Source organism: Bartonella sp. B35(2025) (assembly GCF_053794465.1).
This window is the reverse complement of the sequence record NZ_CP200035.1, coordinates 1,097,672-1,145,000: the sequence shown is the minus strand read 5'-3', so window position 1 is coordinate 1,145,000 and position 47,329 is coordinate 1,097,672. Positions and strand designations below refer to the sequence as shown.

36 protein-coding genes and 1 pseudogene are annotated in these 47,329 nt (G+C 35.9%); 27 read left to right on the top strand and 10 right to left on the bottom strand.

Going from position 1 to position 47,329, the window contains the following annotated elements:
* Positions 1-255: 255 nt before the first annotated feature.
* Positions 256-1,341, bottom strand: a complete 1,086-nt coding sequence (locus V4P56_RS04720; protein WP_455481710.1) for a YrzE family protein — start codon at positions 1,339-1,341, stop codon at positions 256-258.
* 627 nt (positions 1,342-1,968) lie between these two features.
* Here V4P56_RS04720 and hisS point away from each other — a divergent pair.
* Positions 1,969-3,465 carry a histidine--tRNA ligase gene (hisS, locus tag V4P56_RS04715; RefSeq protein ID WP_455481769.1) on the top strand — a complete coding sequence of 499 codons (1,497 nt, stop codon included), beginning with the start codon at positions 1,969-1,971 and terminating at the stop codon, positions 3,463-3,465.
* A 159-nt stretch (positions 3,466-3,624) separates the two neighbouring features.
* On the opposite strand, the gene V4P56_RS04710 is transcribed toward hisS, so the two are convergent.
* Positions 3,625-4,149 (bottom strand): redoxin family protein, encoded by a 525-nt coding sequence (locus tag V4P56_RS04710; protein ID WP_455481768.1) that lies wholly within the window; start codon positions 4,147-4,149, stop codon positions 3,625-3,627.
* 186 nt (positions 4,150-4,335) lie between these two features.
* On the opposite strand from V4P56_RS04710, the gene V4P56_RS04705 reads away from it, so the two are divergent.
* Positions 4,336-5,964 (top strand): alpha-D-glucose phosphate-specific phosphoglucomutase, encoded by a 1,629-nt coding sequence (locus V4P56_RS04705; protein ID WP_455481767.1) that lies wholly within the window; start codon positions 4,336-4,338, stop codon positions 5,962-5,964.
* A 9-nt stretch (positions 5,965-5,973) separates the two neighbouring features.
* Here the strand turns inward: V4P56_RS04705 and fumC are convergent, their stop codons facing one another.
* Positions 5,974-7,371, bottom strand: a complete 1,398-nt coding sequence (gene fumC / locus V4P56_RS04700) for a class II fumarate hydratase (protein WP_455481766.1) — start codon at positions 7,369-7,371, stop codon at positions 5,974-5,976.
* Between the two features lie 224 nt (positions 7,372-7,595).
* Between fumC and groES the strand changes: the two genes are divergently transcribed.
* From groES to V4P56_RS04685, 3 genes are all read left to right on the top strand, one after another.
* Positions 7,596-7,892: a co-chaperone GroES gene (gene groES / locus V4P56_RS04695; protein ID WP_005774667.1), complete on the top strand. Its 297-nt coding sequence runs from the start codon at positions 7,596-7,598 to the stop codon at positions 7,890-7,892.
* 58 nt (positions 7,893-7,950) lie between these two features.
* A complete protein-coding gene (gene groL, locus V4P56_RS04690; protein ID WP_455481765.1) occupies positions 7,951-9,594 on the top strand; it encodes a chaperonin GroEL in 1,644 nt (547 codons plus the stop codon).
* 571 nt (positions 9,595-10,165) lie between these two features.
* A complete protein-coding gene (locus V4P56_RS04685; RefSeq protein WP_455482665.1) occupies positions 10,166-10,459 on the top strand; it encodes a zinc ribbon domain-containing protein YjdM in 294 nt (97 codons plus the stop codon).
* A gap of 245 nt (positions 10,460-10,704) precedes the next feature.
* On the opposite strand, the gene V4P56_RS04680 is transcribed toward V4P56_RS04685, so the two are convergent.
* The 4 genes from V4P56_RS04680 to murJ all read right to left on the bottom strand — a co-directional run bounded on the left by V4P56_RS04680 (position 10,705) and on the right by murJ (position 14,588).
* Positions 10,705-11,283 carry a NifU family protein gene (locus V4P56_RS04680; RefSeq protein ID WP_455481764.1) on the bottom strand — a complete coding sequence of 193 codons (579 nt, stop codon included), beginning with the start codon at positions 11,281-11,283 and terminating at the stop codon, positions 10,705-10,707.
* Between the two features lie 59 nt (positions 11,284-11,342).
* A complete protein-coding gene (locus tag V4P56_RS04675) occupies positions 11,343-11,813 on the bottom strand; it encodes a universal stress protein (protein WP_455481763.1) in 471 nt (156 codons plus the stop codon).
* Between the two features lie 56 nt (positions 11,814-11,869).
* The gene (trpS, locus tag V4P56_RS04670) at positions 11,870-12,940 is read right to left on the bottom strand and encodes a tryptophan--tRNA ligase (RefSeq protein ID WP_455481762.1); all 1,071 of its coding nucleotides are present in this window, start codon (positions 12,938-12,940) and stop codon (positions 11,870-11,872) included.
* A 76-nt stretch (positions 12,941-13,016) separates the two neighbouring features.
* Positions 13,017-14,588, bottom strand: a complete 1,572-nt coding sequence (gene murJ, locus V4P56_RS04665) for a murein biosynthesis integral membrane protein MurJ (protein ID WP_455481761.1) — start codon at positions 14,586-14,588, stop codon at positions 13,017-13,019.
* 1,256 nt (positions 14,589-15,844) lie between these two features.
* Between murJ and V4P56_RS04660 the strand changes: the two genes are divergently transcribed.
* Positions 15,845-16,690, top strand: a complete 846-nt coding sequence (locus tag V4P56_RS04660; RefSeq protein WP_455481760.1) for a TIGR01459 family HAD-type hydrolase — start codon at positions 15,845-15,847, stop codon at positions 16,688-16,690.
* Positions 16,690-17,715, top strand: coding sequence for a bifunctional riboflavin kinase/FAD synthetase (locus V4P56_RS04655; RefSeq protein ID WP_455481759.1), 1,026 nt, complete (start codon positions 16,690-16,692; stop codon positions 17,713-17,715). The genes V4P56_RS04660 and V4P56_RS04655 overlap by 1 nt, the downstream gene beginning before the upstream one ends.
* Positions 17,716-17,941: 226 nt before the next feature.
* On the opposite strand, the gene V4P56_RS04650 is transcribed toward V4P56_RS04655, so the two are convergent.
* Complete coding sequence (locus V4P56_RS04650; RefSeq protein ID WP_455481758.1) at positions 17,942-18,271, bottom strand: TIGR01244 family sulfur transferase; 330 nt, start codon at positions 18,269-18,271, stop codon at positions 17,942-17,944.
* Between the two features lie 697 nt (positions 18,272-18,968).
* Between V4P56_RS04650 and parA the strand changes: the two genes are divergently transcribed.
* Together parA and V4P56_RS04640 are read left to right on the top strand one after the other, a co-directional pair.
* A complete protein-coding gene (gene parA, locus V4P56_RS04645; protein WP_455481757.1) occupies positions 18,969-19,598 on the top strand; it encodes a ParA family partition ATPase in 630 nt (209 codons plus the stop codon).
* Positions 19,595-19,810: a hypothetical protein gene (locus V4P56_RS04640; protein WP_455481756.1), complete on the top strand. Its 216-nt coding sequence runs from the start codon at positions 19,595-19,597 to the stop codon at positions 19,808-19,810. Before parA ends, V4P56_RS04640 begins: the two co-directional genes overlap by 4 nt.
* Positions 19,811-21,475: 1,665 nt before the next feature.
* Here V4P56_RS04640 and V4P56_RS04635 read toward each other — a convergent pair.
* Positions 21,476-22,261 carry a hypothetical protein gene (locus V4P56_RS04635; RefSeq protein WP_455481755.1) on the bottom strand — a complete coding sequence of 262 codons (786 nt, stop codon included), beginning with the start codon at positions 22,259-22,261 and terminating at the stop codon, positions 21,476-21,478.
* Between the two features lie 396 nt (positions 22,262-22,657).
* On the opposite strand from V4P56_RS04635, the gene V4P56_RS04630 reads away from it, so the two are divergent.
* From V4P56_RS04630 to V4P56_RS04545, 18 genes and pseudogenes are all read left to right on the top strand, one after another.
* On the top strand, positions 22,658-22,972 hold the full coding sequence (locus V4P56_RS04630) for a TrbC/VirB2 family protein (RefSeq protein WP_455481754.1): 315 nt from the start codon (positions 22,658-22,660) through the stop codon (positions 22,970-22,972).
* Entirely contained in the window at positions 22,973-23,284 is a 312-nt protein-coding gene (locus V4P56_RS04625) for a type IV secretion system protein VirB3 (RefSeq protein WP_455481753.1), read from the top strand.
* Between the two features lie 5 nt (positions 23,285-23,289).
* Positions 23,290-25,644 (top strand): VirB4 family type IV secretion/conjugal transfer ATPase, encoded by a 2,355-nt coding sequence (locus V4P56_RS04620; RefSeq protein ID WP_455482664.1) that lies wholly within the window; start codon positions 23,290-23,292, stop codon positions 25,642-25,644.
* Positions 25,641-26,069 carry a type IV secretion system protein VirB5 gene (locus V4P56_RS04615; RefSeq protein ID WP_455481752.1) on the top strand — a complete coding sequence of 143 codons (429 nt, stop codon included), beginning with the start codon at positions 25,641-25,643 and terminating at the stop codon, positions 26,067-26,069. Before V4P56_RS04620 ends, V4P56_RS04615 begins: the two co-directional genes overlap by 4 nt.
* Positions 26,056-27,006, top strand: a complete 951-nt coding sequence (locus V4P56_RS04610; protein WP_455481751.1) for a type IV secretion system protein — start codon at positions 26,056-26,058, stop codon at positions 27,004-27,006. Before V4P56_RS04615 ends, V4P56_RS04610 begins: the two co-directional genes overlap by 14 nt.
* 196 nt (positions 27,007-27,202) lie before the next feature.
* Positions 27,203-27,514, top strand: a complete 312-nt coding sequence (locus V4P56_RS04605) for a type IV secretion system protein VirB7 (protein ID WP_455481750.1) — start codon at positions 27,203-27,205, stop codon at positions 27,512-27,514.
* A complete protein-coding gene (locus tag V4P56_RS04600) occupies positions 27,504-28,172 on the top strand; it encodes a virB8 family protein (RefSeq protein WP_455481749.1) in 669 nt (222 codons plus the stop codon). Before V4P56_RS04605 ends, V4P56_RS04600 begins: the two co-directional genes overlap by 11 nt.
* On the top strand, positions 28,169-29,035 hold the full coding sequence (gene virB9, locus V4P56_RS04595; RefSeq protein ID WP_455481748.1) for a P-type conjugative transfer protein VirB9: 867 nt from the start codon (positions 28,169-28,171) through the stop codon (positions 29,033-29,035). Before V4P56_RS04600 ends, virB9 begins: the two co-directional genes overlap by 4 nt.
* On the top strand, positions 29,028-30,191 hold the full coding sequence (gene virB10, locus V4P56_RS04590; protein ID WP_455481747.1) for a type IV secretion system protein VirB10: 1,164 nt from the start codon (positions 29,028-29,030) through the stop codon (positions 30,189-30,191). Before virB9 ends, virB10 begins: the two co-directional genes overlap by 8 nt.
* A complete protein-coding gene (gene virB11 / locus V4P56_RS04585; RefSeq protein WP_455481746.1) occupies positions 30,188-31,258 on the top strand; it encodes a P-type DNA transfer ATPase VirB11 in 1,071 nt (356 codons plus the stop codon). Before virB10 ends, virB11 begins: the two co-directional genes overlap by 4 nt.
* A 70-nt stretch (positions 31,259-31,328) precedes the next feature.
* Positions 31,329-31,536 (top strand): annotated as a pseudogene (locus V4P56_RS04580) (antitoxin VbhA family protein).
* 10 nt (positions 31,537-31,546) lie between these two features.
* Complete coding sequence (locus V4P56_RS04575; RefSeq protein ID WP_455481745.1) at positions 31,547-33,205, top strand: BID domain-containing T4SS effector; 1,659 nt, start codon at positions 31,547-31,549, stop codon at positions 33,203-33,205.
* Between the two features lie 121 nt (positions 33,206-33,326).
* On the top strand, positions 33,327-35,246 hold the full coding sequence (gene traG / locus V4P56_RS04570) for a Ti-type conjugative transfer system protein TraG (protein ID WP_455481744.1): 1,920 nt from the start codon (positions 33,327-33,329) through the stop codon (positions 35,244-35,246).
* 666 nt (positions 35,247-35,912) lie between these two features.
* Positions 35,913-37,175: a BID domain-containing T4SS effector gene (locus tag V4P56_RS04565; protein ID WP_455481743.1), complete on the top strand. Its 1,263-nt coding sequence runs from the start codon at positions 35,913-35,915 to the stop codon at positions 37,173-37,175.
* Between the two features lie 329 nt (positions 37,176-37,504).
* Positions 37,505-38,923, top strand: a complete 1,419-nt coding sequence (locus V4P56_RS04560; protein WP_455481742.1) for a BID domain-containing T4SS effector — start codon at positions 37,505-37,507, stop codon at positions 38,921-38,923.
* A 547-nt stretch (positions 38,924-39,470) separates the two neighbouring features.
* Complete coding sequence (locus tag V4P56_RS04555) at positions 39,471-40,388, top strand: Fic family protein (protein WP_455481741.1); 918 nt, start codon at positions 39,471-39,473, stop codon at positions 40,386-40,388.
* Positions 40,349-40,981: a BID domain-containing T4SS effector gene (locus V4P56_RS04550; protein WP_455481740.1), complete on the top strand. Its 633-nt coding sequence runs from the start codon at positions 40,349-40,351 to the stop codon at positions 40,979-40,981. The genes V4P56_RS04555 and V4P56_RS04550 overlap by 40 nt, the downstream gene beginning before the upstream one ends.
* A 1,789-nt stretch (positions 40,982-42,770) precedes the next feature.
* Positions 42,771-43,190 carry a flagellar protein FlgN gene (locus V4P56_RS04545; RefSeq protein ID WP_455481739.1) on the top strand — a complete coding sequence of 140 codons (420 nt, stop codon included), beginning with the start codon at positions 42,771-42,773 and terminating at the stop codon, positions 43,188-43,190.
* Positions 43,191-43,874: 684 nt separating this feature from the next.
* On the opposite strand, the gene V4P56_RS04540 is transcribed toward V4P56_RS04545, so the two are convergent.
* Positions 43,875-46,445, bottom strand: coding sequence for an autotransporter outer membrane beta-barrel domain-containing protein (locus V4P56_RS04540; protein WP_455482663.1), 2,571 nt, complete (start codon positions 46,443-46,445; stop codon positions 43,875-43,877).
* Between the last annotated feature and the right edge of the window lie 884 nt (positions 46,446-47,329).

Sequence of the window (47,329 nt, the reverse complement as noted above, 5' to 3'; positions counted from 1 at the left end):
CTTATGAAAGAGGGAGAGTGCAGCCAAATGTCATGAAAAATTTATTAGGAAAATTTAAAGATTTTTCCTGAGAAGGTATTTTCAATTATCTCAACTTCATAAATAATTGTTTTTAGGTTTTTTTATTGGAGAATAGATTGTTTGATACATGTTATTTTTGGTTTGAAGGAAAGACCTTAGAAAGTTTGCAAATAAAAAGCTGCACTGGTTTTGCAGCTTTTTGATATGTTCAATACTTTATGAAGGTATGAGTTTTTAAAGCATGAAAGAATCTTTGCGGCTTTTGTAGCCATAGTAACCAAAAATACTAGAAATAATGGCACCAATTAAGCCGCCTAAAAAGCCCCACCATCCAATACTAGAGGCTGTTTTTACAGCTTTATCTGCAATATAACGAGTATCCTTGATTGGCATATCTAGCTTTTTAGAGAGTATATTTGCTTGTTGTTTGAGGGCTTTTATGGCCTTTTCGGTTTTTGCTTCTGCTGTTTGATAAATATGCAATGCGTTGTTTGCCATGGCTTGTGCATCGGCATGTGTTATACCATTGTTCATGAGGTCGTTGATGATGTCATTCTGATTGATATTTGCTGTAATGGTTTGTGCATGATTAGAAAGACGGTTGCTCAGATTTTTAAGGTATGTGCGATAGTGAGAAGGATCATTCTTGAAAGCTGTTATTGTTGAATCAATCTCTTTAAGAGCTTCCTTATAGGATTGCTTTAAGCGGTCAGGATTGAGAGATGGAACTTCACTTCTATTGAGGGCAGTGTGCAAATCATTGCGTAATTTTTCAAAATCGATCTCTTCGTTTTTTGTATGTAAAAGCTTTTCAAAGCTTTCACTGTTTAATTTTGAGAGAAGGGGAATAGTATCTGTTTCTAGGTTGGTTATGTCTTGTTGAGTTGCTGTAATATTTGCTGAAATAGCCTTAGTACCTAGGTTAACAGAACCTGAAACAAAAAGGATTGTTTGGATTGTCATGAGCAGTGTTAACAGAGCCCAAGTTAAAAAGCCGTGAAATGCTCCTGCTGTTTCTGCAAAATGTCCAGCAACAAAACTTCCTCCTGCAAGACTTATCAGCATAGCAATGAGTGAACCAATACCAACGGATAGAAAGGTGCCTTCAAAAGGGGATGAAGAGTAAAAATCAATTTGGGTTAAGCCTAAAGCCGCAATCAGAAATGATAAGCAGATCAAGCTGGCAAGGGTTGTGACTAGTCCAGCAAAGATTGCTGACCATGAAATGGGTATGTGAAAAAGGGGATACTGTTCCTCTAAAGAGGTTTCTTTTAGAAAATGTGTATCAAATGATGTATCTCCTGGAATACGGGTTTCCATGTGTTTATCTCCTTGAATGATGCTGGAGATACAATGCCTTAGGTTCAATTATGTTCCAAAAGTGGACAGAGATACACCAAAACGGATAAAAACTCTCAAGAAGATATTACGATAGATGATGATTATTATCATTGAAAGTTTGTTTATAGCAGTCAAATTTTAGATATTGAATTTATAGAATGTGAAAAGAAAGAGTGTAATGTTATAAATCGTTAGCTAAAGTCCCCATTAGCTACAATATCTATTAGCAAATCGCCCATTAGCTAAGTTAATTGTGACACTTTATCTTGTTGTTGAAAGCATCTTTCTATCCGTTCGTTGGCATTGGCTTTCTTATTGTTATGCTGATAAGTCTTGCAGGAGGAAGTTTTGTTGCTGGACATTTTGCAAAAATATTAAGAGCATTTAAATGCTTAATAATTGTGAAAATGTAGAGCTTATAGCTTGGTTTTAAGACAAGTCGTTTTATGACAACTTCTTCTGATGTTGAAGTATATGGTTTTTTATTAAGAAAAAGCTTAAAACTTAAAATGTGACATAACGATTGATTTACAAAATTATTGCAGAGTGCTTTTCTATAAGATAGACACAAAAAAGCGTGAATATATACTATTAATAGAGAAAAAAATGCTGCTAAAACAAGAAAAAACCAAAGCTCGTTTACCACGTGGTTTTGTTGATCGTACAGGTGTACAGTTATATGCAATTGAAACAATGATTGCTCAGATTCGTGAAGTGTACGAACTGTATGGTTTTGAAGCACTTGAAACACCGATTTTTGAATATACGGATGTGTTGGGTAAGTTTTTACCTGATTCAGAACGTCCAAATGCGGGTGTTTTTTCTTTACAAGATGACGATGAGAAATGGATGTCTTTGCGCTATGATCTTACTGCACCTCTTGCTCGCTATTTTGCGGAGAATTTTGAAATTTTGCCAAAACCTTATCGAAGTTATCGTCTTGGCTTTGTTTTTCGTAATGAAAAACCTGGTCCAGGGCGATTTCGGCAATTTATGCAGTTTGATGCTGATATTGTTGGAACACAAACAGTAGCAGCTGATGCGGAAATCTGCATGATGGCAGCGGATAGTTTAGAAAAATTAGGAATTCAGCATCATGATTATGTTATTCGCCTTAATAACAGAAAAATTCTTGATGCTGTTTTAGAGCAGATTAGCTTGGGAGGAAGTGAGCAGGCAGAGAAGCGCTTAACTGTTCTTAGGGCAATTGATAAATTGGATAAATTTGGTTCTGAAGGGGTGCGTTTACTTTTAGGACAAGGCCGTTTAGATGAGAGTGGTGATTTTACAAAAGGAGCAGGGCTTAAAGATAAAGAGATTGACTATATTCTTGCTTTTATTACTGCTGGGGCTGAAACAGCAGATAAAACGATTGATATTCTTAAAAAAGTAGTTGGTAATCATTGTAAGGGGAATGAAGGGGTCGATGAACTTGAAGAAATGCAAGTGATTTTTACCGAAAATGGCTATCAGAACCGTGTTAAAATTGATCCGTCGGTTGTGCGTGGATTGGAATATTATACAGGGCCTGTTTTTGAGGCTGCATTGCTTTTTGATGTTTTTAATGATGATGGACAAAAAGTGATTTTTGGATCTGTTGGTGGTGGTGGACGCTATGATGGGTTGGTTGCACGTTTTCGTCGTGAAAGTGTTCCAGCAACAGGTTTTTCAATGGGTGTATCGCGCTTGATATCGGCTTTGCAAAATCTTGGAAAGTTACCTGTTAAAGAGGTTACTGGGCCAGTTGTAGTGCTTATGTTGGATAAAGAGCCAGAGGCTGTTGCACGGTATCAGAAAATGGTGACACAGTTACGCAATGCGGGAATTCGTTCTGAACTCTATTTAGGAACTTCAGGAATAAAAGCACAAATGAAATATGCTGATCGGCGGCATACCCCTTGTGTAATTATTCAAGGATCACAAGAACGCAAAGATGGGAAGATACAGATCAAAGATTTAATTGAAGGTGCACGTTTGTCCCACGAAATTAAAGATAATCAAACTTGGCGAGAAAGTCGACCAGCACAAATAACAGTTGATGAAAATCAATTGGTCAAAGCGGTACAAGAGATCTTAAAAAATCAAAATTCACAAAAATTTTAGTTTTCAAATATTAAACTTGTTAACTCCAAATACAGTTATAACGCTGTACTATTGTGGTTAGCCAACATTCTTCAGTAAAAATGTAGAAAATAAAAACGGCACAAACTCTTCTTTAATAAAGAAATTTGTGCCTTTTAATAAAGCAATTTTGGTTTAAAATTAGCTTTGCAGTGTTTTTAAAATATTTTGTGGTGAGGAGACTTCATAAGGGTCTGTGGTGCAGTTATCTGAAAAACCTTCTTCTTCGAACCATTGTTCAACAACTCCATCATTAATCACAGCAGCATAGCGCCATGACCGCATCCCAAAACCAATATTATCTTTAGCAACTAACATTCCCATTTTACGTGTAAATTCACCTGAACCATCGGGGATTAATTTCACATTTTGGATGTTTTGTGTTTTTCCCCAACTGTTCATGACGAAAGCATCATTGACAGAAAGGCAGTAAATTTCATCAATGCCAACTTTTTTAAATTCATCATAGAGTTTTTCAAAATCAGGGAGCTGAAAGGTTGAGCAGGTAGGTGTAAAAGCCCCAGGAAGAGAAAAAAGAATAACCCGTTTTCCTTTAAAATAAGTGTCACTGGTGACATCTTGCCACCGATATGGATTATTTCCACCAATTGATTCATCGTATATACGTGTGTGGAAGGTGACATTGGGAACTTTTTTTCTTATCATGGTTAGGCTCCTACATTTTGTAAAAAATTATGTGTTAAGAAAAAGTCTTTATATTTTAAAAGTACTTTTAAAATACAATAGCTACAACGAGTTTGCAGATATTTATACAGGCGTCAAGCAGAATTAATCATCGATTTTAATGGATTTTTCCTTTAAAATTAAACGAAATGCAATGAAAGCACTTCCATGACTATAACCACAGTTTTGACAACGGCTTTTGATGACCAAAAACCGGGAACATCTGGTTTACGCAAAAAGGTATCGATTTTTCAAAAACCTCATTATGCTGAAAATTTTATTCAATCCCTTTTTAACAGTATTGAGCCTGTTGAAGGAAAATTATTGATTCTCGGAGGAGATGGGCGCTATTTCAATAGAACACTTATTCAACTCGTGTTGAAAATGGCTGCTGCTAATGGTGTTGCTTGCATTAAAGTAGGAAGAGAAGGCATTTTATCCACGCCTGCTGTTTCGCATCTTATTCGCAAATATCATGCACATGGCGGTATTATTCTTTCAGCAAGTCATAATCCCGGTGGTGTAGATGGGGATTGTGGTATTAAATACAATATTTCTAATGGTGGACCTGCTCCTGATTCTTTATGTGATGCTATTTTTGCTGCATCGCAGCGTCTTTCCTCTTATAAAATCATCGAAGCTCCAGACATTGATTTAGATAAGCAAGGCATAACCTTTATAAAGTCTATGCGTGTGGAAATTATTGATCCTGTGGCAGATTATGTTGCTTTGATGCAGGAGATTTTTGATTTTGATTGTATTGCCAAGGCAGTTGCGGAAGGTTTAACGTTACAATTTGATGCGATGCATGCAGTTACAGGGCTTTATGCACGAGAAATTTTTGAAAAATGCTTAGGGTTTCCTAAAGGAACAGTGGTGAATGGGATTCATTTACCAGATTTCGGGGGAAAGCATCCAGATCCAAATTTAGTTCATGCTAAGAGTCTTTATGATTTGTTGATGTCTGATCAGGCGCCTGATCTTGGTGCCGCATCTGATGGTGATGGTGATCGTAATCTTATTATCGGTCGTAAACAATTTGTTACACCTTCTGATTCTCTAGCTATTATGGCGGCTCATGCACATTTGATTAAAGGTTATCGACAGGGTGTTGTGGGTATAGCACGCTCTATGCCAACAGGGCGTGCAGCTGATTTAGTTGCTGAAAAAGAAGGATTAGATTTTTTTGAAACACCAACGGGTTGGAAATTTTTTGGAGCACTTTTGGATGCTGGAAAAGTAACTTTTTGTGGTGAAGAAAGCTTTGGGATAGGCTCTCATCATATCCGTGAAAAGGATGGTTTATGGGCTGTATTATTTTGGTTAAATCTTTTAGCTGTGACAGGAAAAAATGTAGCACAAATTGTTCAACAGCATTGGCACACTTATGGGCGTTTTTATACTTCACGTCATGATTATGTGGAAGTGGAGGAACATAAAGCATATGCACTTATGGAGTACTTACGCACACATTTACCGTCGGTAGGAACGAAAATTTCTGGATTAATGGTCAAAAAAGCAGATGATTTTACTTATCATGATCCAGTTGATCAGAGTATTAGCACACGGCAAGGAATGCGTATTTTTTTTGAAAATGGAGCGCGGTTGGTGGTGCGTTTATCTGGAACAGGAACAGTAGGAGCTACCTTACGGCTTTATCTTGAGCAGTATGAAGGTGATCGATGCAAACATGCACAAAATCCACAAAAAGTTCTCCGCCCTTTGCAGAAAGCAGCTCTTCAATTATTAAATATACAGCAACAATTTGGTCGCAAACAGCCTGATATTATTACATAGAGATCTGTATCAAGTTGTCTCTTGTGGGTGGATCATCTTTTTGGGATCAACTAGTCTGTCATAATCATCTCCCGAAACACCAGCTTTTATAGCTTCAGCACGCAAAGTTGTATCATTTTTATGTGCTGCTTTGGCAATTTCAGCAGCTTTTTCATAGCCAATTTCTGGTGCAAGAGCTGTCACTAACATGAGAGAGCGTTCCATGAGGGAATGAATATGAACACGATTAGCACGTAAGCCTTGAACGCAATGCATATCAAAAGAACGCATACAATCACCAAGAAGGGTAATCGACTGCAAAACATTATAGCCAATCACAGGCTTATAAACATTCAATTCGAAATGTCCTTGGCTTGCAGCAAATGTTACACTGGTATGATTGCCAAAGACTTGACATGCAACCATGGTCATTGCTTCACATTGCGTAGGATTGACTTTCCCTGGCATAATGGAAGATCCTGGTTCATTTTCTGGGAGGTTTAATTCACCCAAACCTGAACGTGGACCTGATCCCAAAAACCGAATATCATTAGCAATCTTAAAGAGATCCGCTGCTAATGCGTTTAAGCTTCCATGGAAATGTGCAAGTGCGCCATGATGTGCAAGTGCTTCAAATTTATTACGAGCGGTTTTGAAAGTTATTCCTGTAAGGGTGCTGATTGTTTTAGCAAATGCAACATCAAATCCTTGTGGTGCATTAAGTCCTGTTCCAACGGCTGTACCTCCTTGGGCAAGCATCTGAACGTCGTTAAGAGCTGTTTCAATGCGTTGGCGATTGGCTTCTAATGCGGTCCGATAGCCTGAAAATTCTTGCCCTAAGGTAAGAGGTGTTGCATCTTGGGTATGGGTACGTCCAATTTTGATGATGTCGGCAAATTCTTCTTCTTTTTTTTCTAAAGTAGCAATTAAGGTTTCAAGGATTGGGAATAAGTGTTGGCGTGTTTGTAGTGTGGTTGCAATGTGAAGTGCTGTGGGAAAGGAATCGTTTGATGATTGGCTCATATTTACGTGATCATTGGGGTGAACAGGTGCTTTGCTGCCGAGTTTACCTCCTAAAAGCAAGCTGGCATGGTTAGCGATCACTTCATTTACATTCATATTGCTTTGTGTGCCAGAACCTGTTTGCCAGACAGAAAGTGGAAAATGTGTATCAAATGTACCGGCAAGTACTTCGTCAGCAGCAGCAATGATCGCTTTTCCTATATTTTGGGGAAGCTTTCCTTTGTCCATATTCACAAGAGCTGCAGCTTTTTTAATGAGGCTTAAAGCATAAATGATGGTGAGAGGTTGTTTTTCTGTGCCAATATTAAAATTATGTAGAGAACGTTCAGTTTGTGCTCCCCAATAGCGATCTTGATGCACTGAAATTGTTCCAAAGCTATCAGTTTCCTGACGTGTTTTCACCATGATAAAATCCTTTTATGTTCACCGGTTAATAAAAAAGTAAATAACGCGAAATAGAAAAAATAGGCAAGATGTTGAAGCCTTTTTAGGATAAATTTTTTATGATGGATTCTTGACATTTTGGAGTAGCAATGTTTATATTCTGAATATATTAGCACTCACATCAGATGGATGCTAATAAGAACTTAAGATTAATTTAGTTATATTAAGTTTTAAGGATTTTAAACATGGCTAACATACAATTCCGCCCACTTCACGATCGTGTCGTTGTTCGTCGGGTTGAATCTGAAAATAAAACTGCTGGTGGGATTATTATCCCTGATACAGCTAAAGAAAAACCTCAAGAAGGTGAAGTTATTGCTGTTGGTAATGGCGCTCTTGATGACAATGGGAAGCGTGTGCCTTTAGAAGTTAAAACAGGAGATCGTATCTTGTTTGGAAAATGGTCTGGAACCGAAGTGAAGATTAATGGTGAAGACCTCTTAATCATGAAAGAATCTGATATTATGGGAATTATGGGGTAATTCAGCCTCTTAATTCTTTCATGTTGTACTATTTAAGACAATTTCAAGGAGAAATTAAATGGCTGCTAAAGAAGTCAAATTTGGCCGTGAAGCGCGTGAGCGTTTATTGCGCGGTGTTGATATCCTTGCTAACGCTGTTAAGGTAACGCTTGGTCCTAAAGGTCGTAATGTAGTTATTGATAAATCATTTGGTGCGCCCCGCATTACAAAAGATGGTGTATCCGTTGCAAAGGAAATCGAACTAGAAGATAAGTTTGAAAACATGGGTGCGCAGATGTTGCGTGAAGTTGCTTCCAAGACCAATGATATTGCTGGTGATGGAACAACAACAGCAACTGTTCTAGGGCAGGCTATCGTTCAAGAAGGTATAAAAGCTGTTGCTGCAGGTATGAATCCAATGGATCTCAAACGTGGGATCGATGCTGCTGTTGAAGAAGTGGTAGAAAATCTTTTCAAAAAGGCAAAAAAAATTCAAACTTCAGCAGAAATTGCACAGGTGGGAACAATTTCCGCTAATGGTGCTGAAGAAATCGGTAAAATGATTGCTGATGCTATGGAAAAAGTCGGTAATGAAGGTGTCATTACCGTGGAAGAAGCAAAAACTGCTGAAACAGAACTAGAAGTTGTTGAGGGAATGCAGTTTGACCGTGGATATCTTTCACCTTATTTCGTCACAAATGCTGATAAAATGGTGGCTGATCTTGATGATCCTTACATTCTTATTCACGAAAAGAAGTTGTCTAATCTACAATCTCTACTTCCAGTGCTTGAAGCAGTTGTTCAGTCTGGAAAGCCGCTTCTCATTATTGCAGAAGATGTAGAAGGTGAAGCTTTGGCAACACTCGTTGTCAACAAGTTACGCGGTGGTTTGAAAATTGCTGCTGTAAAGGCTCCAGGATTTGGTGATCGTCGTAAAGCAATGCTAGAGGATATTGCAATCTTGACATCGGGTCAGGTTATTTCTGAAGATGTTGGTATTAAATTGGAAAATGTCACTTTAGATATGCTTGGTCGTGCAAAGAAAGTGAATATTTCTAAAGAAAATACAACAATTATTGATGGAGCTGGACAAAAAGCTGAAATTAACGCACGTGTAAACCAGATTAAGCTTCAGATTGAAGAAACAACTTCTGATTATGATCGTGAGAAATTGCAAGAAAGACTTGCTAAACTTGCTGGTGGTGTCGCTGTTATTCGTGTTGGTGGTGCGACAGAAGTTGAAGTGAAAGAAAAGAAAGATCGTGTTGATGATGCTTTGAATGCAACACGCGCAGCTGTAGAAGAAGGTATCGTAGCTGGTGGTGGAACTGCATTGTTACGTGCTGCAAATGCACTAACTGTTAAAGGAATTAATGCTGATCAAGAGGCTGGGATTAATATTGTTCGTCGTGCTCTTCAAGCACCAGCACGTCAGATTGCAACCAATGCAGGTGAAGAAGCTGCAATTATTGTTGGCAAAGTGCTTGAAAATAATTCAGACACATTTGGTTACAATACCGCAACTGGTCAATTTGGTGATTTGATTACTTTCGGAATCGTTGACCCAGTGAAGGTTGTGCGTTCTGCTCTCCAGAATGCTGCTTCAATTGCGAGCCTTCTCATTACGACAGAAGCAATGGTTGCTGAAGTGCCAAAGAAAGACACTCCAATGCCTCCAATGCCTGGTGGTGGAATGGGTGGAATGGGTGGAATGGATTTCTAAGCCCTCTAAATGTAAAGATAAAAGAGAACGGGTCACTGACCCGTTTTTTTATATAGTTTTTTTCTCATTACGACAGAAACAATGGTTGCTGAAGTGCCAAAGAAAGATACTCTAATGCTTCCAATGCCTGGTGGTGGAATGAATTTCTAAGCCACTCTAAACGCAAAGATAAAAGAAAACGTGTCAGTGTCCCGTTTTTTCGTATAGTTTTTCTTATATGATTTTAGTTAATTTTCCCATTTTATATGGTTTTTACATATATCATTTTGTTAATAGATTTTGCTTTTACTGATTTATTTTTTCTTTTTTACTCGATAAATATCTTTTATAAGGATATTTTTTTTAAGAGTATTGTGTTTAGGTATTTTGAAAAATCTTACTCTTGTTCATTGTAATAGAGTTTTTAATATCCAAATCTTTTGGTATAAATACCATGTTTGGTAGTGCTTTTCTTTAATAATAGACAATAAGCTTTTCTTGTTTTATGACTGTTCATATAAATTATTATTTTTAATAAAAAAGGGAATATATGAGCCAATACCCAAAATGTCCTTAATGTGATTGTCTTTATATTTATGAAGAAGGTAGCAATTTCATGTGTTCTGAATGTGCACATGAATGGCCACAAAAAAATGAGAATCCTTTTCCTTTCGATGTTGTTTATGACGTTAATGGCCATGTTTTAACGAATGGAGATAATGTTATGGTTGTGAAAGATCTGAAAATAAAGGGTGCTTCATCTATTTTAAAGAGCGGTACTAAGATAAAAAATATCCGCTTGGTAGATGGTAATCATAATATTGACTGCAAGATCCCTAAGATTGGTCAGATCAGCTTAAAGTCAAAATTTGTTAAAAAAGTTTAGTTGGTTATTGTTTATGAAGTGCTTCCTCATTTAATAAAGCGAATTTATGCAGCTAAAATCTGCTTTGGTAAAAATTTTTTTCAATTTTCTTAAGAGAAAATATCTCCTAATAATGAACGAAAGCTCTATAGTGTATCAGACAAATTTTTTCAAATAACAGCACTCTGAGTAGTAAAATACACGGGATTAATATCTTAGTATCTGTAGTGCTTATCTTTATTATTATTTTGTGAGATTTTTTTTGTTTATTGTGGCATGGATTCCACACCTAAGATTTCTGGAATGAAATGTCGTAAAAGATTTTCAATACCATGTTTTAGCGTCGCTGTTGAAGAAGGACATCCAGCACAAGCACCCCGCATATTCAGGTAAACAATGCCATTTTCAAATCCGCGGAAGGTAATATCTCCGCCATCATTGGCGACAGCTGGGCGAATACGTGTTTCAAGCAGCTCTTTAATTGTTGCAACAATATTAGCATCTTTTTCATCATAAAATTCTTCATTAAGCGCATGGGTTTGTTCTTTTACCATCGCATTTGTGGTGATTACGGGATCATCAGATAGAAAATGTTCCATAATTGTGCCCAAAATTGCAGGCTTGAGGTGTTGCCACTCACCATCTTTTTTAGTCACAGTGATAAAATCGGATCCTAAAAAAACACTACTAACATTTGGAATATTAAATAATTTAGCAGCTAAAGGTGAATTTTTAGCAGCTTCTTCGTAAGCACGAAACTCTAATACACCTTCCGAAAGAACCATACGACCTGGTAAAAATTTAAGTGTTGCAGGATTTGGTGTGACTTCAGTTTGGATAAACATATACACTCTCCTTTTGTTATTAAAGCTCAGGAAAATAGCTGAGTTGAAAACATTATAATTTAGGCACCCGATTCAATATATTCATCTGCAAGATTACTTGGAATGACAGTGACAGGGATTGAAAAAGCTGTTCCTCGATTAGCAATCAATTTGACAAGTGGTCCTGGCCCTTCTGTGTGTCCACTTGCAGCTAAAACAATAAGAGCGATCTTCTTATCTTCATCAATTTTTTTGCCTTCACGCACTATTGTTTCTATTTCGAAGGTTTGTATAGCGCGTACATTATTAGCAATTTGCTCCAATACTTTATAAGCCTGCTGTGTTGATTCAGTTCGCATAATATCGGTTACGCCTAAAAAATGTTGAAATTCTGAATTATCAACCACAGAAAGTAATATCAGTGTTTTATTGGTATTTTTAGCATGCTGTGCAGCAAAAGCAACAGCACGCAGACATTCTGGTGTTTCGTCAATAATGACTAAAACTTTCCCCTTTTGATCTGCTTTCATATTTTCTTTTCTAGAGATCATGTGTTTTCTCTATTTCTATGAGCAGTTGCTATTCTTTTAGGTTAAGTACTATTATTTCATGTATTGTATAAAAATCCAACAATTTCACGAATTTTTTTCATATTTTTTTCTGCCAATGTGCTGGCACGCTCTGCACCATAGCGTAAAACAGAGTCAATATAATCATTTTCTTTACGAAGACGACGTAATTCTTGTGTTATCGGTGCAAGTTTATAGATAGCAAGGTCAGCTAAGGCTGTTTTAAAAAATGAAAATTGTTGTCCGGAAAACTCTGAAAGAGCTTTTTCTTTACTTATTTCTGCAAGGGCAGCATAAATACTAAGTAAATTGTTGATTTCTGGTCGCTCTTCTAACGCAGCAAGTGTGTCAGGAAGAGGGGTTGAATCGGTTTTTGCTTTGCGGATTTTTTTTAAAATAAGATCAGCATCATCTGTTAAATTAATACGTGAAAAATCTGAAGGATCTGATTTTGACATTTTTTTTGTGCCATCGCGCAAAGACATAACACGCATGGCTGTTTTTCCAATAAGTACTTCTGGCATTGGAAAAAAGCCTTGTTTTTTTTCTTCACCTATTTGCATAGAGATACCAAAATTTAAGTCCGCAATGCGGCGAGCGTAATCATTGTTGAATTTTTGTGCAATATTGCGTGTTAGTTCAACATGCTGTTTTTGGTCTTCACCTACTGGAACATGTGTAGAACGATAAAGTAAAATATCAGCAGCCATTAGGCTTGGATATGCAAAAAGTCCAAACGATGCTTGTTCACGATTCTTTCCTGCTTTATCTTTAAACTGTGTCATACGTTGGAGCCAGCCGACACGGGCAATACAATTCAAGATCCACGCTAATTCAGCGTGTTGAAAAACCCGTGACTGGTTGAAAATAATTTGTTTTTGAGGATCAATACCGGCAGCTAAAAAAGCTGCTGTGACTGCTCTGGTCGATTCAATTAAGGTAAGTGGATCTGGATTGACTGTGAGTGCATGCATATCAACAACACAATACAGGCAATTATAGGATGTTTGCAGTTCAACCCAATGCTTGATAGCTCCAAGGTAATTGCCAAGATGCAAATTGCCACTTGGTTGTACGCCAGAAAATACAAGCGGTGTGAAGGTGTTCATAGAATAGTTCTCTCTCAGGGGTATTATTCATTTTATGCTTTGTGACAAAGTGTCTTTCTGAAAGCAAGATAAAATATTATAAGCGTTGCTTGAAATTTTTTAGGGTAAGGAAAAAAGAGCAGCTATCAAGTAAAAAATATGCTGTAAAATATACCAATAGGATGATGGTCATTATTCCTGCTAAAGTACTAGCACGCAAAAAAAATGATGCTTGTGAGGATAATGGAGCAGATAGAAAACCAAGCACATTAAGCGTATAATGAAGAACCATAATACTCAAAAGTGTAGCAATTATCAGGCACACAATTCTTCTTATCAGTTGTGCATCATATTTCCAGTGGCCGCGTTTGATAAGAACAAACCAAAGCAACAGTGTGTTAACCCATCCAGAGGTAATTTCGGCAATGACAATACCTCGTGCTGATAAAATGGGGAATAATGTTAAGGCTAGGCTGATATTTATCAAAACACAAATACCTGTGAAAATCATTGGTGTTTTTGTATCTTCACGGGCAAAAAAGTTAGGAATAAAGACCTTTATTAAGACAAAAGCTGGAAGCCCTAACCCATAAAGCCCCAGCAATTGAGCAACATGATGTGTTGATTCGCTTGTGAATTGTCCACGCTCAAAAAGTAGACTAATAATGGGGGTGGATAGCAGTAAAAATGCGACTGATGCAGGTAAAATTAACAACAAGGTTAATTCAATAGCACGGTTCTGTAAATCATGGGCTTCTTTGTGTTTTTTATTACGCAAAGCTTTTGTTAATTCTGGTAAAAGAACAGTTGCAATTGCAATCGCTACTACCCCTAGTGGTAATTGATAAAGACGATCAGCATAAACTAAAGAGGATACTGCTCCTGATTGGCTGGAGGCAATGTTGGTATTGATCAATAAATTGATTTGCGTAATTCCTCCTGTGATAGCAGCAGGGAATGCTAAAGTTAGAAGTTTACGAACATTGGGACTGAAATGGGGAAAGCGTAGAGAAATTTTCATTCCATTTTTATGCAAAGCGATTGCAATCAAAATGAGTTGGATAAACCCTGCTGCCATGACACCCCAAGAAAGATTTAATCCGATATGCCAAACATTAAGTTGATATATCCAAGCATAGGCGAGGACACCAATCAGAATAATATTCAAAAAAAGTGGAGCAATAGCTGCGATAAAATAGTGTTGTAGAGCATTAAGCATTCCCCCCATCATTGTTGCTAAGGACATACATGTTAGATAAGGAAACATGATTGCAGTAAAATGGATCGTGGCGTTAAATTTTATCGGATCTTCTGCAAATCCAGGAGCGATAATGGTTCGCACCAAAAAAGGCATACTTAATTCCATGACAATAGTTAAGAGTAAGAGCAGTGAAAAGAGAACACCAAATACCTCTTCTGCAAATTTTCGTGCAGTTTCTGTACCATCTTCAGTAATCTTTTTCGAAAAAAGAGGAACAAAAGCTGCATTAAAGGCACCTTCAGCAAAAAATCGACGGAATGTATTAGGAAAACGAAAAGCAGCGTTAAACGCATCAGAAACAGGTCCAGTACCGAGAGAAGCTGCCATTAGTATTTCACGCACAAAGCCAAAAATACGGCTCATTAAGGTTCCGGAAGCGACAGTTGCAAATTTTTTAATTAGAGTCATAAAGATACATCGAGTTTGTTATGAAAAAAGGTAATAAAGAGGTAAATAAAAGCCTTTTTAGATCATAAAAATCTGACCAACGTCTTAATGTAATATTATTATGTTAATATAATGTTGTTTCATAAAACGTTGTACGATGGTATTTATCCTTCTGTCAACAAGGGTATTTCAAGAGTATTCGACCTATTCTTATACTTTTTTATTATAGCTTTGGTTGCTTACATAAAACAATCAGGTATTTTTTTACGAACTATAAATAAGATGATGCAATGAAGAGGAAAAAGCTAAAAAGAACAGAGAATAAATTAGCAAATAATTGTCTATGATAATATTGTGTTTGTTCTTTTCTGATTTGATATATATGTTACGCATTCTCCCTTAACAGTATTTACCGTAATGAAGCCATATTATATTTATTTACTTTTAAGTGTTAGTATACTCTTTTTGCATTTAAATAGTTTATTTCTGTTTAGTCTATGTAATCGTTTTTTACAACACACGTCGATCTGTTTATTAACCTATTACTTAATAGTTTTTGCTGATTTATGATAAAAATATTTGAATCAGTATAACATTACAGGATGAAAGAAGTTTCATTTAATCTCCATTATTGAGATTTATATTTTAAAATCAATATAATATATCAATTTTATAGGGTTACATAATTGGATCCATATAATATTTTGTCCTCTTTAGAAGGCAAAATCATTGGCATATTGGTAAAAATAAAACAAATTATTGTGGTATTTTTTTTACGTTGAAAATATTTTTTCAACAGTACATATGTTTGGTAGATATTTTAAGACTTTGTCGCGTATATTTTTTAGATATATTATAAATACTATAAAGATGTATTATAAGTGAGTAAGAAAGCTTAAGTATGTATTTTTTGCAGGATATTTCCCGCAAACTATTTCATTACGTAACTTATAGAGTGTGTATCTTGATCAAAAATGTGGTCAATAAAAAAATCTTCTAGTAAAAATTTAATAAGTTGTGGGATTTAGGTTATGTCAGCTTGTGGAGAGAAAGTCTCTGTTCAAAGTTTTGTTGCTTTGGATAAATTATCTTTAAAAAAGTAGAGAATTAACTCATAGACTCAATTATTAAATGATAAGATCTGATCTGTGTAGGTTCAATATAATAATAAAAAATACTGTGTTGAGAAAGCAGATGACAGAAGAGTTGTCTTTTTATAAGTAATTTTGCAGTAAAAGATAGTTTAATAAATGGTTAATTTATAAATTAGGTGCAACATGAATGAACTTACCCATATTGATACTATTATAGCTCATTATGACGCGGTTTTTTGTGATGTTTGGGGTGTTGTACACGATGGTGTGAATGTATTTGAACCTGCGTTGCAGGTGTTGCATAAAATTCGACAGATGGGAAAAAATGTCATTTTTCTAACTAATTCACCTCGTCCGCGGGAAGAGGTAATTGCCCAATTACAAAATATGAATGTTCATAGTGATTATTATGATGCAATTGTTACTTCAGGTGATGTGACACGCGATCTTATTCGTATTGCACCGCGTAAAGTTTTTTTTATTGGTCAGCAACGTGATTTGGTCTTGTTTGAAGGGTTAGATTGTGAACTTGTTGAAGAATGGGAAGCATCTGTGGTGGTTTGTAGTGGTTTTCTTGAAGATTTTGATGAAACACCGCACGCTTATGAGGACATGTTTCATCGTATACGGGCACGAAATTTACCTTTTATTTGTGCTAATCCTGATATTATTGTACATTATGGAAATCAGGAATTTTGGTGTGCTGGTGCATTAGCGCGTCTTTATCAGCAATTAGGAGGTGAGGTACGTATTGCTGGAAAACCCTATGCACCTATTTATGAATGTGCTTTTGAAAAGCTTCAGAAAATTCGTGGAACAGTAGAAAAAAGTCAGGTTTTGGCTGTTGGTGATGGCCTCTTGACAGATGTCAAAGGTGCAGTTCATTTTGGTCTTGATGTAATTTATATTATGGGTGGTATTCATCGCTATGACTATATGCAAAACGGTGAGATAGATAAAAAAGCTTTACACGCTTTTCTGGAACGTTATGGCTATAAGCCACAAGCAATAATGTGGGCTCTTCAGTAATGTCTGATTTTTTGCGTCTTCAGGGCAGGGGGAATACACTTCCTTTGGCTTGGCGTGAAGCAGTGCTGGCACTTGGGAATTTTGATGGTGTTCATTGTGGTCATCAAGCGGTGCTCCAAAAAGCACTTGATGTAGCACGGATCAGAAATAAGCCAGCTGTTGTTTTAACATTTGAACCACATCCAAGAAGTTTTTTTCAACATTCAGCTCCTGTTGATCGCTTGACAGAAGCTGCTGAAAAGGCTGAAATTTTTAAAATTCTTGGTTTCAATGGTGTGGTTGAACAGCCTTTTGATGCACATTTTGCAGCTCTTTCAGCAGATGAATTTATCAATATTGTTTTGAAACAAGTATTTGATGTTTCAGTTGTAGTAACGGGTGAAAATTTTCAATTTGGTCATCAGAAAAGTGGGAATGTACATCTTCTCTCTAAAAGAGGAAAAGAATGTGGGTTTGAAGTTATTCAGATTTCTTGTTTGTATAATTTGCAAGATTCACAACAATATACGATTTCCTCTAGTTTTATTCGTCAACTTCTTTCACAAGGACATGTGGAAAAAGCAGCACATTTATTAGGGTACCATTATCGGATACGTTCAAATATTATTCAGGGTGAAAAACTTGGACGTCTTTTGGGTTTTCCTACTGCTAACCAAATGTTACCTCCTCAAACCAGTTTGGCACATGGTGTTTATGCGGTACGATTGCGCCGTTCTAACGGTATTTTGTATGATGGAGTTGCAAGTTTTGGTTGTCGTCCAACGATTGTTAAGGAAGGAGCACCACTTCTGGAAACCTATTTATTTGATTTTGATGGAGATCTTTATGGAGAAAGCTGTACTGTTTCTTTTTTACAATTTTTGCGAGGGCAAGAAAAATTTGATGGACTCGAGTCTTTGATTATACAAATGCAATATGATGAAAAAGCAGCAAGAGAAATTTTGATGTCCATACAACCATTGTCGCAACTGGATGAGCTGCTTACTTTTAAAAATACGTCTTCATATGTTCCAAAAAGGATGTGAGAGTAGCAAAAATAGCACTTAAACTAACAATAATTATCAAAATATATTCTAAGATATTGTGCAATATATGGTTTTTTTGTTGATGAGTAGAGAAATTAAATTTTTGAAGACTTGATTTAATCATTGTCTTTTCCTTTGCTTTTTGTATAGCGCTATGAAATCCTACAATTTTGTTGTAGTTCAAAAATTTACTACTTGTTTCTTTCCGATTAGTTAAGGCAAGTGATTAAAGACAAGCTAAACGATAAAGATGCATTGAGCGGATCCCGTGGTGGCAATAGGCGAGGAGAGGGAGGGATGCTGTTTTTAAAATTTTTCGCATCATTTCAATATCTGATTTTTCTATAGTAGGAGGTACAAGTGGGATGTAATAAGCTTTTATTCCATATTTGTGAGCTGCTGCTTTAATGATGGAGAAACTAGATTGATGAGGATCTTCTTGATCAGGGCGATTGCAGATAATTGTTTTAAAGTCCGCTTTTGCCAATGTTTCAATGTCTTCGACACTGATTTGAGCACTAATGAAAATACCAGATTCAATTTGTTGCGAATTCATCTTTGTGTATCCTTAATAAAAAACATTTCTGATAAAGTTTTTTTATTTAATAGGCTAAAAGAATATTATGAAGGTGAGGTTTTTCAGATGATATCTTAACAGAAATGCTTTTTTTCTGTCGAGAAAAATAGTTAAGCTGGAAAAAAATGAGTTATTTTGTGTAGGCATATACTATAGACAAGGCGATATTTATTATTCTGTCTTAGGGCAGGTTCTTTTCACCTGACTATGTTAGTATCACCCGATATATGATGTGATTATACTTAGTGGGGAATTTTGATAGAAGAGTCACTTTTGCTGATGGAGATGTTGAAACGAGGAAGATTATTTGATTTTGAAGGGTTGTTTCAAATTTCTTTGGTGATGGTGTATCAGGAGGTTTTTCATCAGATAAGTTTTAAAAGGGGTCATAATCACCGGCTTAAATTTACAGATTTAGTGATAGTATTGTGTTTAAAGGAGATATAATGGCTTTTCTTCTTTTTAATTGATTATATCATTTAGTGTGGAAGACAAGGTGGAGGGTGAGTATGCTTCAAGTGCTTGATAAAGTTTTTGTGTGGTATAGACTAGACTACAATTTTTACTATGAAATATATGAAATAGAAGAGTTAATTATTTTGAGCCTTTAAGATGATTGTATGTTTTATTATTTTCTGTATAATCGTAAAAACGATAAATCTGAAAGGCGTAATTAATGATAATTGGTCTCTTGAATCAAAAAGGTGGTGTAGGAAAAACCACGTTGAGTGTGAATCTTGCTGCCAGTTTTGCGCGTACGGGAGCACGTGTATTGCTTATTGATGCAGATCCACAAGGTAGTGCATTGGATTGGGCTGCTGCTCGTGAAGGTGATCCTTTGTTTTCAGTTGTTGGTTTGCCGCGTGCAACAGTTCACAAAGAGATTGTGCAGATTAGCCATAGCTATGATCATATTGTGATTGATGGTCCTCCACGTGTGACTGAACTTGCTCGTAGTGCTATTATGGCTTCTGACTTAGTGCTTATTCCAGTGCAGCCCAGTCCGTATGATATTTGGGCAGCTGATGGAATTGTAAAGCTTATTGACGAAGCACGTGTATATAAAGAAAATTTGCAATCTGCTTTTGTTATTAATCGTAAAATAGTCAAAACAGCGATAGGGCGTGATGTAGGTGAAGCTCTCACTGTGTATTCGGTGCATGTTCTTTCTGCTAGCATTGCACAGCGTGTGATTTTTGCGGAAGCTGCAGCTCAGGGAAAGGCAGTTTATGAAGTTGATAAGCAAGGACCTGCAGCAGCAGAGATTGAAGCTGTTGTAGCTGAAATCAAGGAGTTAGCAAGATGAATAAAAAAATTAAGATTGGCACAAAGCCAACCAATAAATCAATTGACGCATGGGTAGGAAGCCGTAAAGGAAACATGGAATGTATGAAGCGTCTCACGATTGATGTTCCAGAAAGTTTACATCGCTTAATTAAGACGAGCTGCGCAAGTCGTGGAACAAAAATAGCAGACGAGGTGCGTGAATTACTTTCACAGAAATACGGAAAAATGTAAAAAATGATATGCGATAATAAGTTTTTATTGATTAGCACAATTTCTAACTTGTATCGAATCTAATAAGAAAAAAAATTGATAAATGCGCTAACTTCAAGAAAAATGTAGTAGAGCTTATAGAAAAAACATATGATAATTTTCCACATTAGATTCAGTTTTAAAGGAGATTTAATTTTAAAGCGGGAGATGTCTCCTTTTTTCTTGAGCGTTTAAATTTTATGATTATTCTCCTAATCGGTGCAATATCGTGTTTGTTTTATTTTACACTGGTATCTTAATTGGTTTGATTAGTTACATTTTGGGGGATGTTTTTTCTTCAAGAAGCAATCAAAGTATTGATAATTTTTATGTAAGTGTGCATTTTGCAACTTTAAATTTTACGGTACCTCTTTTCATAAGGATTGCTTTAATAAAACTGTAATTTTAAAGAAAATTGCTTTAACTTTTATTGGTAATCTTCTTAAATCCTTTATTAATTGTCCTATAATTTTGATTGTATATGTAGCGATTAATAGGAATTGAAAGCTTAAAAACTCAAACGAAAAAATTAATTTATTTTGCGGATAATTGAATTTCTAGGAATTTTTATTATGTTTAAGTACCATAATGTTGAAATAAAGAGGGGCTGATTTGGGTTCAGTACTTCTAGGTTTTCAGAAATATCAGTGCGAGGGTAGAGGGTATTTGCCAAAGCTTAGGGAAAATTTTGAATTGTAAGTAAAAAATCCATATTTTAACGGCATTATTGTAAGTGAAAGCGGCGTTATTGTAAGTAAAAAATTTAACAAAAGCAGAAAGGAATGAGTTGAAGAAGATCTTAACTGCATTCTTAAATGAGTATCGAGAAGAAAATAATGAATAAAGCAAATAAGCTAAGATTATGTATATTATGAGGTTCTCACGAAGCCTTTTCTTATGCTAAAGGTAAGGTTGATATCAAGAAATTTGGTATTTATAATTTTGATTGATATAAAAAATTAGAAAATATTAGTTTAACACAGAGATAAATTACAGCAGGGTTTTGCTTTTCTGTAGATCGTGTTTGTGCTTAAGAACAAGGGTGATATTCTCATCATTTGTGATAAAAAAATCTATAAAACCTACTTAATCCTTTATAAATTTAAAGTGATCATCTCAATACATTGTTTGGGAGTGGTTAGAATTATTGTCGCTTATGTATCTGATTTAATTTGAGGTAATACACAATTATTTAAAGGCAATAATGTTTTAGCTACGTTTTTATGCTTTTCATAAGTCTTGTTATCATGAATGAAAATTGCGCTGGTTATTTGAATTTGTCTGGATACTTTTTCTTTTCTTGATGTGAAAAATTGGTACTTTATTTTGCATTTTCATCATAATTACAAATAAGGTAAGAATTTGCGCGCGCTATATGTATGTTCATTTTTAACATACATTAATAGAATATATCTTTTTCAATTGTAAAATATGAAAAAGCTTTTGCTGCAAGAATTATGTTTTTATTATAATGCAGCATGTAAGAAAAATCATATAATTTAACCGCGAGTTTGTAGATATTTTGGAAGTGAATACACAATTGATCTTTTTATATGAAAAAGGAGCGGTAAAAATTTTTTCGACTTACTTCAATTTTATTTTTGATGTTTTTGATATAAATATTAAGTAAGCGGCCAGAGAAGTTGGTTATAAATTTTCAAAAGGGTTATAAGATCCATTATCTCGTCGCCACTGTAAAGGTTCGGTAAAATCACTTGACCAAAGACCAATCTTATTGTTTCGTGCTGTCTCTTCAGCACTAAGATACTGTGTTGGAATAGGATTTTTATTGTCTTTTGATAGCAATAACATACCCTCTGCAAGGCCTGCTTCAGCTAAATCAATTCCTTGAACAAAACATTGTGCATAGTAAACACCATTTTGTATAATAGCTTGTTTACATGATAAGTCCTGACCAAGTGTTTTAGTGACCAACCAAGCTGTTGTAACTGCACCACATGGCCATTCTTGATTATTTAATTTTGCTTTTTGACGTGGTGCACATGTATCTACGCCATATAAGTGAATATTGCGGGTAATGTGTGTACGCCAAGATTCTGCAACGGGGGTTATTAATTTAAATGTGACGCCACTGGTAATAGATGCTGATCCTTTAAAAATAGCTGTATTATTAAGTAAAGCACGATTTTGCAGATTTAGAGCTGGATTTTGTAGATTTAGAGTTGGTTTGTTTTTTGCTAATTTCTGTGTGGGGGGAGCGGTTGGCATTTCGGTGATAGGTTTAACCTGCTTTTCGTGCTCCAAATGTGTATCAATAATATCTTGAATATCTTGTATGTTAAATACCTTTAAAATACTTAAATCTATTTTGTCTTTATACTGATTTATTCCCCACAATGCAGAACCCACGATGTAAACAAAAATAATCAATTTAAATCGTATTTTCCTAGCCCATTCACTCAAAAAATTCATTGTTTTTATGATCCTTTAAATTATTTATAACAACCTCCTTGCATTTAAAAAAATATTTTAAACAGGATGTGTTGCATATTAACCACATTTTGTAAAGATAAAATATTATTTTTTGCATTTTAGATATTGTCATTTTGATAAAAATATACAACTTAAAATTGTTTTATAAGATGACACAACTTTGCCTTATAAAAATGACACAACTGGAATCTTCTGTCTCCTGAGGAAAAGTTTTGAACAGAGTTACAAGATTAACTGTCAACGCTTTTAATGGAACAGGGATAATCGAGAAGGCTTGGGCTGTGTGTGTCTGAGATGGTAGAGATTTTCAGCCTTTATAAGCCAGGAAGATGTCAACATAATATAGATGGAATATTCTTTTTGAAGAGAGGTAAAATGATAGATAATACATTCAAAAATACCAATTTTATCGTTATGGTACTGCTTTTAACAGTGCTCATTGCATTAAGTCCTGCTTTTGCGGCTCCCGCTGGTAGTGGGTTGGGGAATGTTGACAGTGTTTTAAAGAATATTGTTGATATGATAACAGGTACGACGGCAAGGCTCATTGCGACTATATGTGTTGCTGCCGTAGGTATTGGTTGGATGTCCGGCTTTATTGATTTACGCAAAGCAGCTTATTGTACCCTCGGTATTGGTATTGTTTTTGGTGCGTCCAGTCTCGTTACGAAATTAATGGGGTCTTCATAAATGAACGAAGATACCCTTTTTCTTGCTTGTACGCGACCAGCAATGTTTGCCGGTGTCACAATGGAAGCGATGGCACTTAACGCTATGGCGACGTCTATTCTCTTTATTCTGACCAGCGATTTTACAATGATTGGTCTTGGCGTTGGTTTGCACTTTATCTTACGTGAAATAACAAAACACGATCACAACCAATTTCGTGTGTTATTTGCTTGGCTCAATACTCGAGGAAAACAAAAGAACCTTACAAGATGGGGGGGGGGGTCGACATCTCCATTACGCCTCATTCGCACTTATAAGGAGCTGAGCAGATGAGACAGATGTCAATTATGAAACGGGAATCTTTGCCGGAAGAATATATTCCCTATACACGCCACGTCAATAAACACGTTATTGCATTGAATTCACGCTGCTTGATGATTGTGATTGCCGTTGAAGGTGTAAATTTTGACACTGCAGATATTGATCAATTAAATTCCTTACACAATCAATTAAATACTTTATTAAAGAATATTGCGGATGAGCGTGTTGCTTTATATTCTCACATCATTCGACGGCGTGAAATGCTCTATCCAGAGAGCCGGTTTTTTTCATCTTTTGCAGCAACATTAGATGCAAAATATAAAAAGAAAATGATTTCACAAGAGCTGTATAGAAATGATCTTTTCATTTCAGCACTATGGAATCCGGCGTCGGATAAAACTGAACAACTTTCTTCGTTTTTTCAACGATTAACAAAAGCTAAGAAAACACAATCTGAGCCAGATGCTGAGGCTATTCAGAAAATCGAAGAGTTAGGCCAAGATCTTATACAAGGTTTGGAGAGTTATGAAGTACGTCTTTTGTCGATCTATGAGCACGATGGTGTTTTGTTTTCTGAACAAAGTGAATTTTTACATCAACTGGTAGGGGGAAGATGTGAGCGTGTTCCACTCACATTTGGTACTATCGCTTCAACAATTTATTCAGACCGTGTCATTTTTGGAAAAGAGATTATCGAAATTCGCCATGAAAGTAATGAACGCTTTGTTGGTATGTTTGGATGGAAAGAATATCCATCTAAAACTCGTCCTGGGATGATGGATGGTTTGCTTACAGCACCGTTTGAATTTATCTTAACACAATCCTTTGTCTTTAAGAGTAAAATGGCAGCAGGTGCCATTATGAGCCGCAAACAAAATCAAATGATTAATGCAGCGGATCGTGCTAGCTCACAAATTGATGCGCTTGATGATGCGCTTGATGATTTAGAGTCAAACCGTTTTGTTTTGGGTGAACATCATCTTTCTTTGGCGGTTTTTGCTGATCGTCCGAAATTATTGACTGAATACTTGTCAAAAGCGCGCTCCTATTTAACCAATGGTGGAGCGGTTATAGCAAGAGAAGATCTAGGATTGGAAGCAGCATGGTGGGCACAACTGCCTGGAAATTTTAGCTATCGTGCACGATCTGGAGCTATTACGAGCAGAAATTTTGCTGCTTTATCACCATTTCATTCATTTCCCATTGGTAAGCTTGAAGGCAATATTTGGGGATCTGCTGTAGCATTACTGCAAACACAAGCTGGTTCACCTTATTATTTTAATTTTCATTATGGTGATCTTGGTAATACTTTTGTTTGTGGTCCATCAGGATCTGGTAAAACTGTTATTGTTAATTTCCTTCTCGCCCAAGTACAAAAGCATAATCCAATGATAGTGTTTTTTGATAAAGATCAAGGAGCAGAGATTTTTGTGCGTGCTGGAGGTGGAAAATATAAGCCTTTAAAAAATGGTAAACCCACAGGTATCGCACCATTAAAAGGTATGGAATACACGGAAAAAAATAAAGTTTTTCTTCGTGATTGGATTTTAAAACTTGTCACGGCTGAAGGCCAAATGGTGACAGAACAAGAGCGACAAGATATTGCCAAAGCTATCGATTCCTTGGCAAGTCTACCATATGCACAACGCTCTCTTGGCGCTCTGCAGTTATTTTTTGATAATACATCACAAGAAGGAATTGCTATACGTTTACAGCGCTGGATTAAAGGCAATGCTTTAGGTTGGGTTTTTGACAATGATCAGGATGACCTTAGTTTAGATGCACAATTTATTGGTTATGACATGACCGATTTCTTAAATAATGAAGAAGTTCGGCGTCCTTTGATGATGTATTTGTTTAACCGTATTCTCGATCTTATTGATGGTCGTCGTATTATTATCGTCATTGATGAATTTTGGAAAGCACTTGAAGATGATTCATTCAAAGCTTTTGCGCAAGATCGTCTTAAAACGATCCGTAAACAAAATGGTATGATGCTTTTTGCTACACAAAGCCCCAAAGATGCTCTGAATTCAACAATTGCGCATACGATTATTGAGCAATGTCCTACTCAAATATTTTTTCCAAATCAAAAAGCAAATTACAAAGATTATGTTGAAGATCTTAAACTGACTGAGCGTGAATTTGAATTGATTCAGTCAGAATTGAGCAGAGAATCTCGCCGGTTCCTCGTAAAACAGGGACAAAACTCTGTTGTTGCAGAACTTAATCTACGTGGAATGAACGATGAGATTGCCGTTTTAAGCGGCACAACCAAAAATATCGAACTCATGAATCAAATTATGAGTGAATATGGAACAGACCCTGACAAGTGGTTGCCCATATTTCATCAGAGGAGAGAAAATCAATGAAAAAATATCCACTAGCTACACTTTTATTGTTGTCTTTCATTTCTAATGCGATGTCACAAACTGATCTGACTGCTGATGAGTATTATAAAAGCGTATTAGAAAGCACACAAAAATTAGAAGCTGTAAAATCAGAAACAGCTGAATCTATTTTGGCATCTGCAAATAAAAATGCAAAACAGATTGAGGAAATAAGCAAGCAATTGGAAAAAGCGAAACCAGAGGAATTACAAACCTTACAAGTAAAATTAGCTGTTCTTCAAGCAAATCTTCAAGCGGATGCTTTAAAACTTCAGTCCTTTGCTATGATAAAAGCAAAAGACACTAAAACAAAAGAAGAAATCCGTGAAGAAGAAGAGCAGAAAAAGCATCAAGACATTGAAGAAAAATTACAAGAACAGCTTAGGAAAACTGATGTCAGACTTTAAATTTTCACCATTTGAAAGTATTTCTGGATATATTTTACAACCACTAGACAATGTGATGAACAAAACGATTAGTGGTTTGTCTTCTGCTATTGCAGCACCTTTAAACCTTACGGCAATCATCTTTATATTCCTATACGGTTATAATGTTATGACTGGTCGTGTTACTCTTTCGATGCATAGTCTTCTTAATAATGTTGTTAAAATCGTTGTTGTGACGACAATGGCAACGAATGCAGATACATTTAATATTTATGTCAAAGATATTTTCTTTGGTGATTTAGCGAATGCTATCGGTAATGCGCTGAATAGCAATCCTACCGGTGCTAATGTTTTTGATTATATTTTATTAAAGACAAGTTCTTGTTATCAAAAAGCTTTAGCTGCTGCCTGGTTTCTTGAAAAAATCATGGTTGGCTTACTTGGTGGTATAATGGTTTTTGCCATTATTATTTTTTGTACAGCTGGTTTTATTGTCCAAATGTTTGCACAAGTTGCACTGGTGATGATTATAGGGTTGGGGCCTGTTTTCATTAGTTTATATTTGTTTGAAGTAACCAGAAAATTCACTGATGCATGGATTGCGACGCTAGCTAATTTTACCATTTTGCAAGTTCTTGTAATGATGCTTGGGACGATTATGTGTAAAATTATTTTACATGTTCTCGGTGATTCATACGATTCTATTTATTACCTTTTCCCACCTGTTGTTGTCGTCTCAGTAGTAGGAGCTATTCTCTTTCGCACACTTCCCGGTATTGCCTCTGCGCTTGCTAATGGTGGGCCATATTTTAATGCTGCAACATCTTCAGGAGGACAGATTTTCACGATGCTTTCTAGTGGTGTTAAAGCTGGTGGAGGTGCGACAAAAAATGCAGCTTCAAAACTTTCTGGTGCTGCATTCAATGCGGTGAAAGGTCGAGGTCGTGGCCGATTTTAATGCAATACATTTCTTTAAGATAGCAATGTTTTTTGTTTTTGTACTGAGTGCAATCACTGCGCATGTATGGCGTAAAACATTTGATATTCTTGTATTTCATAACAGCAATCAAAATGTTGCAGGGTTCATTTTTATGAGGTCGTTCAGTGCAAAAGCATCAATGGGCTACTTTTTGAGATATTTGTGAGTTTAAAAAATGAAACTAATAACTGTTGTTGCTATCTTTATGATAGTTCTTACTGGTTGTGCTTCTCTTAGTGGTACTAAAAAACCACCACGATGTGATGGTAAACACACCCGCATTTTAAATAAAGATAAGTGGAATTGGGATAATAAAAACATTGTTCCTCAACAAAAAGTCATCAAACCTATTGTGACGCCAGTCATTCTCAACACATTGGAAAACGAAAAACCAAAAGCTGACGTGGTGTTTAATACAACTTCATTTAGTCCAGTAAGTTATGAAGCGTTGTTTTCTGAAACTGCGGAGGTTATACGTGAAAAGTGATGCATTTGATGAATATATAAAAGAAGCACGATCATTCGATGTTGATCGCATGCATGGTATGCGGTTACGGATGAAAATTTCCATGGCTTTGACGGTGCTTTTTGGGTTGATGACAATTGCTTTGGCTGTGGCTGTGGTATCATTAACACCCTTAAAAACTGTAGAACCTTTTGTTATTCGTGTTGATAATTCGACAGGAATTGTTGATACTATTAGTGCGTTAAAAGAGGCACCTGAAGATTATGATGAAGCGATAACACGCTATTTTGCTAGCAAATATGTTCGTGCACGCGAAGGTTTCCAATCATCAGAGGCAGAAAATAATTTTCGCATGATTTCTCTTTTGTCTTCACTAGAGGAACAAAACCGTTTTGCAAAATGGTATTCAGGTAGCAATCCAGAAAGTCCACAAAATATCTATCACAATATGACTGTTACAGTCACAATAAAATCAATTTCCTTTTTAAGCAAAGATCTTATTCAAGTGCGTTATTATAAAATAGTTAGAGAGCCTAATGGTAAAGAAAATATTTCCCATTGGGTTTCTATTTTAAATTTTTCCTACATTAATGCGCGTATTTCAACGGAGGATCGATTAATCAATCCACTTGGTTTTCAAGTATCAGAATATAGATCTGATCCAGAGGTGATAAAATGATCAGATTTTCAAAAATAATTTTTTTAACTTTTATCGTTATCATAAACTATTATACAAGTGCGCTATTTGCGGAAACATTTCCCGTCAGTGCACGCAAAGACAATCGTATCAGATTTGTCAATTATGATCCATATAATGTTACGAAAATCATTGGATCTATTCGTTCTTCAGTTCAGATTGAATTTGCTGATGATGAAGAAGTCACTCATGTGGGGATTGGTAATTCCGTTGCTTGGCAAGTTGCACCTGCGGGTCATTTTGTTTTTTTAAAACCGCGTGAAATTCAACCTATCACCAATTTACAAATTGTGACAAGTCGCCAAGATGGGACAAAACGATCTTATCAGTTTGAACTACAAGTGCGTGAAGGTGAGGTTTCTGCTGGTAATGATACATATTTTCTTGTAAAGTTTAATTACCCAGAAGATGAAGCCTTACGTAAGAAATTAGCAGCAGCAGCAAAAGCAGAGCAGCGTGAAGAAAATTTTATCAATGATATCTTAAATACTCATGAAGATTTTGGGCCAAGAAATTGGGCTTATGAAGCTCAAGGCTCAGTCTTAATTGAACCAAGCTCTGTTTATGATAATGGTAAAACAACAACATTTACCTTTTTGGGTAATATCGAAATTCCTGCCATTTATCTCGTATCGCTTGATGGACAAGAATCACTCGTTCCAAAATCGATTAAAGGAAATAAGGTAATTGTTCATGCGATAGCTGCACAATTCATTTTGCGCCGCGGTAATGAAGTACTGTGCATTTTCAATAGACGGTTCATGCCTCAAGGGATTAATCCTGAAACTGGTACGACATCACCATCTGTACAACGTAAAGTGAACATGGGAAACAGCTATGAATGATGAAGTGTATGAAAAAAATATTGATGATCGTGCTACGATAAAAGATGGTCAAGGGAAAAAAGATCGTTCCAATACAGGTAAAGCTACTGCTTTTGTTATTCTTTTTAGTGTCTGTGGCTATTTAATATATTCTCTATTTTCGACAGATAAAAAACAATCAGTTGAACCGCCAAAAGAAGGAATTATTAAACAAACAGAGCTTTTCCGTCCTGTACAGCCTAAACCTGAACATCTTGAATTAGCTGAACCAAGTAAATCTTTGTTGCCCAAGGTTGAGCTACCAGCACCAAAAGTAAATCAATTAAATGTGGATGATTCATTATTAGAAGCAGCGCAACGTGCTCCTGTATTGGCTTATTCCAGCACAACTCAAGGGAAATTAAATACAGCAGCAAATAGTGGTGCTTTATCTAGTACATTTGAAAATAAGCCTGATGAAGCAGCACAACGCTTTAATCATCTTCTCAAACCAACAATTTTGGAAGGTGTTCGTGCTTCAACACTTGGTAATCGAAATTATATCATTGCGATGGGTGCTTCCATTCCATGTATTTTAGAAACAGCAATCAGTAGTGATCAACAGGGATTTGTGAGTTGTATTGTTGCTAGAGATATTTTGTCAGATAATGGTCGCGTTGTTTTGCTTGATAAAGGTACACAAATCGTTGGTGAATATCGCGCTGGATTAAAAAAAGGCCAAGATCGTCTTTTTGTTTTATGGAATAGAGCCAAAACACCAAGTGGTGTCATTATAAAATTAGCTTCACCGGCAACAGATGCATTAGGGCGCTCTGGTGTTGACGGTGATATTGATAATCATTGGTTTGAACGAATTGGATCTGCACTTCTTTTGTCAATTGTAAAAATTGCAACGCGCTATGCCAGCGAAAATTGGTTACAGGGTAAAGATTCAGATGGGAAAAGTTCAGAAGCTGTTTCAGCAGGACAAAATATTGCAAATATTCTTGTAGAAAATTATGCCAGTATAGCTCCGACATTGAACAAAAACCAAGGTGAAATGGTCAATGTCTTTGTTGCCCGCGATTTAGATTTTTCCAGTGTTTATAAATTGAAAGTGATCGAAAACAAAAAACGTATTTTTGATCGCGCTATGTCAGGAAATTTTTATAAAAATTCTATGGTAACATCAAAATGAATCAAAATTTGCAGAATGTAGGCGATGAAACTGTCGCAATTGTTTTAACAAAACTTGAACCAATCAGTAATTTTTTGAAAGATGAAGGTCTTTTTGAAATTGTTATTAATCGTCCTTATCAAGTGATGACTGAAAGTGTTGAAGGATGGAAAACAATAGAAGTACCAGCTCTATCATTTAATGAACTTATGGGTATCGCTAAAGTTGTTGCTTCTTATTCTAAGCAAAGTATATCCGACAAAAATCCAATATTATCTGCAACCTTACCTGGTAATGAGCGTATTCAAATTGTCATTCCTCCAGCTGTTGAAAAAGATACGATCAGTATGACAATTCGCAAACCATCATCGCGGAATTTTTCACTTGAAGATTTAGAAAATAAAGGTCTCTTTTCAGGGTGTGAACGGATATCATTCACACCATTGAATGATTATCAATCTCGTTTTAATGAACTCAAAAGCATTGAGCATGATTTAGCAACTGCTTATTGTAATGAGGATTTTGTTTCTTTTTTAAATCAAGCTGTAAAACTGCAAAAAAATATTCTTATAGCAGGAAAAACGGGCTCTGGTAAAACAACGTTGTCAAAAGCGTTAATCGCTAAAATTCCTTATGATGAGCGTATTATTACCCTTGAAGATACACCAGAATTGATTGTTCCACAGCCCAATCATGTTTCCATGATCTATTCAAAAGATGGTCAAGGCTTAGCTTCTGTTGGTCCAAAAGAATTGCTTGAATCTGCTTTACGAATGCGCCCTGATCGTATCCTTTTGCAAGAGCTTCGAGATGGTACAGCCTTTTATTATATCCGTAATGTTAATTCAGGTCATCCAGGCTCAATTACTACAGTTCATGCATCAACAGCGCTTGCTGCATTTGAGCAAATGACTCTTCTGGTTAAAGAAAGTGAAGGGGGGGGTGATTTAGAGCGTGATGATATTCGAGGTTTGTTGATTTCAATGATTGATATCGTTGTCCAATGTAGGCGGGTTGAAGGGAAATTTAAAGTCACAGAAATTTATTATGATCCATTTAAACAACGAAGCATTTTTGGGGGTAACTAAAATGAAGATCTTACCTAATTTGAAAGGTTTTTTAAAAACAAATAATTAAAAAGTTTAAAAGGAAATATGCATGAAAACAACCATATCTGATCATTGTGCATCTCTTACTCTAGAAGAATTTAGAGAGCGCCGTGAAGCAGTTGATATAGCTATAAGCACGCATGCAATTGAGGGTATAGCACTTCATCTTAAAATGCTTGAAATCTTAGAAGGCTCTGCGAGGGGGGGATTATTCATTAGAAGAATTTAACATTCTTATGGACAACGCTATATTATAAAGAGGTAACCATGCGAAAATTAAAAGCAAAAGCAAGAGCAGCAAGAATAACAGAAACATTATCCCCTACACCTTCATCTCATCATTATACATATCCTAATAGTGTCGTACCAAAAAATAAATATGGAATAATGAATTTGGCAGCTCTTGAGGCGCAATGTGCGCACGATGTATCCAAAGCAACCATTCGTTTACGTGAAGAACCACTGCCAGAACGGTTTAATTCTACTTATTTGAAATATATTCACAAAAATTTGTTTTTCAGCGTATTTGAATGGGCTGGGTGTACTCGCGATATTCCTTTTACATTTGCAGATGGTACCTCTGCTGTTATGTCAGATATGAAAGAAAGATCTGTGGATGTTGGTTTTGTGGGTGGTGATCAGCTTCAAGAGGGTTTACAAAAATTAGATCAAATACTTATTGAGAAAGATAATTTACAAGGTTTAGATCATAAAGAGTTTGCCCATCAAGCAGCAGAGATATTTGCCTTGCTCAACCATCTACATCCTTTCAGAGAAGGCAATGGACGTACCCAACGGTTATTTCTTGAAAATCTCGCCAAAGCTGCAGGCCATAGTCTTGATTTTTCACTTGTACCAAAAGAACGTATGATGGTTGCTAGTGCTGCGGCAAGTCAAGATGGAAATTTAGGTCCTTTGTGTCATCTATTTGAGGATATCTCCAATCCACAAAGAGTACTTATTTTAAAGGAATTTATAACTAACATGAAAGATACTGGAGGCGATGATATTAATAATCGTATTGTTATGGTTGCAGATGAAGGTAAGACCTGTACGGGTATTTATCAAGGTGCTAGATTAGAAGACTTTATGATCGACATGGAAGGTACTTATGTTGTTGGAAGAAAAGATAGTCTTCATCCAGAACAATTAAGGGTATTACGACCTGGCGATCAGCTTACTTTTACTGCTCCAATAGAAAAAAATCTTGAAAAAAATCTCATTCCCGCAGAAAAATTGGCTGCTTTAACAAAAGAGGAATTGTCTTCTATGCTTATGGAAGATGCTTGTGTTCAATTAACTATGGAACAAGTCCGGAAGTTATCAAAAATTGTTTATGGTAATCCGAAAATATTAGATACAAAGATGAATTTGATGCTTACAGATCACAGCATAGGTGATCGGCTTTCTAATCAAATTTCAAAGTACCCTACATCTATTTCTTCTCTTGTAGGGATTGATGTATTTTGTATAAAAAGTCAAACACGTGTAGCTGCTGAAAAGAATATTGGGCTCCTCAGTTGCGCAATTTCCAATTATTCGCGTGCTTTAAGATATGCGCAAAAAGAAATTTTTAAAGAACATCAAGCAGAACAAAGTCGCTGCGAAAAAGCTGTTACAATGCCAAGTCAAAGCTTACAGGATCTTTTTTGCTTACCAAAAGCACAGCAGAGAGAGCTTTTGTCTAATTCTCCTATATTGCGAAAAGAACTCCAAAGTTTTGTAAATAAATTGCACGATCGTTTATCGCCAAATGAACATAGAGCAATCAATAGCTGTGATTATAATAAACTTTCTGAAAGTATTGGTGTATCAGTAAATAAGGCAAGAGGAATTGTAGATATCGTCACGAAAACCAAGGAAACATATCAGCAATTAAAAATAATAAAAGTTAATCATTCAAAAGCGATAGCTATAACTGGTTAAAAATTATGGGGCTTTGTACCTTTATTTTAATGCTTATGGTCGAGAGCTATTTTGATAATATTTTGCCCATTAAAAAGTATTGTTTTATAGTCTATCCCGATAAAACTGAAAGTAAGGCACAATGAAATATACAAAAATGCAGATGGCACTTATTTTAATGCCAATCGCTTTGGGTACTTTAACAATATTCCTTGTTCCTTATTTGCTGTTGTTTGTAATTGATGGAATGAAGGTTAGTCAAACTTATTGGTATCTTCGTTCAGAACCATTATTGATTTTGGGATTGATTTCTGCAGTGTCATTAATTTACACTGCATCACAGAAATTGCATCTGCGCAGAGCTATCACGTTTATTTCAACTATTTTTTTTGGTGTCGTTGCTCTTTATTATATTGGCTGTGAAATTAAGCGCTTAAGTCCTTATATTGGTCAGCAAGGAATAACTTGGAACTATGCTCTACAGTTCATGGATTCTATGGTTATTATTGGCATAATCATCGGCATTGTTTTTTTGATAATCCAAGCCATACTAGCTTCTCCACGAATAAGTAAGGTAAAGCGTGCAAAAAAAGGAATTTTTGGAGATGCATCATGGATGCATTTAAATGATGCAGCAAAAATTTTCCCTGCAAATGGTCAAATTGTTGTTGGTGAAAGATACCGTGTTGACCAAGATAGCGTACGTGATATTCCCTTTACGCCCGGTGATAAAACAACATGGGGTAAAGGTGGTAAGGTGCCTTTGTTGACTTTTAATCTTGATTTTGGTTCAACCCACATGATCTTTTTTGCTGGTTCTGGTGGATATAAAACAACAAGTACAGTGGTTCCGACGTGTTTAACATATCCAGGTTCTATTATTTGTCTTGATCCTTCGACAGAGGTTGCGCCAATGGTTGAATTTGCGCGTAAAAAGATGAATAATAGAAACGTTATTGTTCTCGATCCAAATTCAGGATTGACAAAAAATTTTAATGTTCTTGATTGGCTTTTAGACGACAGTATACCACGTACACAGCGTGAAGCAAATATTGTAAGTTTTTCCAAACTACTTCTCACGGATAAAAAATCTGATAATTCTTCGGCAGAGTATTTTTCGACACAAGCGCATAATCTCTTAACTGCGCTTCTTGCACATGTTATATTTTCTGATGAATATGAAGATAGTGAGCGCAATTTAAAAACATTGCGCCATATTCTTTCTCAATCAGAAACGGCTGTTATTAATCAATTACGTTATATTCAAGAAACTACATTTTCTCCTTTTATTCGTGAAATGGTTGGTATTTTCACGGAAATGGCAGAGCAAACTTTTTCAGGAGTATACACAACAGCATCCAAAGATACTCAGTGGCTTTCTTTATCTAATTACGCTGATCTTGTTTGTGGTAGTGATTTTGTCTCTTCGGATATTGCAAATGGGAATACAGATGTTTTTCTCAATCTTCCTGCGAGTATTTTGAATAGTTATCCAGGGATTGGACGTGTGATTATTGGCGCATTTTTAAATGCAATGGTGATGGCTGATGGGAACTATAAAAAGCGTGTTTTATTTGTTTTGGATGAGGTTGATCTTCTCGGTTATATGAATGTTTTAGAAGAAGCACGCGATCGTGGTCGTAAATATGGCATATCTTTAATGTTATTTTATCAGTCTTCTGGTCAATTGGTTAATCACTTTGGAGAATCTGGAGCACGATCATGGTTTGAAAGTTGTTCATTTGTGAGTTACGCTGCGATTAAAGATCTGCAAACAGCTAAAGAAATTTCAGAACGCTGTGGTCAAATGACTATTGAAGTGACTGGAACAAGTAGATCTAGGGGGTTATCTTTTGGAAAAGGTTCTCAAAATGTTAACTATCAACAAAGAGCATTGATTTTACCTCATGAAATTATTCAGAATATGCGTCAAGATGAACAGATCATTCTTATGCAAGGACAATCGCCTTTACGATGTGGACGGTCGATCTATTTTAGAAGAAAAGAAATGTTAGCTGCTGCTGCGAAAAACCGCTTTGCTCCAAAAGTGCAGAAAAATTAATTTTGTCATGGAATGATACCAGAAAATTTTATTTTCTTATTTGAAATAAATTGACAAAAAATTACCTTATAAAATTTTGCATAGGCTAGCTGTATTCGTGATATCCTCTTTTTGCATGACAATTAATATGCATAAAAATGATGATTAAACAGTTTGTTAGTGTAAGATAAGCATAATGGCATAAGAAAAATATTACAGAAAATTTTCTAATAGTGTTCATGTAAAAGTAAAAGAGATTGTTAAACATATTTCATAAACTGAAAAAATTGAACAGTAAGCACAATTCCTCAAAGTAAATTACTTCCAAATTGATGATGATGACAAGCTAAACACATTGTAGTTTTGGTCTTTAATTTGATCTTTCAGCATTCATTATTTTGTATCAATTTTGGTCAGGAAGGTTGTTCAATGTTATGGTAGGTATTCATCAGAATATATTTTATAATTTTATGTAATTAATTGATAAAATTGCACAAAAAAACTGCATAAAAGTCATAAACATTGGTTATGGTTCATGTGAATAGCGCGAAATCTTTGGAGGTCATTCATATTGGTATCTTCCTTTGTATAAAAGCTATCACAGTAAAGCTGGCAAAGCATAAAGGTGGAGAGTGCACCAAAGAGTTTTTCTAAAACAAATGTTTAAAAGTTTGAAAGGAAACATAGATGGAAAAAAAGCAAACTAGCAATAGCCCTTCGGTCTCTTCTCTACGATCAGTATTTGAACAACAACTTCATATGCAGCAAGGATTAAATGAAGGAGGGCCATCTCAGACACAGTCAAGTCCAGAGAAACCACCAGAGCATGTATATGCAAAAGTGCAAAAAAAAACACCAGTCGATTCTCAAACAAAAAAGAGATCAACTGGAAGGGATCAGGAGCCTGTTTACGCATCGCTTGATTTTGGTCCAAAAGGAACTTCTCAGACACAAGATAGATCGGCTGGGAGGGGGACTGAGCCTGTTTATGCATCGCTTGATTTTGGTGCAACAGGAGATTCTCAATCGAGAGGTAGATCTACTGAAAGGGGTCCAACTGACACTATCTACACAGAAGTTAGTTCACATCAGCCGGGAGGGGCTCAAGCAAAAGGTAGATCTACTGAAAGGGGTCCAACTGACACTATCTATACAGAAGTTAGTTCACATCAGCCGGGAGGGGCTCAAGCAAAAGGTAGATCTACTGAAAGGGGTCCAACTGACACTATCTACACAGAAGTTAGTTCACATCAGCCGGGAGGGGCTCAAGCAAAAGGTAGATCTACTGAAAGGGGTCCAACTGACACTATCTACACAGAAGTTAGTTCACATCAGCCAGGGGCATCTCAAGCGAGAGGTAGGTCGGCTGGAGGTCAGAAGGTGGAGACTGTTTATGCGACAGCTGGTTTCCCAGTGCGTAGAGGTCCTCTTTCGGACCATGAGATTATTGAAAGAGTGGGATCACGTGAAGAGGTGCGATATGGCATGGAAGAAGTTCGATATTGGTGCAAAATGGTGTATGGCAACCCGAATGTTTTGCAGGGTAGACTTGAGCAAATTGTTGGGCATCCTGCTGTGGGGGAGGCACTTTCATGGCGAATTGCAGAATCTCCAGAAACTATTGATAAGTTTGCTGGCAATAAAACACTTGGTATAAAAAGTGGTACGCGTAAAACTGCTGAAGAAAGTATTCTCCCTTTATGTCAAGCGCTTGACAGATATGTGGAAGCTATAAAAAAAGCGCACAGGGATGTTCATCGAGAACATCACACACAACAAAAGGGTATGGGTGGGCTTGAGCATCAGTCGCCGAAGAAGCCGGAAAATATTAAGCAAACAAAAGATGTGGAGCGTCATGGTCATCATCACGGTCATCACCACCATCATCGCCGGCATGATCGTTCGCCTAGTGCTGATCGTTCAAAAGGAGGCTTTGCTATGACTGGCTGAGGCTTTAAGCCTTGTTCTTTAGATACTCTCTTGGCACAAATTATTTTGTATAATTTGTGCCGTGGGGTTTTTGTGTAATGTGCATGAAAAATACAGTAAATATGTTGCATAAATTTTGTGTAACTTATTGATAAAGTTCACAATAATATCGCATAAAAGTCACAAATATTGGTTATGATTGGGGCGAATAGCGTGAAATCTGAAATCTCTGGAGGTCATTCAAATTAACATTCTCTCCTGAATGAAAATTATCAGATATAAAGATGAAGAGTGCACTAAAGAGCTTTTCTAAAAACAGATGTTGAAAAAATTTGAAAGGAAACACACAGATGGAAAAAGAGAAAGTTAGCCCTCACCCTTCGGTCTCTTCTTTACGAGCGATGTTCGATCAAAGTTCACAGGTGCAACAGATGCAGCAGAAATTACAGCGAGAATTAAGCAAAAGCAAGACACCTCCTCCAAAACCACCCAGAAGCAAAAGGCAGGATTCTCCATATGAAAAAGTGAATAAACAATCAGCAGTCACTCAAGCAAGGGATAGATCTGCTGGAGGTCCTAAGGTAGATTCTGTTTATGCAACAGTTGGTTTATCACAAAACGGAGCGTCCCAAGCACAAGATAGGCGCGCTAACGAGCATCCAGAAGAGCATGTTTATGCAACCATTGATCCGTTTCAGGCAGGCGCTTCTCAAGCAAGGGATAGATCTACTGGAAATCCTAATATAGATTCTGTTTATGCAACAGTTGGTTTATCACAAAACGGGGCGTCCCAAGCACAAGATAGGCGCGCTAACGAGCATCCAGAGGAGCATGTTTATGCAACGATTGATCCGCTTCAGGCAGGCGCTTCTCAAGCAAGGGATAGATCTGCTGGAAATCCTAATATAGATTCTGTTTATGCAACAGTTGGTTTATCACAAAATGGGGCGTCCCAAGCACAGGACAGGCTCGCTAACGAGCATCCAGAGGAGCATGTTTATGCAACCATTGATCCGCTTCAGGCAGGCGCTTCTCAAGCAAGGGATAGATCTGCTGGAAATCCTAATATAGATTCTGTTTATGCAACAGTTGGTTTGTCACAAAACGGAGCGTTCCAAGCACAAGATAGGCGCGCTAACGAGCATCCAGAAGAGCATGTTTATGCAACGATTGATCCGCTTCAGGCAGGCGCTTCTCAAGCAAGGGATAGATCTGCTGGAAATCCTAATATAGATTCTGTTTATGCAACAGTTGGTGCTCCACAGAATACAGGTCATCCTTCAAGAAAGAGTGTTCTTAAAAAGGTAGAAGAAGATACAGTAGTTCAACATAGTGCAGCAGCAGTTCAATACTGGGCTAAAGTTGTTTATGGTGACTCGAGTGTTTTGCAGAGTAAAATTATGAAAGTTCTTGCACTTCCTAGTTTAGGAAATGAACTCTCATGGGACATTACAGAATCTCCCTCGTCTGTTCATAAGCTCGCTGGTATTAAAGTGTTTGGTATAAAAAGTAGTGCGCGTAAAGCGGCTGAAGAAGGTGTTGCACCCTTGTGTCAAGCCATTGAAAATTATGCGCAGGCTGTAAGAAAAGCATATGATGGCATTCGTCATGGGCATCATGCACAACAAAGAGAAGTTGCTAGATCAGAAGATAAGTCACTAAAGATGACAGCAAGTGTTACGCAGGAAAAAGGTCTGCAACGCAAAGGTCATCAGAATTTACATGTGGATAGAATTGAGCGTCCAAAAGTGTTGGCTATGGCTAGATGAGATTGCATCAGCGTTATTTTTGAAATAATCTCTTGGCGTAAATCATACAAAGCGATTTGCGCCAAGGGGGGAACTCATGTAATGTTACGATATTAAATATACTCCATAATTTTACGTAACTTATTGATAAATTTGTAATAATACCGCATAAAAGTCAAAATATTGGGTATGATTGACGTGAATAGCGAAAAATCTAAAATCTTTGAAAATTATTTAAATTAACATTCTCTATTTAAGTTGACATTCTCTCTTAAGTGAAAATTATTAAGGCAATAAATATGGAGAATGTGACAAAGAGGCTTTCTAAAAAAAATTTAAAAAGCTTGAAAGGGAATGTGTATGAAAAAAGCCAGACTGACCATTCTGCATCTCTCATGTTGGAAAAATTAAATGAAAACCGTGAAGCAGTTCATGTAAGTATTCGTAAAAAAATAAAGCTAGAATCGCAGAATTTTTTTACTCCAATAATAAAGTACTCAAAAATAAATATCGTATCACAGAAGCGAAAATATTAAATGAAGAATGTTCTCGTGATGTGGCACGAGAAATGGTCAATTTGTACAAAGAACCTCTGCCAGATAAAATTGATTCCTCCTATTTAAAATATATTCATCAATGTTTATTTCAGCATACTTTTGAATGGGCTGGACAAACTCGTGATAAACCTTTTACATTTATGGATGGCAGTGTTGCTGTAGCATCTATTATGAAAAAAAGAGAATTTACAGCTCCTTTTGCTGTTGGCAAAAAGGTAGAGGAAGGGCTTAATAATTTAGATAAAATGCTCGCTGATAAGAATTATTTACAAGATTCAACCCGGGAAGAATTCGTTAAGTATGCAGCTGAAATGATGATCAGTTTGCACCATACGCATCCTTTCAGAGAGGGCAATAGGCGTACACAACGAGTATTTTTTGAAAGGCTTGCTGAATCTGTAGGTTATAAGCTAAACTTTTCTCTTGCAACGAAAAAGCGCAAGATGTTTGCTAATGTTGCAGCGATGGAATACGGCGATTCAGAGCCGATGCAGCATTTGCTTGAGGATATATCTCATCCAGAAAAAGTACTTCTTTTAAATGAATTTACTAACTATATGAGAGAGATTGGTCTTGATGAAAAAAATTATCGTCTTTCTGTTGTAGCAAAAGAAGGTTGTCTCTATAGTAGTACATATAGAGGCAGTGGGTTAAATGGCTTTATGATCGATGTTAATGGTATTTTTGTTATAGGAAATAAACAAGATCTCACACCAGAGCAATTGAAGACATTGAAAATTGGTGATCACATTTCTTTTACAGCACCAATGGCTAAAGATGTACAACAAATGCTGATCCCGGAAGAAAAAATAGCGCCTCTTAAAAAAGAAGAAATTGTGGATAGGGTTCAAGATGATGTATTTGTTCAAGAAAGTATAAAAAAATCGAATTGTTATCTCAAGTTGTTTATGGCAATAAACATATTTTAAAAAACAAAATTCTAAAGATTGAAATTCCAGTGACTAGTGAAAATGTCACTGAAGGAGAGCAGTTTGCACGGCATATTGGAGCATTTCCTCAGTCTATTTCTAAGCTTTCTGGTATCAGTATTTTTTGTATAAAAAGTAATGCGCGCATGCTTGCTGAAGAAAATATTTTACCCTTAAGTCATGCTATTTTTGATTATGTACACGCTGTAAAACAGGTGGAAAAGGAAGTTCTATATAACCATCACATGGAGCAAAAACGCTGTGGACAGTCAGTAGAAATACCTAGTAAGTGGATGAAAAATCTACTCTCCTTACCAAGAGAACAACAGGAAGAAGTCGTATCAAATTCTCCTGAGCTGAAAGCACAAGTAGATGATTATGCTCACAAAATCAATGAGCGCTTATCAGTAAAGGAGCATAAAGCTTTAAAGGAAAATAAGTACAAGGAACTCGCTGAAAGTATTGGTACATCAGCACGGAAAGCAGAAGAAATTATAAAAGTCTTCAAGCAAGTAAAAGAAATGCAGCAAAATGCTTATCAGCGGAATATTTATTCACATAAAGTTGAGCGTCCAAAGGCAATAGCTATATGACTGGCTAGGCTTGTATAAGCTTTATTCTTTTATATTGGCGTGAATCATGAAAAATGCTTTACGCTCAAGGGAGTTTTTGTAATATTATGGAGAATGTTTGTTATAATATATTTCATTATTTTACATAACTAGCTATAGTACTTCTCATTGAATCAATTAGCACTGAAACAGTTATTTATAATAAAGTAAAACACTCATAAAGAGAAGTTTTAAGTGCTTATTTTACAAGGTTCACAATCAAAGAAGGATTAAAAAAATCAGTGAATGAATGAATAAAGTGAGTAGTAACATATGTTGTCAATTGAGCTGCAGAAATATCACAATACACGGCACTCTTTTGGTAGGTAGGTAATGCTCTGTAATTTTTTATACAAATACACTGACTGAAAGAGGTTTATTTCTGCAATTTTAACTTTTTAATAAGTAACAAAACAGAAGTAATTATGAAGATTAACAATGGCTTACATCATAATAAAAAATATATTTAGCTTGGATCTATTTTTTTACAACTGTAGGTAATAATTATATTTGTTAAAATATGTGTTTGTCATAATAATAATTTTAAAGACGTCTAATATCAATTTTATAAAGCATATAATTCTATAGATTGTCTAATACTACAGATTGTCATCCATTTAACAAATTTTAAATCATTTTTTTGATTTTGTAGGAAATTGATTATTTTGTAGTGCAGATCATAAAGAAAGTAAAAATTTTTTACATTTTTCTTTATGTGCAGTTATTGCAAAAAATTCTTCTCATATAAGATTATTGATTGATTTAATATGATAAAAAGGGTAGCTAAAATAGCTTTTTATAACCGAATCTCAAGAATGATCGTTTATAAAAGAAAAGCATGCAGTATCGCCTAATCTTAAATTTTAGGAGCTAGAATGAGCTTCCAAACTGGGGCGTTATTTTGTAGAGGAAGTTCTTATTGTTTCTTTTTTCGTAGAAGGGATAAGTAAAAAGAGGCTGCATAAACAGTACATTGTAAGTATAGTATAAACAAAAATGATGAGAGCATCAATATATAGGTTTAATAATTCATTGTACTGAAGGATTAAGGGGGGAGAATATATTTTTTGAAAATTCTTAAAAAAGAAGAAAAGCCTTATACCATAAACTATTGGTTGCATAGAAAAGCAAATAATAATTAAACACAATAAGTCTGTAGTTATTTAACTATAGGTGAGTATTTTTTGATGTTAATGTACGGCTAATCTTCTCAAAAAGTGTTCTTCTGTTGACAAATTGTGTATTTATATAAAATATTATATATACAATTATGGTGCATGAAGGGAGTAAATCTTTCAGAATTAACAGAACTGATTTTATAGAATACAAAAAGATTCAGTATCGGATACATACGAAATTAAAGATTGTGGAGGATAAAAAATGTTGAAATCTTTAAAGAATTTAAGTCCTTATCATCAATCTATAAAGCTTTGCTGAGTATATTTTATAGCTAATACATTATGAATTTTTGTTGAAAATAAGTAAGATAAATTTGGAAATTATAATGCCTATCATGATTGGAAAGTATCAGTTTGAGAATTTATAGTATCTTATGGAATTGTTATCGCACTGATAGTGGTTTTTGAGCAAGAAAGGAAAGGAAGTTGTTTATATAATAAATTGAAAATTTAATAAGTATAAGCTGTAAAGGATTATTGTATGATTATTTATGTAATAAATTCAATATGATATATTGACAGCGAATAGGAGTTTCTTGATTATCCTCATTGGAGATTAAGATTGAAATAGTACTACTGAAGGGGAAATAAAAATGTCTGTAACGCAATATAATGATGATAATGCTGTCTCAAAAGCAAAAGTTCTTGATAATGATCTCATTGACCGTGGTTGGGCAATGACAAAGTTTGTTGCTGCTGTTAAAGGTTTGGCGCAAGTAGTTGATTATGAAAGTAATATGCTAGAGAGCAGCGGTATCCCAGATTACGAAGAGATAAGCTTATGTAAAACACGTGGTTTACGTGATCTTAATAAATCTATGAGTGATGTGAAACGTTACATGAATCAAGATATAGAGAATGAGGTGGAAAGCTTATTAACGGATTTAAAGGAAAAATTGCATCGTAATAGTGAGCTACTTCAGATTCATTTAGATGCAGTTAATAATCTTTCGCAAACTTTGCAAACAACTGCTCGTACGAAAGGAACAGATGGGTCTATGACTCAGTTTTAGTTGATATCAACTGTTTTTCAGTAACTAATCTATTCCAATTTGGTGTAGATTTGTTTAGTGGCTTTGGGGGTGGGTATTATTTAGCATTGCAATATATTGCAGTTTTTATTCTGATCTTGCAAAAGAATTTACTTCTTACTGTTTACTGTGATGAGAGATTAATTCTAGATGCAGGGAGATTTTTTATATTTCTATTTTGATTTATGAAAATAATTTTTCTTGGGGAAGGAAAATTTCTGCTTCTTTTTCATATAAAGAGGGGACTTTCTTAACTACTATAGAAGATCTTTCTTTTTGTCTTTGATATCTGTGATATTTTAGGCAACAATACTTTTATATTTATAGGGGGAGACTTTGGATTTTTATGCATGAGAAAGCAAATTTATGAGTGCATGCCAAGGAAAAGTAGGGGGATGGGTAGTTTTCTCTTACTAAGTGTTATAAGGAAAATTTAATTAAAGCACACAACTAATCTATCATTTTTATGCTTTTTTACCAAATTGAATAAAGATCTTTTTGGATTTTAAACTTTATTAGAATATTTTACCAATTATGGTTAGCCAATAGATCGAGTAATTTTTTTAGCATTTTTGTGTTAAATTTTTTATTTTTTTGAGGAATATATATCTAAATATAAAGGCAGCACATTGTGCTGCCTTTAAGTAGAGTCTACACTCATTTTTTTTAAAAACGATAGCGTATTCCACCGGAAAAACTGGTTCCAGATACACCAGCTTTTTGAAGCTTATGCCGATAACTAATACCACCGTGAAGTGCAATATTTAGAGATAAGTTGGCATTAATCCCAACACCACCTTCAATTGATGATCCGGTTTGGTTTAGATGAAAAGTATCAACAATTTTGATTGTTCCAGCATCACCAAAGGCTTTAATTATATTCAATTTACCATAGAAGGAAACAGTATTGTCTTTTTCAGCGGTGATTACAGTTTTTGTTAAACGTCCACCAACACGTACTAACCATTGATGAGGATTACCCATATCAACTTTGAAGCCATCAGCATCTGAGATAACATCATACATTAGGTGCTGATATACAAATTGTGCTTGTGGCTCAAACATCACCCCTTTAACCCCAGTGGTTAGTTTTTGACCAATAGTCGCAGATGCACTCAATGTCTTCGTACCATCCAATTTTGCTGCATTTCCAACGAGGGCTGTGGTAATATTTCCTTTCAGCGACCCATAAGAAAGAAGTGCATTCACGTACGCACCATTACTATGCCGTGCACCACCGTAAGTAGTAATCGACCATTTATCAAGCATCGTCTTTTCAGAGTCTTCCATATCTTTTGGAGTGAAAGTAAGTTTTCCGTAAGTACCTAAAAGACCAAAATGTGTGGTAATATCTTTGCTTTCTAACGCAGCCAGCGTGGCACCTGCTTGTAAAGCAGAATAGTTCACATCAGCATCATAGCCATACTGCATTGGATTACGGTTTGAAGATAAGGTAATTCCTTCACCATAGGAAGATAAAAATATTCCTCTCTTTTTATTATTTTCTTCTTCAAACAGTTTATCTAATAGAATATTTTGATTGTTTACATCAGAAAATCCAGCAGAAAATAAAGCATTTGGCATGACTAAATAATTTGCTACTTGTGGCAAAAGAGCTCTGATCTTTTTATCTCCATCAATGTATGCATTTTGCAAACGGAAATCCCAAAAATCACGGCTTTCATTACCAAATAGGTTTTGGCTAGCATCTGATTTCCCTGGTTCATAAGCAGTGAGCACATATTTGTAAGGCAAACCATGCATTGAGAGGTAGTTATTCATAAGTTTAAAGGAATTTTTATTAGCTTTTCCAGAAACTTGAATAACTGAGATTCCATGTGTTTCTAAAGGAGTAGATGCCATATTTTCTCCCCACACAGAATTGCTGTTGGTAACCTTTTTATCATTTTCATGGAGATTAATATGAACTGTGGTGGTACCTGAAACATCACCAGCAATAACAACACGGTCAGTTTTTTGGGTTGCTACTGGAGAATTATTACTCCATTTAGAATTCAAATAAATTTCCGCTTTACCCGTTGCATTGTAAACTATTGTGCTATTAGAGGAATTATTTACTTGCTGCGACTTAGATCCTACATACAAAGCCTGATAATGTTCCTCTGTTGGTTTTTCAAACATAACAGTACTATCTTTAAGATTAAGTGCAGAAAGGTTAGAGTATGATTTTTCATCAATACCAAATAATTCGTATTCAGATGAATTTTTATCATTATTCTTTTCATTCTTATTAGCTTTTAAAGACCATTTTGTATTATTTTCTAAAATAAAGACCGTTTTGTTATCTTCTAATACTCTTACCCGTCCTTCTAAAAGAGAATTATTTGCATTTAATGTAAAGGTGTGTGCGGAATCCCCATCCTTTTTTTCGTGTATTGATAAAACATCGGCATGAATTTCTGAATCTTTAAGATTAGCTTCACCGTTTTTAAGCATCCCATAAATACCAATACCAACACCATTTTCAACAAAAAGCTTTGTATTGGTTAGCATTACCTTATTGGGAGTATTATTTTCTTGAAGACTACGTGTAGTACGCCGTTTTTCAGAAGTACTGTCTACACCTTGGAAAATGATACCATGAGGGGTGTTATCATCTGTAACATAACCCGTAACATTTACAGTTGAATCCTTAAGATTGATTATCCCATTTTTGTTTATTAAACCAGTCGATACTGCCGTTGTAGTAATCCCTGTGGCTTCAATATTTCCACCATCAAACGCACTTAGTGCAACAAGCTTTGAAGAGACTGTTCCTCCTATTATCTTGACTATCGAGTTTGTCCCTTTTGCATTCACAGCCATATCATCGGCTTGAATTTTAGGATTATGCTTCGTTACAGTATTGCCATCTTTAACTTCAATCTTAGGCAGTATATTCTCAATTTGCGCGGGCTTTATATGTTTTTCAGACGTAGATTGTTCAGATGCAAGTTTTATAGGTGTAGACTGTGCAGTTACAGGTTTTATAGGTGTAGACTGTGCAGTTACAGGTTTTATAGGTGTAGACTGTGCAGTTACGGATTTTTCAGCCAGAATCTGCTTAGATTTAACGGGTTCAGATTTTACATTAGACTTTTCAGATATGGATTTTGTGGGAGCAGACTGTGGTAATGTAACTTTGGTAGGCTGCCCTGTTTCAGGTTTTACTTTAGGCTCAGACTGTGTAGATTTTGCTGCTGCAGATTGTACAGATTCTACAGGTTTTACAGGCACAGATTGTGTTGATCCTACAGATTGCGAGGGTGTAATTTTGTTAGAGGTTTGTGCGGGCTTTGCAGCAGACACAGGCTTTGCAGCTTCAGATTTTGCAGATTGAACATGTTCAGTCTTGGTTATTTCAGATTTTGCAGATGTAGATTGTTGTAATGCGACTTGGGAAGGTTGTTCCGTTCCAGGTTTTACTTTAGATTCAAGCTGTGTAGATTTCGTAGTTGTGGAAGTTTTTCCTGCGACTTGGGATATTTGCTCTGTGGTTAAAGATGGAGATGTTCGTCCTGTAGTTTGTGGTGTTTGCCCTACGGTTAAAGATGGAGATGTTCGTCCTGTAGTTTGTGGTGTTTGCCCTACGGTTGAAGATGGAGATGATTGTTCTGTAGTTTGGGATGTTTGTCCTGCGGTTATAGATGGAGATGCTTGTTCTGTAGTTTGGGATGTTTGTCCTGCGGTTATAGATAGAGATGCTTGTTCTGTAGTTTGGGATGTTTGTCCTGCGGTTGTAGATTCTACATTTGGACGCTTTCTAGATTTTGCTTCTTCTGCAGCTGTAGATACACTTGATGTAGTTTGGGAAGGTTCTTCTGTTTCAGGTCTTACTTTAGATTCAAGTTGTGAAGATTCTATAGTTGTGGAGTTTTGTTCTGTAACAGCTGTAGAAGCTTTTCCTGCAACTTTGGATGTTTGCTCTATGGCTAAAGATGGAGATGCTTGTCCTGTAGTTTGGGATGTCTGTCCTGCGGTTATAGATGGAAGTGTTTGTTCTGTAGCTGTGGAAATTTGTCCTGCGGTTATAGCTACATCTGGATGCTCTCTAGATTTTGCTTTTTCTGCAGATGCAGGTCTAGATCCACTTGATACGGTTGATATATCTGTAGATTCAT

What these genes read in the sequence shown, in the direction of transcription:
- V4P56_RS04720 (WP_455481710.1), bottom strand. Translation starts at nt 1,341, where the DNA reads ATGGAAACCCGTATTCCAGGAGATACATCATTTGATACACATTTTCTA.
- hisS (WP_455481769.1), top strand. Translation starts at nt 1,969, where the DNA reads ATGCTGCTAAAACAAGAAAAAACCAAAGCTCGTTTACCACGTGGTTTT.
- V4P56_RS04710 (WP_455481768.1), bottom strand. Translation starts at nt 4,149, where the DNA reads ATGATAAGAAAAAAAGTTCCCAATGTCACCTTCCACACACGTATATAC.
- V4P56_RS04705 (WP_455481767.1), top strand. Translation starts at nt 4,336, where the DNA reads ATGACTATAACCACAGTTTTGACAACGGCTTTTGATGACCAAAAACCG.
- fumC (WP_455481766.1), bottom strand. Translation starts at nt 7,371, where the DNA reads ATGGTGAAAACACGTCAGGAAACTGATAGCTTTGGAACAATTTCAGTG.
- groES (WP_005774667.1), top strand. Translation starts at nt 7,596, where the DNA reads ATGGCTAACATACAATTCCGCCCACTTCACGATCGTGTCGTTGTTCGT.
- groL (WP_455481765.1), top strand. Translation starts at nt 7,951, where the DNA reads ATGGCTGCTAAAGAAGTCAAATTTGGCCGTGAAGCGCGTGAGCGTTTA.
- V4P56_RS04680 (WP_455481764.1), bottom strand. Translation starts at nt 11,283, where the DNA reads ATGTTTATCCAAACTGAAGTCACACCAAATCCTGCAACACTTAAATTT.
- V4P56_RS04675 (WP_455481763.1), bottom strand. Translation starts at nt 11,813, where the DNA reads ATGATCTCTAGAAAAGAAAATATGAAAGCAGATCAAAAGGGGAAAGTT.
- trpS (WP_455481762.1), bottom strand. Translation starts at nt 12,940, where the DNA reads ATGAACACCTTCACACCGCTTGTATTTTCTGGCGTACAACCAAGTGGC.
- murJ (WP_455481761.1), bottom strand. Translation starts at nt 14,588, where the DNA reads ATGACTCTAATTAAAAAATTTGCAACTGTCGCTTCCGGAACCTTAATG.
- V4P56_RS04660 (WP_455481760.1), top strand. Translation starts at nt 15,845, where the DNA reads ATGAATGAACTTACCCATATTGATACTATTATAGCTCATTATGACGCG.
- V4P56_RS04655 (WP_455481759.1), top strand. Translation starts at nt 16,690, where the DNA reads ATGTCTGATTTTTTGCGTCTTCAGGGCAGGGGGAATACACTTCCTTTG.
- V4P56_RS04650 (WP_455481758.1), bottom strand. Translation starts at nt 18,271, where the DNA reads ATGAATTCGCAACAAATTGAATCTGGTATTTTCATTAGTGCTCAAATC.
- parA (WP_455481757.1), top strand. Translation starts at nt 18,969, where the DNA reads ATGATAATTGGTCTCTTGAATCAAAAAGGTGGTGTAGGAAAAACCACG.
- V4P56_RS04640 (WP_455481756.1), top strand. Translation starts at nt 19,595, where the DNA reads ATGAATAAAAAAATTAAGATTGGCACAAAGCCAACCAATAAATCAATT.
- V4P56_RS04635 (WP_455481755.1), bottom strand. Translation starts at nt 22,261, where the DNA reads ATGAATTTTTTGAGTGAATGGGCTAGGAAAATACGATTTAAATTGATT.
- V4P56_RS04630 (WP_455481754.1), top strand. Translation starts at nt 22,658, where the DNA reads ATGATAGATAATACATTCAAAAATACCAATTTTATCGTTATGGTACTG.
- V4P56_RS04625 (WP_455481753.1), top strand. Translation starts at nt 22,973, where the DNA reads ATGAACGAAGATACCCTTTTTCTTGCTTGTACGCGACCAGCAATGTTT.
- V4P56_RS04620 (WP_455482664.1), top strand. Translation starts at nt 23,290, where the DNA reads ATGTCAATTATGAAACGGGAATCTTTGCCGGAAGAATATATTCCCTAT.
- V4P56_RS04615 (WP_455481752.1), top strand. Translation starts at nt 25,641, where the DNA reads ATGAAAAAATATCCACTAGCTACACTTTTATTGTTGTCTTTCATTTCT.
- V4P56_RS04610 (WP_455481751.1), top strand. Translation starts at nt 26,056, where the DNA reads ATGTCAGACTTTAAATTTTCACCATTTGAAAGTATTTCTGGATATATT.
- V4P56_RS04605 (WP_455481750.1), top strand. Translation starts at nt 27,203, where the DNA reads ATGAAACTAATAACTGTTGTTGCTATCTTTATGATAGTTCTTACTGGT.
- virB9 (WP_455481748.1), top strand. Translation starts at nt 28,169, where the DNA reads ATGATCAGATTTTCAAAAATAATTTTTTTAACTTTTATCGTTATCATA.
- virB10 (WP_455481747.1), top strand. Translation starts at nt 29,028, where the DNA reads ATGAATGATGAAGTGTATGAAAAAAATATTGATGATCGTGCTACGATA.
- virB11 (WP_455481746.1), top strand. Translation starts at nt 30,188, where the DNA reads ATGAATCAAAATTTGCAGAATGTAGGCGATGAAACTGTCGCAATTGTT.
- V4P56_RS04575 (WP_455481745.1), top strand. Translation starts at nt 31,547, where the DNA reads ATGCGAAAATTAAAAGCAAAAGCAAGAGCAGCAAGAATAACAGAAACA.
- traG (WP_455481744.1), top strand. Translation starts at nt 33,327, where the DNA reads ATGAAATATACAAAAATGCAGATGGCACTTATTTTAATGCCAATCGCT.
- V4P56_RS04565 (WP_455481743.1), top strand. Translation starts at nt 35,913, where the DNA reads ATGGAAAAAAAGCAAACTAGCAATAGCCCTTCGGTCTCTTCTCTACGA.
- V4P56_RS04560 (WP_455481742.1), top strand. Translation starts at nt 37,505, where the DNA reads ATGGAAAAAGAGAAAGTTAGCCCTCACCCTTCGGTCTCTTCTTTACGA.
- V4P56_RS04555 (WP_455481741.1), top strand. Translation starts at nt 39,471, where the DNA reads ATGGTCAATTTGTACAAAGAACCTCTGCCAGATAAAATTGATTCCTCC.
- V4P56_RS04545 (WP_455481739.1), top strand. Translation starts at nt 42,771, where the DNA reads ATGTCTGTAACGCAATATAATGATGATAATGCTGTCTCAAAAGCAAAA.